The sequence below is a fragment of the Ignavibacteria bacterium genome, from assembly GCA_025612375.1.
GTDB lineage: Bacteria > Bacteroidota > Ignavibacteria > Ignavibacteriales > SURF-24 > JAAXKN01.
Genome location: JAAXKN010000005.1, coordinates 115,344 through 173,014, shown reverse-complemented (window position 1 = coordinate 173,014; position 57,671 = coordinate 115,344). Strand labels below are relative to the sequence as shown.

The 57,671-nt window shown below is 44.2% G+C and carries 54 protein-coding genes (2 of these 54 cut by a window edge); 38 read left to right on the top strand and 16 right to left on the bottom strand.

Annotated features, from left to right (window positions below; genetic code table 11):
* From HF312_05810 to HF312_05765, 10 genes are all read left to right on the top strand, one after another.
* Positions 1-66: the 3' portion of a flagellar biosynthesis protein FliC gene (locus tag HF312_05810; GenBank protein MCU7519714.1), read on the top strand. The gene continues 924 nt to the left of window position 1, outside the view; 66 of the gene's 990 nt are visible here — the last part of the coding sequence; its start codon lies beyond the left edge, outside the window; the stop codon is at positions 64-66.
* A gap of 113 nt (positions 67-179) precedes the next feature.
* Entirely contained in the window at positions 180-518 is a 339-nt protein-coding gene (locus HF312_05805; GenBank protein ID MCU7519713.1) for a flagellar protein FliS, read from the top strand.
* Between the two features lie 48 nt (positions 519-566).
* A complete protein-coding gene (gene fliD, locus HF312_05800; GenBank protein MCU7519712.1) occupies positions 567-2,021 on the top strand; it encodes a flagellar filament capping protein FliD in 1,455 nt (484 codons plus the stop codon).
* A 26-nt stretch (positions 2,022-2,047) separates the two neighbouring features.
* Complete coding sequence (locus HF312_05795; GenBank protein MCU7519711.1) at positions 2,048-2,356, top strand: hypothetical protein; 309 nt, start codon at positions 2,048-2,050, stop codon at positions 2,354-2,356.
* Positions 2,357-2,361: 5 nt separating this feature from the next.
* Positions 2,362-2,616: a hypothetical protein gene (locus HF312_05790; protein ID MCU7519710.1), complete on the top strand. Its 255-nt coding sequence runs from the start codon at positions 2,362-2,364 to the stop codon at positions 2,614-2,616.
* Between the two features lie 380 nt (positions 2,617-2,996).
* Positions 2,997-3,707: a HAMP domain-containing histidine kinase gene (locus HF312_05785; protein MCU7519709.1), complete on the top strand. Its 711-nt coding sequence runs from the start codon at positions 2,997-2,999 to the stop codon at positions 3,705-3,707.
* Positions 3,704-5,092, top strand: coding sequence for a sigma-54-dependent Fis family transcriptional regulator (locus HF312_05780; protein ID MCU7519708.1), 1,389 nt, complete (start codon positions 3,704-3,706; stop codon positions 5,090-5,092). The genes HF312_05785 and HF312_05780 overlap by 4 nt, the downstream gene beginning before the upstream one ends.
* 251 nt (positions 5,093-5,343) lie before the next feature.
* A complete protein-coding gene (locus HF312_05775) occupies positions 5,344-7,215 on the top strand; it encodes a PAS domain-containing sensor histidine kinase (protein MCU7519707.1) in 1,872 nt (623 codons plus the stop codon).
* A gap of 182 nt (positions 7,216-7,397) precedes the next feature.
* Complete coding sequence (locus HF312_05770; GenBank protein MCU7519706.1) at positions 7,398-7,847, top strand: energy transducer TonB; 450 nt, start codon at positions 7,398-7,400, stop codon at positions 7,845-7,847.
* 27 nt (positions 7,848-7,874) lie between these two features.
* Positions 7,875-9,968: a HAMP domain-containing protein gene (locus HF312_05765; GenBank protein ID MCU7519705.1), complete on the top strand. Its 2,094-nt coding sequence runs from the start codon at positions 7,875-7,877 to the stop codon at positions 9,966-9,968.
* An 85-nt stretch (positions 9,969-10,053) separates the two neighbouring features.
* Here the strand turns inward: HF312_05765 and HF312_05760 are convergent, their stop codons facing one another.
* The 8 genes from HF312_05760 to HF312_05725 all read right to left on the bottom strand — a co-directional run bounded on the left by HF312_05760 (position 10,054) and on the right by HF312_05725 (position 17,190).
* Complete coding sequence (locus HF312_05760) at positions 10,054-10,299, bottom strand: hypothetical protein (GenBank protein ID MCU7519704.1); 246 nt, start codon at positions 10,297-10,299, stop codon at positions 10,054-10,056.
* Positions 10,300-10,329: 30 nt separating this feature from the next.
* Positions 10,330-11,406, bottom strand: coding sequence for a chemotaxis response regulator protein-glutamate methylesterase (locus HF312_05755; GenBank protein MCU7519703.1), 1,077 nt, complete (start codon positions 11,404-11,406; stop codon positions 10,330-10,332).
* Positions 11,400-13,178: a chemotaxis protein CheA gene (locus tag HF312_05750; GenBank protein MCU7519702.1), complete on the bottom strand. Its 1,779-nt coding sequence runs from the start codon at positions 13,176-13,178 to the stop codon at positions 11,400-11,402. The genes HF312_05755 and HF312_05750 overlap by 7 nt, the downstream gene beginning before the upstream one ends.
* A gap of 146 nt (positions 13,179-13,324) precedes the next feature.
* Positions 13,325-14,098, bottom strand: a complete 774-nt coding sequence (locus HF312_05745) for a hypothetical protein (GenBank protein ID MCU7519701.1) — start codon at positions 14,096-14,098, stop codon at positions 13,325-13,327.
* 8 nt (positions 14,099-14,106) lie between these two features.
* On the bottom strand, positions 14,107-14,487 hold the full coding sequence (locus HF312_05740) for a response regulator (GenBank protein ID MCU7519700.1): 381 nt from the start codon (positions 14,485-14,487) through the stop codon (positions 14,107-14,109).
* A gap of 10 nt (positions 14,488-14,497) precedes the next feature.
* On the bottom strand, positions 14,498-14,863 hold the full coding sequence (locus HF312_05735) for a response regulator (GenBank protein MCU7519699.1): 366 nt from the start codon (positions 14,861-14,863) through the stop codon (positions 14,498-14,500).
* Positions 14,864-14,873: 10 nt separating this feature from the next.
* Positions 14,874-15,707 (bottom strand): protein-glutamate O-methyltransferase CheR, encoded by an 834-nt coding sequence (locus tag HF312_05730; protein ID MCU7519698.1) that lies wholly within the window; start codon positions 15,705-15,707, stop codon positions 14,874-14,876.
* Between the two features lie 79 nt (positions 15,708-15,786).
* The gene (locus tag HF312_05725; GenBank protein MCU7519697.1) at positions 15,787-17,190 is read right to left on the bottom strand and encodes a HEAT repeat domain-containing protein; all 1,404 of its coding nucleotides are present in this window, start codon (positions 17,188-17,190) and stop codon (positions 15,787-15,789) included.
* A 415-nt stretch (positions 17,191-17,605) separates the two neighbouring features.
* Between HF312_05725 and flgB the strand changes: the two genes are divergently transcribed.
* The 14 genes from flgB to HF312_05655 all read left to right on the top strand — a co-directional run bounded on the left by flgB (position 17,606) and on the right by HF312_05655 (position 29,888).
* On the top strand, positions 17,606-18,001 hold the full coding sequence (flgB, locus tag HF312_05720; protein ID MCU7519696.1) for a flagellar basal body rod protein FlgB: 396 nt from the start codon (positions 17,606-17,608) through the stop codon (positions 17,999-18,001).
* Positions 17,998-18,510, top strand: coding sequence for a flagellar basal body rod protein FlgC (gene flgC / locus HF312_05715; protein MCU7519695.1), 513 nt, complete (start codon positions 17,998-18,000; stop codon positions 18,508-18,510). Before flgB ends, flgC begins: the two co-directional genes overlap by 4 nt.
* A complete protein-coding gene (locus tag HF312_05710; protein MCU7519694.1) occupies positions 18,511-18,765 on the top strand; it encodes a hypothetical protein in 255 nt (84 codons plus the stop codon).
* Positions 18,766-18,767: 2 nt separating this feature from the next.
* Positions 18,768-19,058, top strand: a complete 291-nt coding sequence (gene fliE, locus HF312_05705) for a flagellar hook-basal body complex protein FliE (protein ID MCU7519693.1) — start codon at positions 18,768-18,770, stop codon at positions 19,056-19,058.
* A complete protein-coding gene (gene fliF / locus HF312_05700) occupies positions 19,058-20,653 on the top strand; it encodes a flagellar M-ring protein FliF (GenBank protein MCU7519692.1) in 1,596 nt (531 codons plus the stop codon). Before fliE ends, fliF begins: the two co-directional genes overlap by 1 nt.
* The gene (gene fliG / locus HF312_05695; protein ID MCU7519691.1) at positions 20,643-21,686 is read left to right on the top strand and encodes a flagellar motor switch protein FliG; all 1,044 of its coding nucleotides are present in this window, start codon (positions 20,643-20,645) and stop codon (positions 21,684-21,686) included. Before fliF ends, fliG begins: the two co-directional genes overlap by 11 nt.
* Positions 21,679-22,329 carry a hypothetical protein gene (locus HF312_05690; protein ID MCU7519690.1) on the top strand — a complete coding sequence of 217 codons (651 nt, stop codon included), beginning with the start codon at positions 21,679-21,681 and terminating at the stop codon, positions 22,327-22,329. The genes fliG and HF312_05690 overlap by 8 nt, the downstream gene beginning before the upstream one ends.
* A 4-nt stretch (positions 22,330-22,333) precedes the next feature.
* Positions 22,334-23,665: a flagellar protein export ATPase FliI gene (fliI, locus tag HF312_05685; GenBank protein ID MCU7519689.1), complete on the top strand. Its 1,332-nt coding sequence runs from the start codon at positions 22,334-22,336 to the stop codon at positions 23,663-23,665.
* A gap of 3 nt (positions 23,666-23,668) precedes the next feature.
* Positions 23,669-24,106, top strand: a complete 438-nt coding sequence (locus tag HF312_05680) for a hypothetical protein (protein ID MCU7519688.1) — start codon at positions 23,669-23,671, stop codon at positions 24,104-24,106.
* A 2-nt stretch (positions 24,107-24,108) separates the two neighbouring features.
* The gene (locus HF312_05675) at positions 24,109-24,705 is read left to right on the top strand and encodes a hypothetical protein (GenBank protein MCU7519687.1); all 597 of its coding nucleotides are present in this window, start codon (positions 24,109-24,111) and stop codon (positions 24,703-24,705) included.
* On the top strand, positions 24,706-26,952 hold the full coding sequence (locus HF312_05670; protein MCU7519686.1) for a hypothetical protein: 2,247 nt from the start codon (positions 24,706-24,708) through the stop codon (positions 26,950-26,952).
* A gap of 8 nt (positions 26,953-26,960) precedes the next feature.
* Positions 26,961-27,647 (top strand): flagellar hook capping protein, encoded by a 687-nt coding sequence (locus HF312_05665; protein MCU7519685.1) that lies wholly within the window; start codon positions 26,961-26,963, stop codon positions 27,645-27,647.
* A gap of 14 nt (positions 27,648-27,661) precedes the next feature.
* Positions 27,662-28,036 carry a flagellar protein gene (locus HF312_05660; GenBank protein MCU7519684.1) on the top strand — a complete coding sequence of 125 codons (375 nt, stop codon included), beginning with the start codon at positions 27,662-27,664 and terminating at the stop codon, positions 28,034-28,036.
* A 130-nt stretch (positions 28,037-28,166) separates the two neighbouring features.
* Positions 28,167-29,888, top strand: a complete 1,722-nt coding sequence (locus tag HF312_05655) for a flagellar hook-basal body complex protein (GenBank protein ID MCU7519683.1) — start codon at positions 28,167-28,169, stop codon at positions 29,886-29,888.
* A 118-nt stretch (positions 29,889-30,006) separates the two neighbouring features.
* On the opposite strand, the gene HF312_05650 is transcribed toward HF312_05655, so the two are convergent.
* The 3 genes from HF312_05650 to HF312_05640 form a co-directional block, all read right to left on the bottom strand.
* Positions 30,007-30,405 (bottom strand): GNAT family N-acetyltransferase, encoded by a 399-nt coding sequence (locus HF312_05650; protein MCU7519682.1) that lies wholly within the window; start codon positions 30,403-30,405, stop codon positions 30,007-30,009.
* 99 nt (positions 30,406-30,504) lie between these two features.
* The gene (locus HF312_05645; protein ID MCU7519681.1) at positions 30,505-31,731 is read right to left on the bottom strand and encodes a class I SAM-dependent methyltransferase; all 1,227 of its coding nucleotides are present in this window, start codon (positions 31,729-31,731) and stop codon (positions 30,505-30,507) included.
* A gap of 2 nt (positions 31,732-31,733) precedes the next feature.
* A complete protein-coding gene (locus HF312_05640; protein MCU7519680.1) occupies positions 31,734-34,196 on the bottom strand; it encodes an AMP-binding protein in 2,463 nt (820 codons plus the stop codon).
* 224 nt (positions 34,197-34,420) lie between these two features.
* Between HF312_05640 and HF312_05635 the strand changes: the two genes are divergently transcribed.
* Positions 34,421-35,248 (top strand): transporter, encoded by an 828-nt coding sequence (locus HF312_05635; GenBank protein ID MCU7519679.1) that lies wholly within the window; start codon positions 34,421-34,423, stop codon positions 35,246-35,248.
* A gap of 83 nt (positions 35,249-35,331) precedes the next feature.
* On the opposite strand, the gene HF312_05630 is transcribed toward HF312_05635, so the two are convergent.
* Entirely contained in the window at positions 35,332-35,703 is a 372-nt protein-coding gene (locus HF312_05630; protein MCU7519678.1) for a hypothetical protein, read from the bottom strand.
* A 210-nt stretch (positions 35,704-35,913) separates the two neighbouring features.
* On the opposite strand from HF312_05630, the gene HF312_05625 reads away from it, so the two are divergent.
* Both HF312_05625 and nagA read left to right on the top strand, forming a co-directional pair.
* Positions 35,914-38,250: a hypothetical protein gene (locus HF312_05625; protein ID MCU7519677.1), complete on the top strand. Its 2,337-nt coding sequence runs from the start codon at positions 35,914-35,916 to the stop codon at positions 38,248-38,250.
* 136 nt (positions 38,251-38,386) lie between these two features.
* Complete coding sequence (gene nagA / locus HF312_05620; protein MCU7519676.1) at positions 38,387-39,541, top strand: N-acetylglucosamine-6-phosphate deacetylase; 1,155 nt, start codon at positions 38,387-38,389, stop codon at positions 39,539-39,541.
* 79 nt (positions 39,542-39,620) lie between these two features.
* Here nagA and HF312_05615 read toward each other — a convergent pair whose 3' ends face one another.
* Together HF312_05615 and HF312_05610 are read right to left on the bottom strand one after the other, a co-directional pair.
* Complete coding sequence (locus HF312_05615; GenBank protein ID MCU7519675.1) at positions 39,621-40,781, bottom strand: MFS transporter; 1,161 nt, start codon at positions 40,779-40,781, stop codon at positions 39,621-39,623.
* Between the two features lie 87 nt (positions 40,782-40,868).
* A complete protein-coding gene (locus HF312_05610) occupies positions 40,869-41,822 on the bottom strand; it encodes an ROK family protein (GenBank protein MCU7519674.1) in 954 nt (317 codons plus the stop codon).
* 306 nt (positions 41,823-42,128) lie between these two features.
* Between HF312_05610 and HF312_05605 the strand changes: the two genes are divergently transcribed.
* Together HF312_05605 and HF312_05600 are read left to right on the top strand one after the other, a co-directional pair.
* Complete coding sequence (locus HF312_05605) at positions 42,129-43,229, top strand: hypothetical protein (protein ID MCU7519673.1); 1,101 nt, start codon at positions 42,129-42,131, stop codon at positions 43,227-43,229.
* Between the two features lie 155 nt (positions 43,230-43,384).
* Positions 43,385-44,776 (top strand): T9SS type A sorting domain-containing protein, encoded by a 1,392-nt coding sequence (locus tag HF312_05600; protein ID MCU7519672.1) that lies wholly within the window; start codon positions 43,385-43,387, stop codon positions 44,774-44,776.
* A gap of 79 nt (positions 44,777-44,855) precedes the next feature.
* Here HF312_05600 and HF312_05595 read toward each other — a convergent pair whose 3' ends face one another.
* Both HF312_05595 and HF312_05590 read right to left on the bottom strand, forming a co-directional pair.
* On the bottom strand, positions 44,856-46,088 hold the full coding sequence (locus tag HF312_05595; protein MCU7519671.1) for a peptidase C1: 1,233 nt from the start codon (positions 46,086-46,088) through the stop codon (positions 44,856-44,858).
* Between the two features lie 250 nt (positions 46,089-46,338).
* A complete protein-coding gene (locus HF312_05590; protein MCU7519670.1) occupies positions 46,339-46,686 on the bottom strand; it encodes a hypothetical protein in 348 nt (115 codons plus the stop codon).
* A 285-nt stretch (positions 46,687-46,971) separates the two neighbouring features.
* On the opposite strand from HF312_05590, the gene HF312_05585 reads away from it, so the two are divergent.
* The 9 genes from HF312_05585 to dusB all read left to right on the top strand — a co-directional run.
* Positions 46,972-47,487, top strand: coding sequence for a ribosome maturation factor RimP (locus HF312_05585; GenBank protein MCU7519669.1), 516 nt, complete (start codon positions 46,972-46,974; stop codon positions 47,485-47,487).
* Positions 47,488-47,505: 18 nt separating this feature from the next.
* A complete protein-coding gene (gene nusA, locus HF312_05580) occupies positions 47,506-48,753 on the top strand; it encodes a transcription termination factor NusA (GenBank protein ID MCU7519668.1) in 1,248 nt (415 codons plus the stop codon).
* 25 nt (positions 48,754-48,778) lie between these two features.
* Positions 48,779-51,835, top strand: a complete 3,057-nt coding sequence (gene infB / locus HF312_05575) for a translation initiation factor IF-2 (GenBank protein MCU7519667.1) — start codon at positions 48,779-48,781, stop codon at positions 51,833-51,835.
* Between the two features lie 107 nt (positions 51,836-51,942).
* Positions 51,943-52,317 carry a 30S ribosome-binding factor RbfA gene (gene rbfA, locus HF312_05570; GenBank protein MCU7519666.1) on the top strand — a complete coding sequence of 125 codons (375 nt, stop codon included), beginning with the start codon at positions 51,943-51,945 and terminating at the stop codon, positions 52,315-52,317.
* Entirely contained in the window at positions 52,280-53,035 is a 756-nt protein-coding gene (gene truB / locus HF312_05565; GenBank protein MCU7519665.1) for a tRNA pseudouridine(55) synthase TruB, read from the top strand. The genes rbfA and truB overlap by 38 nt, the downstream gene beginning before the upstream one ends.
* Before the next feature lie 77 nt (positions 53,036-53,112).
* Positions 53,113-54,048, top strand: coding sequence for a bifunctional riboflavin kinase/FAD synthetase (locus tag HF312_05560; GenBank protein MCU7519664.1), 936 nt, complete (start codon positions 53,113-53,115; stop codon positions 54,046-54,048).
* A 48-nt stretch (positions 54,049-54,096) separates the two neighbouring features.
* Entirely contained in the window at positions 54,097-54,366 is a 270-nt protein-coding gene (rpsO, locus tag HF312_05555; protein ID MCU7519663.1) for a 30S ribosomal protein S15, read from the top strand.
* 8 nt (positions 54,367-54,374) lie between these two features.
* On the top strand, positions 54,375-56,471 hold the full coding sequence (pnp, locus tag HF312_05550) for a polyribonucleotide nucleotidyltransferase (GenBank protein MCU7519662.1): 2,097 nt from the start codon (positions 54,375-54,377) through the stop codon (positions 56,469-56,471).
* 147 nt (positions 56,472-56,618) lie between these two features.
* Positions 56,619-57,671: the 5' portion of a tRNA dihydrouridine synthase DusB gene (gene dusB / locus HF312_05545; protein MCU7519661.1), read on the top strand. Its footprint extends 21 nt past the window's final position; the window shows 1,053 of its 1,074 coding nt (coding positions 1-1,053); the start codon lies at positions 56,619-56,621; its stop codon lies off the right edge, out of view.

The window sequence follows — 57,671 nt, the reverse complement described above, 5'->3', positions numbered from 1 at the left end:
GTAGCTACTTCAATGTTGAGCCAGCTTAACTCTGCTCCTCAGAACGTACTTCAGCTCTTTAGGTAATAGTTAAATCAAACTGTTAATCAGCTGGGTTTAATTCTCGCACATTGCAAGCCCTCCTCTTTCACGGGAGGAGGGCTGTTCTAAAACATTAACATTTTTCATCGGGAACACTTATGTACAGCACAGCATATGCACGTCCGGCTTATAACAAAGCTAACCAGTATCTGGCAAAGGAAATACTTGAGGCTACACCGCAGCAGCTTTTAATAAAGATCTATGACTTTGCTATTGTTAACTGCCAGAAACACGATATGGTGAGGACTAATAATGCAATTCAGGAACTTATTAACTCTCTTAGTTTTGACAGGCCTGACGTCAGTGAAATTTCCAATGGTCTGCTGCGCCTTTACAAGTTCTGCCAGGATCAGATGAGACAACAGAATTATGACATAGTTCATAAAATTCTCTCTGAGCTCAGGGATACCTGGATGAGTGCATTTGAAAAAAAATAAAATAGCGAAATAAAAATTCCATAATGATCAATTTGAGGTAAATTATAAATGGCTATCGATGCATTAACAAGCTCAGGCATTGATTCTTTAATCAGCAGCTATACTGCTTCAGAGCAAAGCAGAATGATATCACCGCTGACTACAAGAAAAACAAGCTATGAAAATAAGATCTCAACCTATACAACTTTAAGCTCAAAACTCGATTCACTGAAGTCGCAGCTAAGTGACCTTAAAGCCACAGACAGCAGCTCACTTTTTGTCCCGACTATGACTGCCACACTTTCGAGCAGCTCATTCATGTCGGCCTCGGCCTCCTCAAAAGCAGTCCCGGGCAGCTACACCATGAGAGTTCAGCAGCTGGCAAAAAACGACATTACAGTTTCCAGACAGGATCTGTCTTCGGCGGCAAAGCTGGCAAACGGGACGTATAACTTTCAGATTGTTTCCGGGACGACTACAAAAGATATCAGTGTTACAATTGATGACACGGTAACGGATTTTAAGAGCTCACTGCAGAAAATAAAGGATGCCATTAATTCACAGGCGCCCGAGATAGTTTCAGCCGCGGCATTTTCCCCCGACAGCACCACAAGCAGGCTTTCAATTACGTCAAAGAATATGGGGCTGGATAACAAGATCGTTCTTCAGGAAAAAGACGCCACCTCTTCGGCCATACTGGGTTACATGGGATATGCTTTGAATGCAGGCACTCCGCCCACGGTTGACCGCGATACTACAGTAAGTGACGGAACCTCGGGCTATATTTATGACAGCAGCCTCTTAAACGCTAAATTTAATTTCAACGGACTGGACTTTCAGAGAAGTTCAAATACAGTCAATGATGCTGTAGATGGTCTTACCTTTACACTTACAGCAGAGATGAAGGATACCGATCCGAATATTAATATTTCGGTTTCCACATCCACTTCTTCAGTAAGAACAAAGATTGAAAACTTTGTTACAAAGTTTAATGAAATTTACTACTATCTTAAGACAAACAGTTCCACTACTACAACCTCACGCGGCGCTCTGGCCGGAGATGCCACCACAATGTCGCTTCTGCAGAGCATGGCTAATGCCGCATACACGAGGGTTGACGGACTTTCTTCCGGTGTTCCTAACCGCTTAGGAGACCTCGGAATATCGTTTACCTCCACCGGGGGCTTAACAATTTCCGACAGCTCGAAATTGGACAAAATGATTTCAAACAACTTAAGTGACGTTGGTGCTATCTTTAATTCTACAAACGGCATTGCCACTACACTCTATAGCCAGGTAAACCGTTATGTTGGAACAGAAGGATATCTTGCTAAAGCCAATGCGTCATACAATAACACGGTAACGGACCTGGCAAGTAAGATAACTGCCAAGCAGACAAGCATCGATAAGAGTGCCGAGGTATTGAGGAGCAAGTACGAGGCTCTTCAGACGCAGCTGGCAACTCTTCTTACAGCTTCCAGCATGTTCACGGGTACAACCACAGATTCATCGAGCTACTTCTAAAGATGAAAACCCTGGAATTGAAAATATTGGAAATAAGTTCTATTTTGCAGGAGCTGCTCTCTGCATTGGACGGGCTCAATGACGAGAATTTTGAGGCCACAATGGGCGTAGTTAACGCAAAAAAGCGCAGAATTGACGAAATTAAACTCCAGCTTAAATCAACCTATGAGCCGGAAATGCTTAGCAAATATGAACCTGGGCTCATTAAATTGACTAAACAATTGTCAAATAAATTCGATAATATTATTACTAAGGTTAAAACTGAACAGAACGCTATCGGTCTGGAACTTAAAAATATCCAAAATAAAAAGAAATTAGTAAACTATAACAGGTGAAAAAGTTGGAAATTAAAGGGATATCGAACAATTATTTTTCTTTGCAGGAAACAAGAAAAACACAGGCTGTCCCGGCTGAAAACGTAAAAAAACAGGATAAACTTGAAATCTCCAGCGAGGCTAAAATCTTGCAAGCTAAAAACACAAATATAAAGGACCTGACGCAGATTAAGCAGAAGGTAAAAGAGAACTTCTACAATTCACCTGAGGTTCTCAGCACAACGGCTACAGCCATCATGAAGGATCTGAAAATAAAGTAAAACGAAATTATCTAAAGGCGGATTTTAAGCTTTCGGGTCCGCCTTTAGATAAATTCCTCTCCATTTGCCCCTGGAAATAATGCCGGAAACCCATAAATTAATCACCTTTAGACCCCCATCAGAGATAAACTACAGAGTTGCATATTATTATTAATTTGGCTAATATTAGAACCGTTATTTAAAAAGTGTTTAATATTAACCATTTTACAACTGAAAAAGAGGGCTTTTTTACCTCTTCGTCGCGGTTTCTGCAGACTAATATAAAAAATTAAATGCTCATCTTGTGTGGGCTTATGCATAAATGTGCGAAATAGTGCAGAATTCCCGGTTTTTCAGGAAATCAACTTGTTAAAGTTTATTCAGCGCTTCATGAGTATATAATGATGATGCATAACGAAATACAGGATAATAAGCTTCAGATTTTGGGTAAACTGGCCGCCAGCCTGGCTCATGAAATCAGGAACCCGCTTTCGGCAATAAAGCTGAATCTGGATTTTGTCAGTATGTCGGATATCAGTCCCGAGGTTAAGGAATCCATAACGGCATGCATGGAAGCTGCCAAAAGGATCCAGGCGATTGTAGAGACCACGCTCGACTTTTCACGCAGCACTCTAAGCGATTGTTTTCCGCAGTCGTTAAATGAGGTGGTTACGCTGGCAGTGGAAATTATGAGTGCCAGGGCCAAGATACTAAATATAGAGGTTGCTGCCGAATTGGAAACTGACCTGCCCAAAATTTACTTTAACAAGAATAAGATCCTTCAGGTTGTACTAAATTTAATGACGAATGCCTTTGAGGCTATTGAAAAAAACGGCAAGGTAAGCCTTAAGACCTACCGTGAAACTATGGACGGAAATAATTTTGTCACGCTTGAAGTCCAGGATACGGGCAAAGGGATCAGCGAAGAGAATAAGGAAATGATCTTTAATGATTTCTATACAAATAAAAAAGAAGGAACGGGCCTGGGCTTAAGCGTATGCCGTTCAATTCTTGATGAATTTGGCGCCACTATCAGTTTTACCTCAAGCCTGGGCGAGGGGAGCCGCTTTTACGTGAGATTTAATCCTAATATAAATGGTGTTATAGAATGAAGTTAAACGTACTTATTGTTGATGATGATAATTTAATTTGCATGTCCTTAAAAAAGGTTCTTGTCAAGATGGGTTATGAGGTGGAAACCTGCATGGAAGGCGAAAAGGTGCTTGAAACGGTTGCCGATTTCCAGCCTGACGTGATCCTTCTGGATATATATCTGACCAGCCATAACGGCCTGGATATACTGAAGCTGCTTCAAAAGGATTTTTACCAGATACCGGTTGTTATGATTACAGGATACTCGGACGTTAAGATAGCCGTTTCGGCCATGAAAGCAGGGGCCTTCGACTTTCTGCTTAAACCGATAGACCTTGAACAGCTGCAGATCGTACTCGACAAGTGCACCGATCACCTGAAACTCAAGTCGGAAGTTGAGAAGCTGCACTCACTGATAAAAGAAGATGAGATAAGCCGGGAGTTTTTCGGCCGCAGCAAGCCGATTGTACGTGTAATAAACCAGGTGGAACGCCTTGCGCAGAGCGGAGACACAACAATTCTGCTGGAAGGCGAAAGCGGAACGGGCAAGGAAGTCTTTGCAAAGTTTATTCATCAGCAGAGCCCAAGAAAAAATAACGCATTTATATCAATAAACTGTGCTGCAATTCCCAAAGAGCTGGCAGAAAGCGAGCTCTTCGGCCACGAAAAAGGCGCTTTTACGGGAGCAGCCCAGAAAACAAAACTAGGGAAGTTTGAACTGGCCGACGGCGGAACAATACTGCTGGATGAAATCGGCGAGCTCTCGCTGGACCTTCAGGTAAAGCTCCTGCGCGTTCTTCAGGAAAGAACATTCTACCGCCTGGGAGGCGAGAAAGAGATTTCGGTTAACGTAAGGGTAATTGCCGCAACAAACAGGAATCTCGAGGAGGAAATAAAAAGAGGCAATTTCAGGGAAGATCTCTATTACCGCCTGAACGTTGCAAAGGTAATTATTCCTCCAATGCGCGAAAGGAAAGAGGATATTCCTCTGCTTGCATACAGGTTCTTAAGAGAATTTGAAGTGAAGTTCAACAAGAAAATTAAAGGCATTGATGACGATGCCCTTACATTCCTGGAGAACCAGTACTGGAAAGGAAATGTAAGAGAGCTCAGAAATACAATTGAACGCGCTGTTCTTATGCTTGACGGCGATGAGCTGAAGGAGCAGCATTTCAGCTTTCTTTCAACCGGTAAAGCTCCAGCGGCAGAGGACGACAAGTTTATTCTGAAAATTCCTGCCAAGGGCGTCGGTATAGACCTCGTACTGAGGACTCTTATTCTAAAGACGCTTGATATAACCAAGGGTAATCAGGTTAAAGCCGCAAAAATTCTGGGGCTTTCCCGCTCAAAACTGCGCTACAGAATGGAACAGCTTGAAATTGAAGTGACAAAAAAAATCGAATAGCCCTCAGAGCCTGCCAATAGCTTTTGTCAAAAAACACCCGAAAAAAATTATTTCTCCGGGGGATTTTCACCTCCGGAGAGCTTCAAATTGTTTTAATAATAACAATTTTTTATTTAACTTTGCGGGTGCCTTTCCGATAATATATCGGAAAGATGGTCTTTATGACTTTTGTAATGTTCGGAATGTTTCGGCTTTCGGAATGATGGTGTAAAATTTATGGGTCCCCGGTCTATTACTTTCATTTGAGGACAATGTTAAAAAAAATTTTACTTGTTGAAAATTATGCCTCTTCCGGTAACGGCCTTCAGCATTTTCTGGAAGAATTAGGATATAAAGTTTATCCTGCGCTGTTGTCAGATAAATCCGATTTCGAGAAAATTGAAAAAGATCCAAAGGATCTGATATTTTCTTATGTGACGGAAGACGCACCGAAGGAATTTGTTGCCTATAATGAGGAACTTGCCTCCCGGCTAAATGTGCCCGTAATGTATTTCTGCGATAAAAAGAACGGACACAATATATTCAGCTCCTTTTCAGTTGACTCCCAAAGAATTGTATCCTCTCAAATAAAGATTCAGGACCTGGGTAATGTAATAGACAAGGTCTGGCTCGAGCACAAAAAAGACAGGCTTAACAGACAGGCTGAGGCGCAAAAGTACAATTCTTTTAACTTCCTTAGCCAGGGTGCCATTGCAACCGACGCAAAAGGATTAGTTATATTTCTTAATTCTGCTGCTTCCAAAATAACGGGCTACACACCTTCAGAAGCCATGGGCAGAATGCTTAGGGACATTTTCCCTTTATCTTCCATTCCGCAAAAGTCAAACAACCTTTTTGCCGCCATGAATGGTGAGATATCGCTGAACTCTTCGGGATACGCAGTAATTACCTGCAGGAAAGGGGCCTTCAAAACCATTGAATATAACTATGACCCGATTTATGAAGCCGGCCGCTCTTCCCAGGGCGCAATTTTAACTTTCAGGGATGTTACGGAAAAGCTGAGAAAAGAAAAAGAAGACAGCTTAAAGTTTGAATTTGCCATTCAGCATTCGCACGATATAATTTTTATGACTGACAAAGGTGGCAGCATAAATTATGTCAACCCCAGGTTTGAAGAGTTCTACGGCTATTCCAAAGAGGAAGTACTTGGCGGCAATGCCGAACTGCTTAAAAGCGGAATGATGTCTGAAGAATTCTACAAAGAGTACGAAGAAAAACTCCTTGCCGGAAAAAACATTAATGAAGAGTTTATAAATAAGATAAAGTCGGGCGATTTTGTAACTGTTGAAGAAAGTACAAGTCCCATTTACGACTGGGACAATAAAATTGCGGGCTACATCTGCATTCAGCGCGACGTAACAGAAAAGAAGCAGAACGATGAGCTTTTAAGAAGGGCTTACGACAAGGCTGAGGAATCGGATAAACTTAAAACTGCCTTCTTAAACCAGATGTCGCACGAGATAAGAACGCCCCTGAATTCAATTCTCGGCTTCATGTCTCTCATGGAAGAAGAACTGGTCAACAAGGGCATCGGTGATCTGGTATTGTACTTCAATTCTATCAATCGTTCCTCAATGAGGCTTCAGAGAACCATTGAAGACATACTTGCCATGTCGAGTATTCAGATCGGTAACTATTATACATCTTTATCCAAAATAAATCTGGAAAGTGTACTGCAGCTTCTGATGAAGGATTTCAGCTCGCTTGCCTCGGAAAAAAATCTCGGCTTCAGGCTTGAGAATAACAGTGCTGAGGCGGTAGTAGACGGTGACAGCTATACAATAATACAGTCCTTCCAGCATGTAATTGATAATGCCCTGAAGTTTACAAACGAAGGGGAAGTAAAAATTTCTATTTACGACAAAGACGGCCTGACGTGCGTAGACGTCATTGACACGGGCATCGGAATTTCCAAAGAATACATGGAAAAACTCTTTAAGCCTTTCTCTCAGGAAGAGATAGGCTACAACAGGCGCTACGACGGCAACGGCCTTGGGCTTGCCATAACGAAAGAGTACCTGAGGATGAATCATGCCGATGTGTATGTTAAAAGTGAAAAAGGAAAAGGAAGCACATTTACCTTCGTTTTTTATGGTCCTGAAAGTGAGGAGCAGTCTCTCTGAGAAAATAACCGAATATTCAAATATTTCCCTTTCAATATTCTTCTTTTGAAAAAATTCTTCCAAAGAATCCTTAAAAAGTTTCCTTTTTAATTGGCAAAAGAATTTTTTTTTTCTCATTTTCACGTTAACAATTTACGGAATGCACCGATAATAATAATGGAACAAACTATTTGGAGTGGAAAATGCTGAAAGTGTACATTGTCAGTTCTACCAAAGTTCTTCAACTATTCTTCGTAATAATTTTACTAAGTGCTGCCGGCCATTATTCTTTTGCAAACGAAAAAGAATTTAACATCAATTACATGCCTGTAAATATTTCCGAGCAGGGGGATCAGTATCTGGCTTTTGCAGAAGTCATGCCCGAACCTGTTGGCGGGCTTCAGTCTATTTATAAAAAAATAGTATACCCGTCAATTGCAAAAAGTGCCGGCCTGGAAGGAAAGGTTTACGTCCTCATTTTTATTAATGAAAGAGGCGGCGTAGATGACGTAAAGGTTGTTAAAGGTATAGGCGGAGGGTGCGAAGAAGCTGCAATTCAGGCCATTAAGGGTGTAAAGTTCACACCCGGAAAAAATGGCGGGGCGCCTGTAAAGGTAAAATTATCTCTTCCGATTTCATTTAAATTAAAATAAACTAATTAATCCTTAGACGGTGTTGGAATGAGCTGGTTAAAAAACTTAAAGTTTGTGCGTAAAATTCAGGGCGGCTTCTTTGCTTTGGCTGCCATCTCTACACTCATTGTTATTGTCGGCTACACGCAGCTAAGCCAGATGTCGAAAACAAAAGACAGGATTTTCAGCGAATATGTAGGCCCCCAGCAGAAGATCAATGACATATACTCGGATTTCCAGAAAATCCAGTTTATAATGATGCAGTTCTCTATGAAAGAGTTTGCTTCGAAGTTCAGTGAGAATGTTAAGGAGTATAACACCTACAGGGGACACATCGATAAGACGCTTGATTCTCTTACCAAAGCTGACCTTAAGAATGAGGAAATTACAAAAGGCTTAAAGCAGGTAAAAACTGAATGGGGCGACTATAAGATGCTGGTGGCAGATGCCATCCAAAGTGCATCTGTAACCCAGGCATATGAAATGGCTGCCGATATTGCAACAACTTCAGGTGAGGAATACGGGCAGAAACTGCAGGGCCATTTTGAAAGCATGGGCAAGCTCCTTAAAGCGAAGGCAAGCGATCTTGATAACTCGGCTGACACGACGGCAAAGGTTGCAATCTATCTTACTTTGCTAGGCTCCATCTTTGGAACACTGGTATTCTGCTTCTGTGTCTTCTACCTGGCACCCGCAATTACAAAGCCGATAAATAAACTTAAGGAAGTTGTAAGAGAGTTTACGCTCGGCAATTACGATTTTGACATCGTAACCGAATCAAAGGATGAGGTTGGCGAGCTTTCAGACATGCTGGTAAACCTGAAGGAAGCCCAGGTTGAAAAGATTTATGCCGCAGAGCAGATTGCAGCAGGCAATATGCTGAGAGTAAAGCCGGCTTCCGGCAAGGATGATCTGGCAAAAGCCTTTAACAATGAAGTTGACACAATTGAGGCAATTCTTAACGAAGCAAACCTCCTTGTGGAAGCAAACAGCCAGGGCAATTTAAGCCTGAGGGGCGACGTTACGAAGTTCTCAGGCGGCTGGGGCAAGCTTATTGAAGGCGTCAATTCAATTCTGGATGCAATTGTTGCTCCGCTGCAGGAATCTGCCTCGGTGCTCTCGGTAATGGCCAAGGGCGACTTTACGGTTAAAATTGCAGGCGACTATAAAGGAGATTATCAATTAATTAAAGATAACGTCAACGTACTCGTTGAATCTTTGAATTCTGCTCTTGCAGCTGTTGCTGAAAGCGCATCAGCTGTAGCAAGTTCATCTTCACAAATTTCTTCAAGCTCTGAAGAAATGGCTGCCGGTGCTCAGGAACAGACACAGCAGTCGGCAGAGGTGGTTACTTCTGTTGAGGAAATGACAAAGACCATTCTGGAGAGTAACCGTCATGCAACGGCTGCGGCAGAAACCTCCAGGCAGTCAAGCACTAACGCTCAGAAGGGCGTTCAGAAAGTTGAAGAAACAAAGAAGGGTATTGATAAAATTGCCACATCCGCGGGACAGACCGGCGTTATCATCAACTCACTCGTCAGGAAGACGGACCAGATAGGCGAGATTGCACAGGTAATTGACGACATTGCAGACCAGACAAACCTGCTTGCACTAAACGCCGCAATTGAGGCTGCGCGTGCAGGTGAGCAGGGACGAGGTTTTGCTGTCGTGGCCGACGAGGTAAGGAAACTTGCCGAACGTACGACTAAGGCTACAAAGGAAATTGCCGATACAATCAAGATGATACAGAAGGAAGCCAAGGAAGCCGATAAGTCTATGGAAGATGCAAACCACGCGGTAAAGGATGGTATCAAGCTTACAGACGAGGTGGATGAGGCACTTAAGGAAATTCTCTCCGGTGCCGGTGAAGTAAATTCAATGGTTTCTCAGGTTGCCGATGCAAGTGAAAAACAATCCTCGGCAGCTGAACTTATCAGCAGAAATATTGAAGCCATCAGCACCGTTACACAGCAGTCGGCAGACGGCATACAGCAGATTGCACGCGCGGCAGAAGACTTAAGCAGACTTACAGTAAACCTGCAGGATCTGGTTGCCAAGTTTAAGATCACCTCGGGGAAACCCGGTTCTGTGAAAAAGCTTCAGCAGAAAAGCTACATGCTGGAGAAAAGCGGCCTTTCATAGGTGACAAGCTCATTTAAGTCATAAAAAAAGCGCTTCTGCAATCTTTGCTGAAGCGCTTTTTCTTTATTCACCATTATATTTTAAGTTATTCAGAGTAATCCAGCAGAATGGATTTTGTCTGTCCGCACGTGCAGACAAATTTTATCTCTTTAATATTTTCGTTTTTATCTTTTTTCAGAATTATTTTCACTCCGTCGTGGCTGTCTTCTTCAACAGAAACCTTAACGTTGCCCGAGATCTTTGCCTCACTTCCCTTGATCAGATTTCTTGATTTTTTGGGCACGTAAGAAATCTCATTAAAAACGTAATCTTCAAAATCATCTTTGCTCATATCTTCCTTCGTTCAATTATTATCAATTTATTAAACAACTGCCTTATTTACTATTTCTGCAATTTTCTCCAAAGGCGCTATTACGTCGGCATATCCGGCATCAACAACAGCCTTCGGCATACCGTAAACAACGCAGCTTTGTTCATCCTGTGCCACTGTGTATCCGCCCATGGTCTTCAGCTCTTTAATTGCCTCAAAGCCGTCCTTGCCCATACCGGTCATAATTATTCCAAGTGTGCTTTTGCCGTAGACCTTCAGGACAGAACTCATCATCACATCTACCGAAGGGCGGTGAAGAGTTGTAGCTGGAGCCTCCGAAATGTCTATTACAACGCTTCCTGTAGCGGTTTTCTTTGCCGTCATATGAAAGCCTCCCGGTGCCAGATAAACGGTCCCGTTTTTTACAGTTTCATTGTGCTCGGCTTCCTTTACTTCCAGGTTGCTCATTGAGTTTAACCTGTCTGCAAGCGACTTTGTAAACTTCGGCGGCATGTGCTGCACAATAAACATCGGGCAGTTTATATTCTTTGAGAGCTCGGGTACAACTTTCTGGAGCGACATCGGACCGCCCGTTGAAACTCCGAGGGCAATTGCCCTGTAGCCCGCCCGTGGAAGAGACCTTAAGGGGGCGTTCAGGCTTTGAGCCGGACGGCTTTCGGAGGGTGAAAAGTTTTGTATTCTTCTCAGCCTCATTTGTACCGACTTCTGCCTTACAATCTCTTTTACCTTTCTAATAAGGTCTTCCTTTATTTTTACAATGTTAACGCTTACATAAGAAAGCTCCTTGGGGATGAAGTCCACTGCTCCAAGCTCCAGGGCCTTTAATGTTGCCTCTGCACCCTCGGTTGTAATAGAACTGACCATTATAACCGAAGTCGGGCATTCTGCCATTATTTTTCCCAGGGCGGTAAGGCCGTCCATCCTCGGCATTTCAATATCCAGCGTAACAATATCAGGCCTTTTTTCCTTAATCAGGTTAAGCCCGTCCAGGCCGTCGCGTGCTGTTCCTATTACTTCAATATCGCCGTCCGACTCCAGCATTATGGAAAGCGATTTCCGCATAAATGCCGAGTCGTCTACTACTACAGCTCTGATTTTATTTAACAATTTTCATCCGTCAAATTATTTATTAACTCACCGACGTCAACGATCATAACAACCTTTCCGTCTCCCATGATTGTCGATCCCGCGATGCCCTGGATATTACCGAGATAGTTTCCTAGCGATTTTATAACTACTTCTTTCTGTCCAACCAGTTCATCAACTCTTAGGCCGAATCTTTTTTCTGCAATTCCTACCACAACTACATACTGCCACTTGCTTTCTGAAGCCGCCTGAGTGTCGTCGTAAAGAAGCTTGTCTATCCTGATTAAGGGCAGTACGCTGTCTCTTATCCTTATAACTTCATTCTGGTTAATTGATTTAATCTCTTCGTTTGAAACCCTCACTACCTCAACAACTGAGTTGAGCGGAATTACAACGGTTTCCGAATCGACCTTTACAAGCAGTCCCTGTATGATAGCCAGTGTAAGGGGGAGCTTTATAATTATTTTTGTTCCGCGGTCAACTTCCGATTCAATATTTATGAGGCCCCGGAGCTTTGCAACGTTTGTTTTAACCACATCCATTCCGACGCCGCGGCCCGAGATGTTTGAAACGACTTCAGTAGTTGAAAACCCGGGAATAAAAATGAGGTTATAAGCCTCCTGGCGCGAAAGTTCATTTGCCCTTTCCCTCGTAATAAGACCCTTGCTTACGGCCTTTTCCTTCAGGACTTCAGTATTAATGCCTTTTCCGTCATCTTCAATTGTTATAATGATGTTGTTGCCTTCATGCTCGGCTGAAAGAGTGACCGTTCCTTTGGGGTCTTTTCCTTTCTGGAGCCTAACCTCGGGGGATTCAACACCGTGGTCCACCGCATTTCTTACAAGGTGCACCAAAGGATCGTTGATCTCCTCAATGAGGGTCTTATCAAGCTCTGTTTCCTCGCCGTTTATTACAAGCTGTATATCCTTTTTAGTTTCTTTTGCAAGGTCTCTTACAAGGCGGGGGAAGCGGTTAAAGACCTTCCCTATTTTAATCATTCTGGTTTTCATAACAGCAAGCTGCAGCTCTGTGGTCATAAGGTCAATCTGCTTAGAAGCCTCAGCCATATCACGTGCCAGCTTGGTGCCTTCATATTCAAGAGCCACTTCGGCATTAACCTGGGTAAGACGGTTTCGTCCCAAGACCAGTTCAGAGACAATATTAAGCAGGTCGTCCAGTCTTTCAACGTCAACACGAATTGTATTATCTGTCTGCTGGCGTGTGCCTGCGGCTTTTACGGCAGCTGTCTCGGTTGAAGGTTCTTCTTCTTTTGCGTGGATGGCTGTTTCTGCCGGGGCAGCTTTGGGGGCCTCAGCCTTCTGAGGCTCAGGTGTGCTGCTTTTTTCTTCTTCGGCAGCTTTCGGCTTTGGAGCTGTGGGTTCTGCTTTTTTGCCGGTTTCAAGCTCTTTATACAGGACTTCAAGCTGTTTTATGATGTCATCAATCTCAATGTTTTCATTGTGGTTGGTTTCAATTGTCTCAAGAAGATCCTTAATTCTGTCGAATGCGCCCAGTATACCGTCCATCAGGTCGTCGTTGAGATGGGCTTCACCTTTCCTGAGTTTATTAAGAATATCCTCGGCCCTGTGTGTAACCATTGTAAGCTTTTCGAGTCCCAGAAAGCCGGAGGTACCCTTCACTGTATGAAACGACCTGAAGATGGAATTCAGAAGATCCCTGTCATCCGGTGTTTTTTCAATTTCAACCAATTCAAGGTCCAGCTTTTCAAGAATTTCCTTTGTCTCAACAATAAAACTGTCGAAAATCTCCTGCATTTCAGGATCATTCAGCATTGAAGAAAGTAAATCTGATTCCATAATTATAATCTTTGTGAAAATTAATTTTCAAATTAAAGTAAAATAAAAGGCGAAAACAAGTTCCGCCTGATAGAAAGATACAATAAACTGCGCCCGCAGTTTTTTTATAGCTGGCTTTACTTTCAGGAGAACAATTTATCTATTTCAGCCTGAGAAGCTTTTTCCATATTAATTACAGCGTCAACCATATCCTGGCGGTTGTCGTTTTTGTTATAGCTGGCATTAGGGTCAAAGGTTGCGCCCTGAGGAGCCTGAATGCCGCTTCCAGAGGAAGGGGCCGCAGCAGCGGAATTAAATTCCTCAATCTGTGTGTCGTCAATATCCTGTATTAAAGAAGCCAGCTTTTCCTGAACGGAGTCTATCAGGTGATCTACGGCAGCCAGCTGCTGAGATGTAATATCCTGAACCTGTAGTGACAGGGTGATATTATAGGAATCGTCCTTGATTTTCGGGAACATAGTGGTAATTTCTTCGATATTTTTCTTTGTCGATTCTATTGCTGAATATTCTTCAAGGAGCTTGCCTGCATCAGAATTTCCTGAAAGGAGGTTCTTTAGTTTTTCAAATATTTCATCCTTTTTGGCTTCGGCTTCATTTATTGCCTGAAGCTTGCTTTCAATTTTATAGACATTACTAGAAATTGCGTCTACAAGGTCAAGTATCTCTGTAGTTGCCAGTTCAGTAGCGTTTGTAACGTTATTAATCTGATCGGAGGCCTTAGGTATCTTAGCTGTTGAGTCTGCAATAGAATGATTTATATTTTCCAGAAGGGGGACAGTTTCCTGCATGAAATCCACCAGGCTCTGCAGAACAGGAACAACCTTCTGTCCGTACTGGAAGAGGACTTTCACATCGTTAAGTTTATCAAATAACTGGGACATATTTAAGTTTTTCATGATGATTCCTATTGAACGTTAGCAAGAATTTGGTCTATTTTCTCTTTCAGGATCTGAGGGGTAAAAGGCTTAATTACATAGTTTGACACCTTGGCCTGCAGGGCCTCGATGATATCTTCTTTTACTCCGCGCGTGGTTACCATAAGTATCGGCAGTTTTGTGTATTTGTCATCTGCCCTGATTGCCTTGGTGAGTTCCAGGCCGGTCAGTTCCGGCATATTCCAGTCGGTGATTACAAAATTTATTTCCGCATCGGCGGCCAGTTTTGCCAACGCATCTTTCCCGTCAACAGCTTCAACTATATTGTCATAGCCTAAATTCTTAAGGGAATTGGCAACTATGCGGCGCATGGTAACGGAATCGTCGACGACAAGAAATTTTAAGGACATATTTATACCTCTAGTTTAGATATTTAGATACTTCATAATGAATTCTTTTTGGGTCAAACGGCTTTACCAGATAGGAACTGGCGCCGTAGCTCATACCTTTTTCAACATCTTCGCTCCCCGAAAGTGAGGAAAGTATGATAATAGGAATATCCTTGTATTCCTCGTTTCCCCTTATGGTCTTGATGAGTTCAAAGCCGTCCAGGTTCGGCATATTAAGATCTGTTATTACAAGATCAATTTTATGTGCAGGAAGTTTTTCCATGGCCTCCATGCCGTCGCATGCCGAAACCACTTCGAAGCCGTGCATGGTAAGCGAAAAGGAAACAAACTTCCTTATCGTGGGGGAATCATCAGCTATTAAGATGACCTTTTTCATTTTATCTTTATTACTCCTTCTTATAACCTATTGTTTTGGGATAGCTGATCAGCTTAAATGCTTTTGATATTCCATGCAGGGTCTCGGAATATCCTATAAACAGGTATCCGCCTTTGTTCAGGGAGTTATATAAATGTGAAACAACCTTGACCTTAGATCTTACGTCAAAATAGATCAGTACGTTGGCACAGTAAATAATGTCAAAATTAAGCATACTCTTCATACTGAGGTCGTCATAAAGATTCATCAGCCTGAAAGAAACCATGCTTTTTATCGCCGGGTCGACCTCGTAATTGCTGCCATAGGTTTTGAAATATTTTTTCAGGTAATAAGGCGGGGTATTCCTGATGGAATAATCCCTGTAGGTGCCTTTCCTTGCAGTGTCAATCATGGCCTGATTAATGTCGGTCCCGACAATTTCAAAATCCAGCATCGGGTAGCGCGGTTTAACGAGGTCGGTCAGCGTTATTGCAAGCGAATATGCCTCTTCGCCCGATGAAGATGCAGCGCTCCAGATCCGGATCTTGTTCCGCCCGAACTTTTTCTGCGAGCTGAGCAAGTCGGGAATTACAGAAGTAACCAGGACGTCGAGCTGAGGCTGATTTCTGAAGAAGAATGTTTCGTTAATTGTAATGGCTTCAAAAAGATATCTCTGTTCACTTAGACGGTCCGGGTGATATTTCACAAAATCGAGATAAGCGTCGAAGGAATCGAGTCCTAAGAAGCCAATCCTTTTCTGAAGCCGGCTCTCCAGCAGATACTTCTTGTTATCCTGGAAATAAATCCCGCATAGATCGTATATGTATTTTCTCCAGTTTTCGAAGGACTTGTCGGGCAGTGCGATGGTATTTCTCGGGAAACCCAGACTTCCGTTCTGCTGCAGAAAGTTATTTAAGTCCGCATTGGAAGGATTGCTCATAAATCTATTCGGTCTTAGTTGTTGAATCAGTTACACCCCGCTGAGCTAAAATCCATGCGGCACGTTCTCTTATCATCACTTCCTGGTCCTGTGCCATAGTCTTTAACATTTGATTAACTTTCGGGGTAAAAATATTTTCTGTCATTTCGAGAACTTTCAGCCTGTTCCAGATATTGTCGTCCTCAATCATTGAATCTATAAAAAGCAGTGCATAGTCCACATTAATTAAAAACAGCAGTTCAATTGCTGTTTTTCTTGCCTCCTCATCCGGGTTGGAAAGGCAGAGTGCAACCGAATCGCTGAGGCTGCGTCTTTCAAGTTCGCCCAGCGAATTGAGCGTTGAGGCAGAATCAGATTCTGTTAAGTCCTTAAGGAGCCAAAGCAGGCTGGTCAGGTTTGAGGGGCTGTGCCTTATGGCATCCGGGAGCTTGGAATATAAAAGTCTTGCGTATTTATAGAAAGCGGGCCTGATGCTCTGGTCGATCTCGGCGTCCTGGCCATAGATTCGAATAAGCGTATCCATTATTTCTTTATCGTCAAAGATGGTAATAAGGCTTGCTGCGGCCTTCTTGTATCTTGGTTCTGCGTCTGTCAGTGTATAAACAATAGAGTTCTTAATGTTTTCATCGAAGGGAAGTTCCAGATTGAACTTTTCCTTCAGCTCATAAAGGGACCCGATTACGGGCCATATGAGGGGTCCTGTAATCTTTCTTAATTCGGAGAGCAGGAAATAAAATGTTGTCTCTCCTCCCAGGTGTCCCAGGCTTTCTATAATTGAAAACTTTGTAAGGGGGTCTTCAACCGGATATTTCGACAGTATAAAATCCAGAGCCTCGCTGGAATTCATTTTCCCCAGCGCTTCGGCAATTGTGGGCTTATAGAGTTCGTTGCTTTCATAAAAATTGATTAAATCAGGAATTGCCTCGGAATATCCAATGTTACCCAAAGCCTCAACGCATGAAAGAATAACGTTGTCGTTGGCGCTTGAATGCAGCACCTGAAGAATTGCCGGCACCGGCTTAGGGCTGCCGATTAAGCCCATTATATCGATTAAAAATTTCTGGTCGTCGTCGTTTGCTTCCTGCAGGTATTCTGTCATTGCATCCAGGCTGCCGTCTTTTATTCTTAAGAGGATTTCCCCGGCCATATTTCTTAAGGCGATATCGGCTGAAGAAATAAAAGGAACGACATACTTGGGGATCAGGGGGTTGGCATTAAATATTAAGGTGAATGATGCGGAATCCCTCACGCCCTTATCAGGATCCAGGAGCATATTGCTTAAAATCTTAATCCCCTCTTCATCAAGCTCCTTACTAATGAGGTCTTCAACTGCCATCCTTCTTTCCGAAGGATTTTGTGAACTCAGCATTCTGAGCTCATTTTCACTCAGGTAACTAAAATTATTCATTCTTGGAGTAGCCTTTTCAATAGACAAAGTGATTTGTAACTCTGCATTTGTTTACTAATCTGGTTTGGACTTTAATTCCTAAAACTTTGAAGGTTTCAGACAAGCCGCAGATAAAAGCCGGATAAATAAACTTCCCCTAGTCCATTATCGGAAAATATGTTACGAAATTTAGGCAAAATTAACAGTTTATAATATAGATAGCAAAAAAAACTTACTCTCAGGTGCAGCTTTGCACCTGAAAAACCGCTCCGGAATGAGAGGGCAAAAATCCGGTATCAAAAATAGTGCATAATAATTTGCACTTGTTTATATATAGCCAATTGTGAAGCGGATCATCTTCTATTTTAATGGAATTGTAAGTTCCTTCTCTGGCATTACATTTGCCTTTATAAGCCTGAATAAAAAAAGAATTAAAATGTCTCAGCCGGTTGAAAAATCATTAATAAGAATGCTGGACTACTGCACACAGAAGCAGAAGGTGCTCAGCAGGAACATTGCCAATATTGGAACAGAGAACTATCAGAGAGAGGATATAAAGTTTTCTGATGTTCTTTCGGATAACATGTCATCTGTACTAAAGACGACAAACCCGAAGCATTTCCCGGTCAAGGACGGGCTGGATCCGGAAAACAAATTCGAGATTGAAACAGACAAGAGCAAGGATCTGAGTTCCGGAATGAATAATGTTGACATTGACACTGAAATGGCCGAGATGGCTGAGAATACACTTAAATATAAGTTCGCATCGAAAAAAATGGGTGATTATTTCAAACTGATTCAGGAAGTAATTAAAAACGGGAGCGGTCATTGAAAATCAGCGATAACTTTTTCGGCATAAAGATAAGTGCCATGGGCCTCAGCCTGCAGAGAAAGAGAATGAACCTGATCTCGGAGAACATTGCAAACACCAATACAACAAAGACACAGGACGGCACGCCTTATCAGAGAAAGTTCCTGGTGGTAAAGCAGGATAAGACTCCTCTTGAGGGCGCAGACTACAACCCTAACGGCCTGCAGGGCGGCGTGCTTAGAATGGACACAACAAATCCCGACCATATAGCAGCAGCGCCGCAGCAGGAGTTCCCTCCTGAGGATTCCAGGACGGGACTTAAGGGCGACGTTGTAAAGGATCAGAAACAGGGGGATATGGTCTATATGCCCGAGCACCCCGATGCAGACACTGACGGTTATGTGCACATGCCTAATGTAAATATAGTAACTGAAATGGTTGACATGATAGCAGCTACAAGAAGCTATGAATCGAATCTCACGGCTTTGAATTCTTCAAAACAGATGGCCAAGGACACCCTGGAGATATAAATGAAAATTTCTACTAACAACATCGGCAATTACGGCCCGGGCTATACACAGCAGGTGAAGGCAAAGCCCAGGATTAACAATGAGGCTGCCATAGGCTCTCTGCAGAAAAATGAAAAGATCAATAATGAGGAAAAGAACTTTTTCATTAATCTCTATCCCGAAAATAAAAAAGAAATAACGGATTATCATTTTTACCAGAAGTCAGGCAAGATGTCGGGTGTTGCACTTGGATCTTTGTTCGATAAGAGAGGATAAAAATGAAAATAGGCGCAATTCAAAACATATTCAGGGAAATACCCAGGATTGAAGAGACCGGCAAGAAAGACAATGCCGGATTCTCTGAAATGCTCACCTCCTTTATCGGTGACGTCAACCAGGATCAGATTTTGGCATCGAATAAGACAAAGGACTTTGCCGACGGCAAGAACGTGGAGCTGCACGAGGTTATGGTTGCCGGTGAAAAGGCAAAGACCAGCCTTGAGCTCCTGATGGAAATCAGGAACAAAGCTGTGGATATGTATAAAGAATTAACCAGGATACAAGTATAGTGGATAAGAAAAATTCGGTTCAGGCTTTACTCGGAATATTCAATAAGCTCTCACTTCAGCAGCGCCTGATCATTGGGGGTGTTGTACTTGCTACAGTTATTCTTCTGGGTTTTATATTATTTGCTTTTAACGAGCCCAACTATTCAGCGCTTTTTACAAACCTTGCGCCTGAGGATGCCTCCAAGGTTGTTGAACACCTGACCAGTCAGAAAATACCCTATAAGATTGAAGACAACGGGCAGACGATCAGGGTTCCCAAGGAAAAGGTTTACGAAACCAGGCTTGCCCTTGCAGGCAAAGGAATTCCGAGCTCAGGTATTGTTGGTTATGAGATCTTCGACAAGAACACGATGGGGATGTCTGAGTTCATGCAGAAGCTGAACTTCAAGCGCGCACTTGAAGGAGAGCTTGCCCGAACAATCATGCAGGTTGAAGGTGTTGAAGGAGTAAGGGTCCACATTGTATTCCCGCAGAAATCTGTCTTTAAGGAAGAAGAAAAAGAACCTACAGCTTCCGTGGTGCTTAAGCTTAGAAACAGTCAGAACATTACAAAAAACAATATTGTCGCCATATCAAACCTGATATCAGGAAGCGTTGAAGGCCTGAGGCCGGGCAAGGTTACGATTCTTGACACTCATGGACGGCTCCTTTCAAAGGAGTTGGACGAAAGTCCCCTTGCAGCCTCCAGCAGCAAGCAGTATGAGATAAAACAGTCGGTGGAAAATTATCTTGCACAGAAGGCGCAGAGCCTTTTGGACAACGTCCTTGGCTATGGCAATGCAATTGTGCAGGTTAATGCGGACCTGGATTTTAATCAGGTTGAAAAGACCATGGAGACCTACGATCCTGAGTCTCAGGTAGCCGTAAGTGAGCAGACAGTCAAGTCCTCCAGCGGCGGCAAGGCTTCCGGTGATTCGACCCAGCAGTCAAATGAGAATGCAACTACCAACTATGAAATCAGCAGGACCGTCCAGAAGGTGGTTGAAGGAACCGGAACCATAAAGCGTCTGAGCCTGGCTGCCGTAATCAACGGCACCCCTAAAGAAGTGAAAAAAGGGGAAAATACCGAAATTGTCTATGAGCCCAGAAGCGACGACCAGATGAAAAAGCTGGAGAATATAATAAAAAATTCCATAGGAATTGATTCTACAAGAAAGGATCAGTTCTCAATTGTAAGCATACCGTTTGAGACCAAAATGGGAGATGATACAAAGGGCGGATCTTCCATATTTGACAACATGGATAAATGGACAAACCTGCTTCTGATTTTTGTTGCCGTAGGGGCATCGATGTTCATATTGAAAGGGCTGTTAAATAAGATTAAAAACGAGAGGATTATCATAGGCACTGTTGGCGAGTCTGCAGATGTTCAGCTTCTGGAAATGCCTTCTGTGGAAGCTCCTCAGACAGGTAATCAGCCGGCTCTGCTAAAGAAGAAGAAAGCTCCCGCTGCAATAGGCGATATTGAAGATGAAATCACCGAGGATGCAGCTCAAAAGCTGGTACAGCAGGAAAAGATAGCCAACTATGTGGCTAAAAATCCTGCAGATGCTGCAAAATTAATTAATTCCTGGTTACACGAAGATGAGTACTAAAGAAAAAGCATTAAAAGAACCCACAAAAAAGGCTGACATTTCCGGTGCACAGAAGGCTGCGCTTCTGATGATTGCTCTTAATGTTGAGACGGCTGCCGCGGTATTCAAGCACCTTGATCCGGCGGAAGTCGAACAGATAAGTGCTGAAATTTCCAAAGTGAAAAATATTGCTTCCAATACTGTAGACAGCGTGATGTCGGAATATTATGCAATGATAACCGCACGCGAATACGTCCTTGAGGGAGGCATAGATTACGCACAGACTATTCTGGAAAAATCTTTCGGCCTTGCAAAGGCTGTTGAGATTATTGAAAAGGTGAGAAACCTCACCACGCTTCGCGGATTTGACGTCTTAAAGAAGGCCGACTCGGCGCAGCTGGTGAACTTCCTTAACAAGGAGCACCCGCAGACAATTGCACTCATTCTTTCTCATCTTAATCCGGAGCAGACTGCAAATGCAATAAAAGAGCTGCCGGAGAACATGAGGGCCGACGTGGCCTACAGAATTGCAACTCTTGGAAAAATATCTCCGCAGACCTTAAAGCAGATTGAGAAAGTTGTGGATGAACTTGCAGGCTTTACTATGAACCAGTCGTTAAGCCGTACCGGCGGACCCAAGAGTCTTGCCAAGATCTTAAACCGTACAAGCGTCAGCATAAGCAAGGATATACTTGCGGTCATACAGGAAAAAGACGAGGAAGTGGCTCATGAAATTAAAAGGCTCATGTTCCTCTTCGACGATATAATAAACATACAGGACAAAGATATTCAGAGAATACTGCGCGAGGTGGACCGCCGCGATCTGGCCATAAGCCTTAAGGTTGCCGACGACAGGCTGAAGCAGAAAATATTTTCCAATATGTCGGAACGCGCCGCGGACCTGCTGAAAGAAGAGCTGCAGTATATGGGCCCAATCAAATTAAAAGAAGTTGAATCTGCACAGGCAAAAATAGTGGATGTTGTTAAAGCCCTCGAGGAAAATGAAGAGATTTCTCTCAACCTGAGGGGAGGCGCCGACGAAGTTTATGTCTGATGTGGTTAAACTAAATTTGAGAACGGGTGCCGTCAAGATCAAATTCAACAGTGAATTCGATGCGGTGCCAGAGGATACGGCTGAAAATGAGGCTGCGCCTGCAAAAGAGGAAGACTATATTCAGCTTCAGCTGCAGAACTATTACGACAAGGGATTTCAGGAAGCACAGAAGCTTACGGCAACTGAGCTTGAAAAAGAATATACACAAAGGCTTATAGAAAAAACCGAGGAGTTTAACAGAATCCTTGCTGCCATTGAATCAAACCTTTCTGAGTACGAACAGTCATTCGACAGTATTGTGACTGAGGTGGCGGTTATCATAGCCGAAAAAATTGTAAGGCACGAGATCAGCAAAGAGTCTGTAATCAGCTCAACGCTAAGGGAGTCTGTAAAGAAAATACTCGGAGCCAATGAGGTAATAATAAAAATTAATCCCCGGGATTTCGCCTCCCTGCATTCAGACCAGGAAGGGGTTCTGCTGGAAGAGTCATTCTCCAAGATCAAGTTCGAGCAGGATGATAAAATTGAAGCCGGGGGCTGCATCGTGGAAACAGATATCGGCAGCGTGGATTCAAGGATTGCAACACAGATCTCCGAAATAAAGAAGCACCTGGATAATCACTTCAATAACCAGGTGACATAGACAGATGCAGCTTGCTGAGAATTATATTGAAAAATACAGGCGCGTAATAGACCGCATAGATTCAATTAAAGTCAACGGCAGGGTTACCGATGTAATAGGGCTTATTATAGTCTCCATCGGACCGAACGTTGCCTTGGGAGAGATATGCACCATAGTTGATAAAAAAGGGCGCGAGGTCTGTAAGGCAGAAGTTGTAGGTTTCAAGGAAGGCAAGGTGCTTTCAATTGCATTGGGCGAAGTTGAAAAGATTTCCCCCGCGTGCGAAATTATTGCCTCGGGAAGAAGTTTTTCAATCGGTGTGGGGGAGAATCTCTTAGGAAGGGTAATTGACGGCCTCGGAAATCCGATTGACGGCAAAGGCGACATCATAGTGCCGTCATACATGAATATCTACCGTGAGCCGCCTAATCCTTTGACAAGAAAAAGAATTTCAAGGCCCTTGCAGACGGGCGTAAGGTCGATTGACGGGCTTCTGACCGTAGGCAAAGGGCAGCGCATAGGTATTTTTGCCGGAAGCGGCGTGGGCAAAAGTGTTACTCTGGGCATGATTGCAAGAAATACCAACGCCGACGTGAACGTGATCACACTTGTTGGTGAGCGCGGCCGCGAGGTAAGGGAATTTCTTGAAAAAGAGCTGGGTGAAGAAGGCCTCAAAAGGTCCGTCGTTGTTGTTGCAACGAGCGACAAGCCTGCTCTTATAAGAATGAAAGGAGCCTATATTGGAACGACGATTGCCGAGTACTTCAGGGACCAGGGGAAAGATGTCGTCCTCATGATGGATTCTGTAACCAGGTTTGCACAGGCGCAAAGAGAGATTGGACTTACAATCGGAGAGCCTCCTGCAACAAAAGGTTATACACCTTCTGTCTTTGCGGTTCTTCCAAAGCTCCTTGAAAGAACAGGGACCGGTGAGACCGGCTCAATTACGGGTATTTACACCGTACTCGTCGATGGTGACGACATGACTGAACCGATTGCTGATGCCGTAAGGTCAATTTTGGACGGGCACATAGTTCTTTCAAGAAAGCTGGCAAACAAGGGGCAGTTCCCGGCAGTCGACCCACTGCAGAGCGTCAGCCGTGTTATGCCGGATATTGTTACGGCAGACCACAGAAAACGTGCTATAGGCTTTAATGATATACTTGCTACTTATAAGGAAGCTGAAGACCTGATAAACATCGGAGCATACGTTAAAGGGAGTAACCCTCAGATTGACCATGCTCTGACAAAGATTGCCATGCTGAGGGCTTTCCTGAAGCAGGACATGTTTGAAAAGGCGCTTTATCAGGATACAATTCAGAGACTTCACAATATTATTGAACAACCTCTGGTCTAAAGAATGGCAAAATTCCGCTACAAGTTTGAATCCATAAAAAAAATAAAAGAGACTTTTGAAAAAAAAATTCAGAAGGAAATTTCATTAATAGATCTTGAGATCGAAAAGCAGAACGGCCTTCTTGAGTCCCTTGCCGAGGAGAAGAACAAGTCACGCAATTCTCTTTCGGGCAGGAGTTTTATTAAAATCTCCGAGCTTCAGTTTCAGGGTGAAGTGCAGAATCTCCTTGGGCTCAGGGAGAAAAAAATATTAAGTGAAATTGCGAATCTGAGAAAAATAAAAGAGACGAGGATGCTCGAGCTGGAGCAGAAAACAAAAGAGCACAAAATATTTGAAACCCTCGAGGAGAAGCACTATGAGGATTTTCTGCTCGTGCAGAATCAGATTGAACAGAAAGAGATAGACGAAATAGCATCCAAGAAATTTGCCAGGGAGGCATGACATTGCAGACCAAAATAACATATCTTGTTATATTTTTGATTGCGTTTATTATGACTACAGCCGGAATAGTATTTCTGAATCAGAAATATGAAAATATATTTAAGCTCGACTTTTCGCCGCGTAAAGTAACAGCGGCAATGACCAAAGCCGACTCTTTGAAGGCCAAAATCGATACCACAAAACTTAAAGAAGAGTGGATAAATAAAGTCAATAAAGAAGCAGCTGACAGCATGGCCGCAGGAAAAGGGAATCAGAATACCGCCTCCATTATTGCCGAACGCAACAGGCAGTTAGACAGCCTGAATAAAATTAAGAGCCAGATAGCTCAGTATGAAGCTAAGCTGAAAAGCAAGGAATCGGAACTTCAGAGTACTTCAGCATTCGTGAAAGTAAAGCAGGACAGCGCATACGTTAAATGGAAAAAAGAGATGGTGAAGACTTATGAACTCATGGATTCCAAGATGGCGGCTAAAATAATTCAAAAATTAAACGATAATTTAGCTAAAGACATTCTGTTCTCGATAAAAAAGAAAAAACGGGCAGAAATACTTTCAGAATTCAGCCCTGAAACGGCAGTCAGATTAACAAGGATTCAGTAAATGGTTTTTAATCCTCTTTTTTTGCAAGTAGTAAATAACCAGGAAACTCAGTTATTAAACAAAGCCCAGAAACTATCGGGACCTTCATATTTATTTTCTGATATTATTAAGGTTCAGCTGGACAAAAATGAAACAGGCTCGCTGAATGCGGGAAAGGAGACTGCTGCTGACAATAATCTACTAAGCAGTATAGTCTCAGCCCTTTCAAGCCAGTCTGAGGCGCTTCCATTAGCCCAGATGCAGAACGCTACCGGGATAAATGTGAACTCAGCCTTAGGAATGAAAAGCTTTAACCCAAACGTTCTTCTTCAGCAGATGGACAAAGATGCATCGGAAGAAAAAGACACGGCAGGCAGTAGTGAGGATATAAATTCTCTTCTTGTTGGAAATACAGAGCTTTTTAATTTTATAAATGAACTGCTGACAAACCACCAGTTCGATGGAAAGATAAGCATAGTTGCTTCAGGAGATGAGGGCGCGGAAAATAAAGACGCCCTTAAAAATCCTGCAAGTACTCTCCAGCTGGAAAACCTGAATGCCGGAGAAGTTTTAAGCTTGCTTAAAGACGGCAAGACAATAGCCGTTGAAAATTCTGCCTTCCAGAGCAATAACGGGCTGCTTATTACGCTGGTTGAGCTTTCAGGCGATGCAGCAAAAACACAATCAGGTACAGGCGTGGTAAATTCCTCCGGAGAGGAAGGCGCTATGCCTGAGGCCATGAATACTGCTTCAGCCCAGACTCTTGCAGGCATTATGGCTTCTCAGACTGCGGGCACAGGAGATACAGATCTTCAGGCATCCGGACCATTATATAAACTGAAATTTTCTCTGGTAGACAATCAGGAAGCCTCCGGGCTTGCAGCCGGGACAGAAAATCCGATCATAAAGCTGCCGTTTACAAATGACATGAATGCCGCGGCAAATCCTGAGACTCTGATGGATGAGAGCCTGAAAGCCCTGTCCAAAGATCCTGCGGCTGCAGCAATGACGCCGGAAGGAGAAGGTCCCGCCTTAAAGTCCGGGAATGAAAATGCAAAGGTTGAACCCGGCGCCCTAAAAGGTACCGTATCAACGCAGACGGCACCCGTTGTACAAGAAGGCAGCAAAGGCACTCCATTAGTAGAGAATGAGGCTGATTCCAATACTATAGACGCTGATGGACTTTTGCCTGATGTTAAGGTGAAAAATGAGGACACGCTGAAAGGTGAGGATGACACTGTAACAGGGGATTCTGCAGAAAAGAATATTGTAAAAGATAGTGCGGCAAAAGATGCCATTACAGAAGATAATATTACGAAAGATCCCGGGCTAAAAGCAGGCAAGTTCATTAATATCGAAAGAGTGAAAACAGATTCCGGAATTCAGGCAAAAGAAACTAAGGCTCCCGCAGAGCAGCAGAAAATAGAACTGCCGGATCAGGAAATATCGAAGAAGGATTTACCCGCTTCAGGCACAATAAATTCTGATGAGATGAAAACTCAGAAGACTATTGCGGGCACAGATAAGAAAATGGAAGAAACCGGCTCCTCAAAGCTTCAGGATGCAGCAGCCCTGAATCAGAAAGAAAAAGATGTTAAGGCGTCTTCTCCTCAGGAGAAGCAGGATTCCTCATCACCCTCAGAAGTCAAAACGGAAACTAAGGACAGTGCAAAGAATGAAATGAACAGCTCTTCAAAAGAGCAGAACCATCAGAGTCCGGAAAGTTCACCTTCAGGCGACCACCCGGAAACAAAGGGGAAAACTCAGGAAGATCACGCGTTCAACATAGGAACCCAGACAAAAACCGGCGAAAGCTCTTTTACCGTAAAGCACACAACTGACAGCAGTCCTTTTGGTGAAGCCGCCAAAACTGTAAAAGCAGCTGAAGTGATGAAAGAGATATCAAAATTTATTCAGCAGGGGGACAGGAGCAGCATAGTGCTGAAAATTGACCCCGAGAGCCTGGGGACCGTTAAAATAGCGCTTGACCTGGCCGACAAGGTTGTTCATGCGAATATTGAGGTTGAGAACGAAGCGGCACGCAAGCTGATGGAGAATAATCTGAACCAGCTCTATAATTCACTTAACCAGAACGGACTGCAGCTAAACTCAATCAATATTTCCCTTGCAAACCAGGAGCAGAAGCAGGGAAAAATGCCGAACCATAAGCGCAGGGCTTTTATGGATGACGGGGGTAAGGATTCAGATGAAGTTGGCGAACTTCGCCAGAAACAAATGGGCTACAATACTTACGATTACTTAATTTAGGAGTAAAAATGGCGGGAGAAATCAACGGCGTTACAACGGGATCATCCGGTACCGTAAAGAATACAGGTACGGGTAAAAACGTCCTGGGAAAAGACGACTTCATGAAACTCATGATATCCCAGCTGAAATATCAGGATCCTTTAAACCCGATGGACGGCACCCAGTTCTCGGCGCAGCTGGCACAGTTTTCGTCGCTGGAACAGCTTACCAATATGAACGACTCACTGAATCAGAGCATACAGGCAAACTACCTTCTGACGCAGTCGGTTAATAATACAATGTCTGCCTCTTTGATAGGAAAGGATATCAAGCTCAGCGGCTCGGGTATTATCTTCAACGGGCAGGAAAATGTACAGCTGGGCTACAATCTGGCTGCAAAGGCCAAGTCGGCCCAGGTAAATATTTACGACAGTACGGGAAAGCTGGTAAAATCTTTTGAAAATGAAAATACTTCTCAGGGAGACCATAAACTTTTGTGGGACTTTACCGATAATAATGGTAATAAATTACCCAATGGTAAATACACTTTTGAAGTGAAAGCCAAAGGGCAGGATGGTCAGGATATGACCGCTGAGATTTTTAAGTACGGGGTGATTGATTCTGTAAGGTTCACCGAAGAGGGAACTAAGATAATGATAGATAAGGCCGAGTACAACATTTCAGACGTACTCGAAGTTTTTGGCAACAACAGTTAGGAGACATAAATAAGATGGCCGAAATTAACGGTGTAAAAGTTCCTTTTATACCGATAGTTCAGACTGATGAAATTCAGAAGAACAGGATCAGAACCGGCCCGTCCGGATTCGATTCGATCTTCAAAGAGGAACTTGAGAAAATTAAATTCTCCAGCCATGCGGCAAAAAGGCTGGAAGCAAGAAACATTCAGTTATCGGAAACGGAGCTCAGCAAGCTTCAGGATGCGGTTGAAAAAGCAGAGATGAAAGGGGCCAAGGATTCACTGGTGATGATGGACAATACGGCTTTTATAGTAAACGTGCCAAATAAGACCGTAGTAACTGCAATGCAGCTGGGTGATAACGATAACATATTTACAAACATAGACAGCGTAGTTTTTACGCAGTAAAAAGTAACGCAGTAAAAAAGTAACAAAAAATTTAACAATAAAGAGCGGGACCTTTTGAGGGCGCTCTGAAGATTCAACCGACCGACTGACGTTGAATCCCAAAAAATACTAAATACCTTAGGAGGTTAAAATGTCACTTCTTAATTCCCTGTTTTCGGGCGTGTCCGGCTTGCGTAATCATCAGTCAATGATGGATGTCATCGGCAACAACATTTCCAACGTAAACACCATAGGCTACAAAGGCTCACGCGTGACGTTCAGCGATACCTTCAGCCAGTTCGTAAAGGCAGGTACAAACCCCACTGCCACATCAGGCGGTACGAACACTTTCCAGATCGGCCTGGGCGCAAAACTGAATTCCATCGATAAAAACTGGAACCAGGGCACTTTCGAAAGGACAGGAATTGTTACAGATCTGGCTCTGCAGGGCTCAGGATTATTTATATTAAAAAGCAACGGCGCAAATTATTATTCACGTGCCGGAGCATTTACTTTCGATGCAAACGGAAACCTCGTAAACCCGCAGAACGGCGCAATCGTGCAGGGTAAACTCGCCAACGGCGGCCAGATCCCTTCAGGTACCACAATTACTGATATTAAAATAGACACGAGCCAGAGAATTCCGGCTGTAAAGACCACCGAGACAAAGTGGAGCGGAAACCTGAGCAGCTCTTCACCAACACTGAAGACCGATATCGACCAGGAAATAGGAAACCTTAACTCCACAGGCGCTGGTGCAGCACCAGGGGAACCGGGTGTATATGTCGATCCTGCTACAGGAAATCCGATACCAGACAATTATAAAGTGATCTATGATGACTCCGGAAACGCTTATCACCTGAGAACATGGTATACTTATAATGCCGGTACATGGACTATGAATTATCACGTTGTTGATACCAGCGGAGCTAATATTAATCCGCCCATAAACAGCCATGCCGATCTTACATTTAATTCAAGCGGCAAAGTAACAGGTTTCGTTGATGCCGCAGGCGCATCCCAGACCAGTACTTCAGTATCTTTAAACTCCGGCGGGCTTTCATTTGACCTGGATTTCTCTTCGGTTACAAATAATTCCACCAGCACTTCTGTCGATTCAAAGCTCGACCGCGGTGAGGATACAGAGCCTGTAAGCAGTGCCGTAACAATTTTCGATTCACTTGGCAATACCCATACGCTGACAATTACATATACACACCTCGACACCAATAAATGGAAATGGGATGTGTCGCTGCCCGATACATCAGGTCCATTTACAGGCGTAGGCACAAGTGCAACTTCAGGAATAATTACATTTAACGGAAGTGACGGTACCATAAGTTCGGTAACACAGGGAACAAGTGCAGTTACAGATTACCCGAAAATTTCTTTTTCACCTTTAAGCGGTGCTGAAGTTCAGGAGATCACACTCGATTTCGGTGCAGGCACAAGCGGCATTACGCAGACCAACCTGCCCTCACAGGTTTCTTCACTGAGTCAGAACGGCGCTGCTTCTGCCACGCTTACAAATATGAATATCGACCAGTACGGCAAGGTTGTCGGTATTTTTTCAAACGGTGTTTCAAGAACACTGGCTCAGGTAATGGTTGCAACATTCCCTAACCTGAACGGCCTTACAAGCATTGGCGACAACATGTATACACTGGCCTCGAACTCAGGCGACCCGAGAATATCGGAACCCGGTGAAAACTCGGCCACAACAATACAGTCGGGCGCCCTTGAACAGTCGAACGTAGACCTCTCTGAAGAATTTACAAGAATGATTGTGTCCCAAAGAGGCTTCCAGGCTAATGCCAGGGTAATTACAACTTCAGACAACCTGCTCCAGGAAATAACCAACCTGGTAAGGTAATAGTTCTTGGTAAGATAATAGTCTGATGAGATAGTTTTATAATGCCGGAGTGTGAAAGTATAATTTCACACTCCGGCATTTTTGTTTTATGAAAACCCGGGAGATAAGCGTGGGAGTGCTACAAGGCTTCAGATAAGCTTTTCAGCTTCTCGCCGTCGATCCTGAAGACGGTCCATTCATCCATCGGGCGCGCCCCAAGGCTCTTGTAGAAATTTATTGCAGGCGCATTCCAGTCGAGGACCGACCATTCAAAGCGCCCGCATTTCTTCTCAATTGCTTTTTTTGCCAGGTGGATTAAAAGCGCTTTCCCGATCCCTTTGCCCCTTAGCGCGGGTTTCACGAACAGATCCTCGAGGTAAAGGCCCGGGCGGCCGACAAAGGTTGAAAAATTAAAGAAGTAAATTGCAAAGCCTGCGGGCTCATTATTGTAATACGCAAGCACGACCTCGGCCGATGGGCTGTTGCCGAATAAAACCTCTTTTAGAAGCTCTTCCGTAGCCACAACATCATCCGACATCCTTTCATATTCTGCAAGCTGTTTAATAAATGAGAGTATAAGAGGCGTGTCGCTCTTGCATGCTTTTTTAATTACTATAGCAGTGCTCTTCTCCAAAATTTATTCTCCTATTTTTTTTGTGTGCTTTCTGCAGAATATTGCAATCGGACGCGAGGAAGTGTCCTTTGTAAAAAACAGATAGTCCATTCCTCCGTCTTTAAGCTTAAGAATCTTTCTTATCTTCTCGGGCGCATCAGGGAAATCGCGCCTTGAAACGTTTGCCGAGCTGATGTCTTCAGACTTAAGGTAATGTGTTATCTCCCTCAGCTTATAGGGGAGCACCTTTTTGACTTCAAAAATGCGCCCAGGAAAATCCGGCCTCAGCTCAGAGGAAGTAAGAAAGTCGATGCTGTTATTTACAAACTTTAGTGATAACTCTTCTGCAAGCTTTGCAGTAAGGCGCGACTTGATGATTGCGCTATCCGGCTCATAAAACCAGTTAAGCACTTCACCGGCAACGTTCTTCTTACTCTCTTCCAGATCAGAGCCCGTAAATGTCCTCTCGGTGCCGGAAGCCGAAGAAATCATTTGGGACTTAATTACAATGTCACGGGTTTTATTTATTCCGCTTTCAAAGCCCAGGAGGACTTCCCTGCATTCATTGTCAACTGAAACCACGGTGAATTCCTTAAGGTTTGTAAACTGTCTTTTTATCTCCTCAATTTCAATTGCAGGTGAAGCTTTAATTAAAATCTTTTCTGACTTTTTAAGCATAAGGGGCATTGCTTCAACGACATCGGGCGAGCAGTTCTTAAGCCCGATAAACCTGCGGTTTTCATCCCTTCTTGCGGGATCGGCATAAATCAAGCTGAAATATTTATCGGGAAAAGTTTTAAGTATTTCAAGGCTATTGCCTTCATGTACGGAAATGTTTTTTATTCCGAGGAGATTTAAGTTATGACGGAATATCTCTGAAAGCACGGGGTTTTGTTCGCAGTAAACTACTTCCCTGAAACTTCCGGAGAAGAATGTGTCGTCAATTCCAAGTCCTCCTGTAAGGTCAATTAGTTTATCGCCCCTGTACAGCTTTGCCTTAAGCCTTGCAGTATACTCCGATGAGGCCTGTTCAAGTGCAGTTTTCTCATAGAGGAGCGGATGGGCTGAAAGCTCCGGGAGCTTGCCTGCGGCTTTTTTAATGCACCGTATCTGTTCTGCAATTGCTCTTATGGGTAAAGACCCGGTGCCCCTGAACTTCAGCGCCAGCAGTTCCGGGTCATCATTCAAATGCCTTTGGATGAACTCCAGGGATTCCTCTTTCAGCAGTTCCTCTAGTTCGCTCTTTGTCATTTTTAATGCGAGGTTTTAAGCTCCAGCGACTGCTTCATAATTTCTTCCTGTGCCAGGCTGGTAATTGTGTCGTAATCCATTCCCGCGGGGTAAATAGGTTTTAAGAATTTAAGCTTTATCTTGCCCGGCTTTGGGAACTTGCTTCCTATGGAAAACTTCTCATAAGCCCCTTCAATTACCACGGGGACAACCGGTATATCAAGTTCCTTGCTTATAATTGCAAATGACTTTTTGAAATTCATTACATGCCCGTCGCGGCTTCTGGCGCCCTCGGGAAAAATTACCATATTATTTCCCTTCTTCAGGATGGCGGCAATTTTCTGAAGCGTAAGCTTAAGGTCACGGTTAATATTAAGTACAAGTATATTGCTGTTGCGTGCAAAGAAGCGTGCAGCGGATGACTTAATATTTTTCTCCTTTGCAAAGAAATAGGTCCTGTTCAGGGTCTTATTCTTTAAGAAATTTGCAATCAGAAGGCCGTCAATAAAGCTCTGGTGGTTGGGGGCAATAATTACGGGTGTGGGCGGGATGTTATCCAGTCCTTCTCCTTCAAGCCTTATATAGAACTTAAACATAGGCTTAAAGATCAGCTTTAAGAATTTCAGCATAAAAGTGCTATGCGGGACTTCAAAATCTATGTCTTCCTTCAGCAATTTGCCCCACTGCATCACCTCATTTTCAATCTTTGTCCTTTTTTCCTTAATGTATGCTGCAAGTTTTCTTACCGTTGAATGAGCCGAGAGGTCTTCATTAGACATGGAAATGCCGAATGTTTTCTCGAGGTGCACCTGTAGTTCAACCTTGTCAAGAGAATCGAGCCCGAGGTCAAGCTCCACGTGTTCATCGGGGAAAACCTCTTTTTTAACCACCCCTTTCAGGTACTCTTCAAGGAGCCTGTATTCCTGGTAATCGGGCACTTCAGCTTTTGTAAGCGCCTTCTTTTCCTTCTGCAGAAGCTGTGCCAGAGAGTATCGCTTTATTTTTCCCAGGCGTGTTCTTGGAAGCTCGCTGTGGACGATGGCAAAATTAAATATTTTCTTGTAAGGAGCCGTTGAGAGGTTATATTTATCAATTATGTTCCACTTTATGGTTTCCTGAATATTCACCACATTATCCCGCTGCATGAGTGTAAAGTCAGGGTATATGACGGCAAAGAGCTGTCCTTCTTTCTGAAATACGCCAACTTCCTTTATATAAGGATAGTTCAGGAGCTTGTTTTCAATTTCCTCGGGGTTCAGGTTCTTGCCGTTGGGGAGCACAATAATTTCTTTTTTTCTTCCGGTAATAAATATATAGCCTTCCTTATCCACATACCCCAGGTCGCCGGTGTGGATCCAGCCGTCAATAAGTATTTCATCTGTTTCCGAGGGCTTGTTATAATAGCCCTTCATTACGTTTGGCCCGGTAATTAAAATCTCGTCATCAATTATTTTGAGTGAGATGTCTTCAAATTTTTTCCCAACGGAGCCGATTTTTACTTTCTGAGGAGGGTTGAATGAAATTAAAGGGGCCATTTCAGTCATTCCGTAACCTTCCAGTATCTTAAAGCCCATAGCCTTATAGTCCCTGGCCACTACAGGGTCCAGCTTTGCGCCCCCGGAAATAAAATAATTAATGTGCCCGCCAAAAGTAGTCTGCACTTTCTTAAATAATAATTTTCCAAAAGAGTAGCTGTTCACACCTCTTGAAAGCTTCAGGAGCATACGGGCCGCAAAGTTGGAGTTAATCTTACCCGTAACAGCAGCGTGGAAAAGGTTAAAGAGCCTCGGGACGCCGAGGATAAAAGTTACCTTGTATTTCTGCAGCGTTTTTAATATTTCATCTGATGACAGCTGGTTTAAGAATATTACCGTGCCGCCGTCGTATAAAGGCATCAGCATGGTGCCCTGAAGCGGAAATGCGTGATGAAGAGGAAGCAGCGCAATCAGGCGGTCGTTATAGCCTATAATGTTTAATCCTGTTATGCATTCAACGTTGGAATAAAGGTTCCTGTAAGAAAGCATGACGCCTTTGGGATTTGCGGTTGTGCCGGAGGTATAAATTATAAGGGCCACATCGTTATCATTATCAGCCTCAAGCTTAAGAGGATAGATGCTGCCTTCATAAGAAACTTCATCAAAAGAAATTATTACGGGCTTTTCAGCGCTTACTTCAATTGCTTTTTCAAGAACAGCCCTTGTTCCATCCGAGCAGATGACAATAGAAGGCTTGCAGTCATTAATGATATAGGCCACTTCTTCAGATGTGGACATGAAATCGATCGGGACGTTTATCCCTTTTCTGTTCCAAACTGCATAAAAGGCATAGACCCACCCGGGACGGTTTTCTGAAAAAATGGCGACCCTTTCACCGGGAGAAATATTCAAAACGGAAGAAAACCGGCTGATATTCTGCAGGAGTTCCTCGTAGCTGATTTCTTTGTCGTTATGTATTAAAGCCGTCTTTTGAAAGTCTTTTGTAAACATCACTTTCCTGATTATTATAATAAGTCTGTGTATATTTTAAGATGCAACCACAAAAATAATGCAAGCTGATGACTAATAAAAGATTAATCTATTCCAATATAAGATACCAAAAAATCTTTATTCAGCGGGAAATATGGTAAAAATAATAAAATCGGGATTATGGTTCACTCTTCATAAATTATTCAAAGCAGGATTTATAAAAAATTCAAGGCGGGTTTCAATATATGAGAAGTTTTGCAATTTTAATAGTATTCATCCTCTTATCAGGCCTATTGTCTCAGGTTTCGGCGCAAGTTGAACCGAAGGAAAAGTTCTCTCCTGCCATTGAGGATAATTCTTTCCTGATAGAAGAGGCATATAACCAGGAAGAAAGAGTAGTTCAGCACATTTCAAATCTTCTGTATCTTCAGGAACGCATGAATACCTACTACTACTCTTTTACGCAGGAATGGCCTCTTGGAGGGCCGCTCCATCAGCTGAGTTATACAATCCCATTATCTTTCATAAGACACGGGTCTTCAGGGCTGGGAGATATAATGATAAATTACAGGTACCAGCTCCTGGGGCACGACCTCTGGGCTGCGGCTTCACCCAGGCTGTCTTTAATACTTCCTACAGGCAATTCCGAAAAGGGCCTTGGTACAGGGGGCTACGGCCTTCAGGTGAGCCTGCCTTTCAGCAAGAGGCTTACAGAAAAATTTGCGGCTCACTTTAATCTTGGTGCAACAGCCCTATTCCCGAAATATGCAGACCTGAATCACGTTGAGATAAGAAAGCTCCTGCCGTCTTACTTCTGGGGCGGAAGCCTGATTTGGCTTACGGCGTCCAACTTTAATTTTCTATTTGAATACTTAAATCAGATTAACGGCTCATTTGATGAAAAGGGGAGTGTGGCTTTTGAAAGTGTTAATATAATAAATCCGGGTATCCGTTTTGCCATTAACATAAACCGTCTGCAGATTGTGCCGGGCCTCAGCGTGCCTATAAACATTTATAAAAATGACACTTATGTGGATTCTTTCTTTTATCTCTCATTTGAGCATCCTTTTTGAGTTCAGGGAATAATTATTTCCCGATATAGAAACATCCTTCAGGAGGTCCTTAGCAAGATGCTACAGGCAGATTCCAATGCTACCTATAGATTCGGGTTGGTTTCAACCGGGACCTGTTCAAAAAGCGCGCGGTGCTGCCGGCAGTAGCCCGATTCATCTGCCGCGTGCTGGCAGCGGGTGCCTTTTTTAGTAATAGCCTTGCACTGCCTGTGCCCGCCCTGAGCCTCTGTTCCTTCGGCCCTCACCTCAGGCGAAGCCATAGCTTCAGAGGAAGTTTTCCCTTCTTCCGGAGCCTCTTTGCCGGCATTATCATCTTCTCCGGTTTCTTTTTTCCCGGGCACAAAAGCCGTTGTCCAAACAAGTAAGGCAGATGCGGCAAGCAGGCCTAAGAAGGGGAGTACTACTTTTTTGTTGTCAAGCAGGTTTTCTAAAGACCTGAAAAATCTCTTTTTCATGTTCCCGTTCCTCTTTTGAATTCAATCTATTCAGAAAAGAAACAAAATTCAATCCTTGCATTAAATTCTGGGGAATAAATTCAGGCTCTTTCCACGGGGATCTTAATTCCGATTAATCCTTTAAATAAAATTTGCCCTAAACCATGCCGCTTTGTATCTTGAAGGGCAGATTTGGGACAGTTTAAAGTAACCGCTTATTAAGAGAAGCTTTTGAGTAACTTTAAGATAATTACAAATTTAAGGACAACCGAGTCGGGCGAAGACGATTTATCCTTTGAATGGATGAAAGAGGAACCTTTCGTACCTTCGGCCGGCAGCCCGCTGAGCGATATATCACTCGATCAGCTGGAACGCTTCTCTTTTGCCAAAAAAATTGCCGGTGCCATCCAAAAGCGCAAAAACGATGGCAGCGTTATAATCGGCATCTGCGGCATCCCGGGTGAAGGGAAAACTACTGTCCTGAACTTTTTAGGGCACGAACTTGCAAAGTTTCAGAACCTTGTATCTTTACGTTTTAACCCATTGGCATCAGCGAACAGCAAAATGCTAATTAAAAGCTTTTTTGAGAGGCTTTCAGAGACAATCGGATATTCAGATGAAATTCCTTCTTCCATGAGGAAGAAGATTGCCCGCCTTTTAGAAAGCTACCTGGCTTATCTTGCGCCTGAGGAGTCCGAATTATCAGGCAAAAAGAAGCTTAAACTGTTCAAAAAGCCGCCCTCTGAGATAAAAGAAGATCTGGATGCCTGTTTCAGGAAACTGGGGGCAAAAATAGTTTTCCTCATTGATGACCTGGAGAAGACGGATCTTAATGAGGTCAGGACATTCATACGCCTGCTTAAGCTTTCGGTCAATTTCCCGAACTCGGTTTTTGTCCTTTCCTTTGATGAGCATACGCTTGCCCGACAGTTAGGAGGAGGGGGTAATAAGGAAAGCCTTGAGAAGGGAAGGAAGATCCTGGAGAAAGTTTTACACCTTTCGCTTAAGATTCCTGCTGCCGGGAAGTTCAGGCTTCTTGAGATGTGCTTTGGCGGGATTTCCCAGATTTTAAGTGACCTGAATATTATAATTGATATTCCCAAGCTGAAGGAATTTAAGGAAAAGTTCAGCGGGGCTTTTTCTTGTGTACTAAAAACGCCGCGCCAGTGCAATTCTTACCTGAATACAATTTCCTCTTCTTTACCGGCTTATGCTAAGGAATTGGACAGCCTGAACTTTATGCTTGTTGAAGGTATAAGGGTTTTTTATCCCGTGCTTTATGAGGTGATAAGGAACAATCCCGATACGTTTATTGGCATTGAGCTGAATAAATCGCAAAGAGGCGAAGTTGAAGAAAGCATAAGCACCTTTGCGGTAAACAAGGCTTTGGAGAACATGCCAGAAGAGGAACAAAAAGCGGTTAAAGTGCTGCTGGCCTGCCTTTTCCCGTGCCTTTCAGGCATCCCGGGATTCGGGGAAAATGAATACTCCGCTCAAAACCCCTGGATAGAAGAAAGACCCGTAGCCTCAAAGCAGTATTTCTCACGCTACTTTCTGCTTAATACTTCAGGCACAGATGACCTGCAAAGGGAAATTGACAGGCTTTTACTAAGGAGCGCCACGGGAAACATTAACGACCTGGCGCTTGCAGTAAGAAAACTAGTCAGGCAGGCGGGAATGGATTCGTTTATTACGGGCGTGGAAAACCGCATAGGCGAGGTGTCTGCTGTTACTTCAGGCAATATAATCAGGGCGCTGGCGCTGACCGGGGGGAGCTTCTTAAATCCCGATACATTATTTTCATTTGCCACGGTTTATTCGCATCCTGCCATTTTGATAAGGAAGCTGATGCTTAATATCCCGGGGCTTAGTGACAGGTACAGCATTGCCGCTTTTCTTATGAAAGAATCCGAACCGGTCTCCTTTGCATTTGAATGTTTAAGATGGATGCGTCCCTGGGAAGGGGAAGATGGAATTTTCTCTTCTGAAATTTTAGAAGAGCTAAGCCGGATTTTAACAGAAAGGATAAAGGGCCTTGCCTACAGCTACCCGGTATACCTGACCATGCCGGAGGAGACGCCGCTTCTTCTTTCAGTCTGGTCTTTCCTGGGCTCCAGGGAAGAAACCACGCGTTACCTTGAAAGCACCTTCCGCAAGGAGCCTGAAAACGTTGTGGAATTCTTAAAGTGCTACATGCCGGATGAATGGGTTGAAAGCAGGGATAGTGAGCTTACGGGAAGTTTCCTTCTGAACCTCAACAGCTCGGTCTCCGGTGTAATTGATTCCAGGGTCGTCTATAAGCAGCTGGAGAAAGCCGATGCTGCAGTAGCAGTGCCGGATCAAAAGGCAAACAGCCTCCGCCGCCGCATGCTTCAGGAACTGGCCCCCATTTCAGGCGATCACAGTGCCGGCATCAGAAGTAAACAGCTCAAGGTATTCAACATTAATGAATATGAGAAAGCAAAGAAAATTCCTGAGGCCAGCACCTCCGGTGAAGAGATAAAAAGAGGCAGCCTGGCTCAGGTAGGCAAGGGGCTCTACCGCCCGCTATTCGACCTTTTTGACTGAAAAACCGCAAATTTCCCCGCATAAATTATTCACAAATAATTCTCCTTGCCATTTCCCTAATAATTGTATATTTAATAAACGGATTTTTCATCCATTCTGCTTTATTTATTAAGTAAAACTTTAAAAGGTTAGATTAATGGGAAAACTGCTGATAAAAAACTGCCTGCTTTATGATACTCTGATTGAAAATGAGTATGCAGACATTCTGATTGATGGAAAAACTATTGTAAAGATTGAAAAGAATATACATGCCGAAGATGGCGCGGAGGTAATTGATGCCGAAGGGCGCCTTACCGCCCCGGGTTTTATTGACGTCCATATCCAGGGCGCCGGAGGTGCGGATATACTGGACGGGAGCGTGGAATCTCTGGAAAGAATGTCCAGGACGCTGGCCTCGCTCGGCACAACGGGCTATCTCGGAACAACCGTCGTTAACCCTAAGGAAGGCAATAAGCACATAAAAGTTGCAAAGCAGTACGTAAATAAGGATATGGGTGGCGCAACACTCCTCGGCTTCCACTTCGAAGGCCCTTTTGTCAATATGAAGAAAAAAGGGGGATTAAACCCCGCGGGAATTTATGAGCCTTCGATGGACCGTCTGAAGGAGATACTGGATCTGACAGAAGGCACCTTAAGTATGATGACTATTGCGCCTGAACTTCCGGGTAACCTCGAAATCATTAAAGCGCTCAGAGAAAACAACATAATCCCGGCCTTTGCCCACTCGGATGCCACCTATGAAGAGGCATTAAAAGGCTTTGAGGCGGGTATTAACCACGTTACACATATATTTAATGCAATGCCGCCCTTAACCCACAGGGTGCCGGGCCCGCTTGCGGCAATTTTTGAAAGCGACGCAGTCTCGGCGCAGATCATAAGCGACGGGCACCACCTCCACCCGGCAATTGTAGACGTTGTATACAGAATTTTAGGGCCTGAAAGAAGCATCTGTATTACAGACGGTATGCAGGCTATGGGGCTTCCCGAGGGCAGCTATCTTTATAACGGACGGGAATATGAATCGAAAGCCGGCGCAGCCCGCTATTTAGACGGCACACTCATCGGCTCAACAATGAGCCTTGGCAATATTGCCTTTAAGTTCCAGGAGTTTACAGGATGCACTCTTGAGGTGGCTTTTAACACGATAACTAAAAACCCCGCAAAGCTTCTTGGCCTGGACGACAAGAAAGGATCAATCGAAATTGGAAAAGATGCCGATATAGTTGTTTTTGACACTGACAGGTCCATTTACAGAACCCTTATAAACGGGAACGTGGTTTTCAGCAAGTAGAAGTTATTGCTTATTGGAAATAAAAAAGGGCGGATAATGTTTCCGCCCTTTTTTTTTAGCCAAACTAAAATTATTAAACTTATATTTTAGTTTTAGATGATATCTTCTTTAATACAACTGAAAAGACAATTGCCATTGCGATAAAGCTTATGAGCAGTACCACCGGGAATTTTGCAATTCCGTATGAATTGGAAATTACGCCAACCAGGTAGTTTAACAGCGTGTTACCGATAAGGGCAATTACTATTGCTATGCTGAATGCCGTGCCTGATAAGGCGGAATACATATTGCCGACATATCCGAGCACAACGGGGAATGTTGCCGCAAAGCCTACACCCAGGAAAGCCAGGCCTATAATTGCCATTGTCATGCTTGTAGCTGTAAGTAAAAGAACGCTTCCAACAGTTCCAACTGCCATGCAGATATAAAGAACAATATATGAGGGGAGTTTCTTTAAGAGGAAGCCGAGTACAAGTCTTGTAATTGTAAGTGCAATAACCTGGGCCGAGAGTGCGTAAAGAGCATTTTCAATTGTGAGTCCTACGCCTTCACTTAAGTACTTGGCCGTCCAGTTTCCTACAATGCCTTCAACGCCGCTTTCAAAGAAAAGTACAAATCCCATGAGGAGAAGAGCCGATTCCTTGATGAGCGTAAAGCTCTGCTTAATTGGAAATCCCTGTGCCACTTTGGGTGAAGGGAAACCTACAACGATAAAGTATACCAGGGGAATAACAATTGTAAGACCTATGCCTGCAATTATGCTTTCATAAGAATATGTCTTTGCAAGTGAACCGAGCACAACAGGCATTCCGAGTGCTCCGATACCGAAGAAGACGCCAAGAAGGCTGAGGTTGGCGCCTTTTTCTTCCGAAGAAATGTCAGCCACCAGGGCGTTGGTTCCGCCATTGATTGCGCCGCCGCCAAAGCCTATAAGAAGGAAGGAAAGCTGCAGAACTGTAAATGAGCCTGCAAATGCAATTCCTTCAAAGGCTACTAGTATGCAGATTGAGCAGACAATTAAAAGGATCTTGTAGCCGAAGCGGTCCACAACGGGTCCGAATACAACAGAGCCGGCCAGAATGCCTATGGGGAGAAGAGAGGCCAAAGAGGCTGCCGTAAGCTCGGTTACGCCGTACTTTGAAGTAATGAAAGTAAAGACGGTACCCAGAGAAAGAAACACCATTCCAAAGAGCAGCATGCCGAGGCAGGCAGCCGCAAAAACCAGATTCTTTTTATACATTAAAATCTCCTTGTAACAGAATTATGTTTTAGAACTCAAAACTTAAAACTTAAAATTCAACATTCAGCATTCAAAATTCATAATTTATTATATGCTTCTGAGTGCCAGGTAACCCGCGCCAATAAGTCCTGCGTCGCCGCCAACCTCTGAGGCAGAAAGTGTTACCTGATTGATGCTGATAGGCTGAGCCCATTTGCGTGCTTCCTGCATAATGTCATCCAGGAACTGAACCGCAGGGCCGAAGACGCCGCCGCCGAAAATGATCTTCTCCGGGTTGAACAGGCTTACCAGGTTTGCAACCGTCATGCCCCAGAATTCCACGGCCAGCTTTAACGTCTTAACTGCAATGGGGTCGTCTGCCTTGTAGGCTGCAAAGACGTCGTAGGCTGTTACAGCGTTAATATCTTTACTTCCTAAGACTCCATGGTAGTCCTTATCCTGCATGAGGAATTCCCTTGCCACCTTGGCAATTCCCTCGCCCGAGGCGTGGTATTCAAAGCATCCGCAGGAAACATACTTCTGCTGAAAAGGCCTGTCGAGCGCCAGCCAGCCGATTGCGCCTGCAATGTCATTTGAGCCTCTTAAGACTCTTCCGTCAATCATAATGCCGGCGCCGATGCCTGTTCCAACGGCCAGGAATATTGCGTCTTTTAAGCCCTTGGCCGCACCCGACCATGCTTCTCCAAGAATGTAGCAGGCGCGGTCGCTGTCTATGTCCACTTTTATACTTTTGTCGGGCAGGACGGAGACAATTTCTTCCTTTAAGGGGTAGTCGTCCCATTCGGGGATATTGGGTGCCCAGACTTTCCCGGTTTTAGACCAGCTGATGCCGGGAATGCAGGCTCCAACAGCCTCAATTTTAATTTTTTCTTCTTCTGCCTTGCTGAAGAAATCCAGCAGTAAATTTTGTATAAGCTTTCCAACATCTTTCCCCCGCCTCTTTTCAAGCGGACGGACTTCCTTATGGATTATTTTTCCATCATTGCTGAAAATAGCTCCTGCGAGCTTTGTCCCGCCTAAGTCTAATCCTATTACAGCCATTTTGTTCTTCCTCTGTTCTAAGGTGTTAATTTTCCCGGCTTCCCGGTAAAAATGTTAAAATCTGTTTCCAAATGTAACGGAAACTAAATGAGCGGAACTGAAAAGTCAATAGTCTGCCAGGGGAAATTATAGTAAATAATCCGCTTGAAAGTTAATGATATTTTGCTATCTTTACCGTTCCTTCCAGTCTTCCGCACCTGCACTATTCCCAGCACAAAACGGGGCAAAATTTTAGCTCAGAAAAGAACTGTAAAATGCATATTAATATAATATGTGCGATTTTATTTGTGGAAAGGAGCTATCTGTATGTTTAGTGCAATAAGGAATAAAATAAAGTTTCTTCTTACAGGAGTTGCCCTGGCATTTTTTTTACAGCCTCAATTATTAAAGGCTCAGGATTTGCAGAGCACGCTGCAGCTTTTGTCTGACCAGGCGGCAAAGGCTTATCTTAATCCTGCAAGCAACGGCTTCGGTGCCGACTTGAATTCGGGATGGTTTTCCAGGGCGCCTAAGCCAGTAAAGCTCGGCCTGGATGTCCAGTTTGGAATTGTGGCAATGGGGGCTTTTCTGCCGGAGGACAATAAGACATTTTCCATCAACGGGAATTTCCGTTTTACGCCTGAGCAGGCTGCGCTGATGACGCAGTCCGTTGCAAACCGCTACGGGCAGGATGCGCAGCAGAACCTTATAAATCAGATTACTTCAAGGGATTTTAACGTCCTGATCTCAGGCCCCACAGTCATTGGGAGCAATAACGAATATATGAAGGTAAATTTTTACGGCACAACACTCAGCTATCAGGCGCAGGCAGGGCAGCCCGCGCAGGAAATCTACGTGCCTGCACAGGAAATCCCCATTCAGGAAATCAAAGGGGTCCTGGATAACATACCCCTTCTTCCATTCGGAGCCCCGCAGCTTACACTCGGTACACTGTACGGGACACAGGTGACTTTCCGTTACCTGCCTCCGACTGAGATAAGCGCCGATCTGGGGAAATCGGATTATTTCGGCTTCGGCATTCAGCATAATATTGGCGTCTGGATACCTCTGCCATTGGACGTGACACTGGGGTACTTTACGCAGCGCCTTAAGGTCGGAAGCACACTGAAATCCAGGGCTGATGAATACGGCATTTTTGCCAGCAAGACCTTCGGCCCCGGCATTTTCAGCGTTACACCATACGCAGGACTTACATTGCAGAATTCAACGATGGATGTATCTTACGACTACCTCTATCAGTCGCAGGGCGTTGAGGTGCCGACACATATTGCTTTTCAGTTGGAAGGGGAGAACTCCGGTAAACTTGCCATTGGCCTGGCATTAAGGCTTTCTGTAATAAATCTTAACTTCGACTATAACATTGCAAAGTTCAGTTCCATCTCGGGCGGGCTGACTTTTCTTTTCTAAGCTTATCCGCTGCAGCAGGCAGAAACCAATTTTTCTGCCTGCCTGCCTGGCTGATCAAAAAATAACTTCCCTCTTGTCTACTTTTTTCTGTCATTCCTTAACTTATTCCTGTATTTTTCAGCACCTCAATTATCTAAGGACTGGCAGACTGTTATATGAAAAAACTCTACGTTCTACTTACTGTTGCTGCTCTTATTTCTTCCGGCCAAAATCTTTCAGCCCAGGAAACACTTAAAAGTAAAATCGGGCAGATGCTTATTGTAGGTGCGCTTGGCACTACTATGCCGGATATGCGTTATCCCGACATGGACACGCTGAAAGTTGACATATCGGAAAGAAACTTAGGGGGAGTGCTTGAATTCGGGTATAACCTTAAAAATCTTCAGCAGATGCAGCTTCTCTCCGGCAATATGAAAAGCCTCGCACGGACGCCGGTGTTTATAGCAACAGACCAGGAGGGTGGAAAAGTTGCCAGGCTTGGCAGCTCCAACGGCTTTAAGGCGACCAGCACGGCTTACACGATGGGTACTGTTATTGATAACATGGACAGCACGCGCCTCTGGGCTTCAACTATGGCCGGGTGGCTCGTTGAGGCAGGTATAAATGTCGACTTCGCTCCTGTTACCGATGTGCTGGTAAACCCCAAAAGCCCTGCAATTGCGGGGGTGCAGAGAAGCTTTAACAAAAACCCCCTCAAGGTAGCCGAACACGCGGGCTATTTTATTGAAGAGCTCCATAAGAAGAATTTAATTTCGGCTCTCAAGCACTTCCCGGGCCACGGAAGCGCCGCAACGGATTCGCACCTGGGCTTTACAGACATTACAAACACGTGGGCGGATTCTGAACTTGTACCGTACAGAGAACTTTTTTCCAAAGGGCTGGTAGATATTGTAATGACGGGCCACCTCTATAATGCCAACATTGATACGCTTCCGGCCACGCTTTCAGAAAAGACTGTGCAGGGCCTCTTAAGAAACCAGCTGGGATATCAGGGCGTTGTTATTACAGACGATATGTCCATGGGGGCTATTTCAAAATATTACGGGTTTTTCGAGGCGGCCGCAATGGCTATAAATGCAGGCGTGGATATTCTGCTTTATAACCGTAACATACTTTCCGACAGCACCTCGCTGGTAAGGAGGCTTGAAGATTACCTGGAGAAAAAAGTTTTGGACGGAACTATTCCTCAAAGCAGGATTGACGAATCCTACGCCAGGATAATGGCGCTTAAAAACAGGTACTTTTACCCCTCAGGCGTTGGAAGCATAACAGCGTCTTTAATGCCTGATAAGTTCGAACTTCAGGGATATCCCAATCCCTTTAACGGCACAATAAAGTTCCAGGTGAAAATTCCCGTCTCATCCCACGCAGAAGTTAGAATTTACGACATGCTGGGGCGCGAGGTGGCTTTAGTTATGGATGATTACAAATCCAGGGGAGTTTATTACTTAAGCTGGAATGCCGGGGATCTCTCAAGCGGCCTGTATTTTGCAGTTCTTCATTCGGGCGATTTCACGCAGGCTTCAAAGCTGATGCTTCTTAAGTAGTTTTGTATTGAGACTATAAAAAAAGGGAGGCCTTTAACTCAAAGGCCTCCCTTAATTTTATACTGACTTAACTTTTATCTTACTTCTGCGCAAACTTCTTCAGGAGGTCTTTTGCCATATCCTTATGAACCATAAAATCAATCATCTTCAGTTTCACGTAATCTTCATGGAAGAAAACATATCCCGGGTTTGGTGAGCTGTATGAGCCTGCTCCTGAATCCTTAATGAGGAACCATTCCTTGCCGTTTTTCTCAGTGTAGCCAACAATATGAATTCCGTGGTCATCTGTAGTTGTCTGGTTGCTGAACCTCATCTGGCGTGCGTTTTCATCTATATATTCAGAAGGAATGTCGTAGCTTGGCACCATTGCAATTTCATTCTGTGAGCTGCAGCCGGGTTCCGATACGTCGCCGCCTATTCCAACTGTGTAGCCCTTAGAAACAGCGTTCTTTATTGTGCTCATGAATTCATCAAGAGGAACGTTGTAGTATTCCTTGTCGTGCCACCAGTTATCGGGCACCTTGTATTCCATCTGGCTAAAGTATGGCGATTCCTTAAGTGAGATGATGTCAACGTAATCATCCATATTAAGCCTTACAACCTTCTCAAAATATTCCTGCGGAGTAAGTTCGCCTGCCTCAGTCATAACCTTAACCGGGGGCTTGCCAAGATAATGGTCCAGTATGGATTTAATTGTAGAGACAACTTCTTCTTCATTCCAGTTGTTATTGGCCTTTACTGTCTGAAGATAATTATTCATCTCGGCGTAGAGCTTGCTGTGGTCGTGGCGTTTCTGGCCCGGGAGCATTCCTGTATATGATTCTTCAGGAACGATGCCGTATTTCTTCCATACTCTTCTTACGGCGTTGCTCTCGGAGCCCTCGCCGAAGTTTGAATTGCCTCTTTCCTCAACAAAGCGGCGGGCTTTTTCAACGTATTCCCAGTAAACGGTATATATCTCTGAGAGCTTTATCTGGCGCTTTGTCTGGCGGTAGATCTCGGATTCAAAAAATGACGTTGTTGAAAAGCACCAGCAGGTGCCTGTAAGCCCCTGATTTATAGGAGTATTGTGCCACGACTTTGTAAATTCACCGGGTGACTTCGGCAGGTCCAGCCCGGTAAAATCCATCCTGAAATATTTCTCTTCAGGTGTATCTTTCTTATTGAAGTCCTGTATATCCTTTTCCACCAGTTCCCAGTACGGGTTTTTGCTGTTTGAGAAAACCGCTTTGTCGGCCTGCTTTTTCTGTGCATGCAGGAGTGCAGGGGATAGTAATGCCAAAGCTAAAACGCAGATAACTTTCTTTTTCATAAAATTTCCCGGCTTTGTTTTAATGTTTTGTTTATTAAAATATTCTGAAGTGCTAATCGGTAAATAAAATATTTATGCCGGCAAATTAAATTAAGGCCGCCAGAAAAGCAATGCCGTTCGTGTAAATTGCAGCACACAGACCGGGTGTTTGAACGCTGGCAGGCGGGGGATGGGAAATTAAGTGCAGAGAGGGGGCAGAAGGATGCTTTTGAAAATCCTGCCGTCTTCTGCTCCGCTGCACCCGTACTTGTTAAATATTGTTATCCTCTCTTTTTACTTTCTTCAGGAATTCCATGAGGTCTATTCCGTCGTAGGATGAGTAGGCCCCGTAGGCGTCTACAAAAAGGCCCTTCGTGCCGTTGTCGGCCTTAATCAGGTAAATGACAGACATGTCATCCGGGTTCGATTCACCCTCAAAACGGTAGACCCTTTCAATTGTCAGCTCCTCCGGCTTGAAGACTTCTTTTGTTTCCTTGCTTGTCATCCCGAGGTCGGTCATCTTAAAGTCGTTTGTGTAACCCTTATCCCTCAGGTGATTTATTGTCTGCGACAAAGTGTACATATGTTCCTGGGCATTGTCCTGATCAGCTGTTGGCATAGCTATTTCTCCTTTGCTTTTTACAATCTCTTTCCTTTTTCATTCCTCTTCTACCGACTTTAACAATATAGAGGAATTGGTGTGAAAAACAATTCTAATTCATCCCTCTTTTGCAGTGAACTTTTATGAGTAAAACGTGGTTTACTTTTATAATGCACAAAGGCTTCCCTGTGCGGATTACCTCTGAAATGGCCGCAAATCTTTTTTATTAAATGACTTGCTAATTCATGGAAATAGTGTTACTTTAATGAATCTGATTCGCCCCTTTGAGGGCGTTTTTTATTTATGAACTATCTACAGCAAAATATTATTCAAATAGCAGAACAGACGGCTGAAAAGCTCGGGCTTCTGCTTATTGATGTGTCACTTAAAGGAGATAACCGCAATCGCATCGTTGAGGTATTTGTTGACAGCCGCAACGGTGTGTCTGTTGACGATTGTGCCGAAATGAGCCGCGAAATGGCATCTATCCTGGATTCTGCAGACCTGATTACTTCAAAGTACCGTTTGGATGTTTCTTCGCCCGGGGTGGACAGGCCGCTAAAGTTTCTTGAGCAGTTCTATAAGCATCTGGAAAGAAAGTTTGAGGTCTCATACAACATGCCGGTTAAAAAGGACGGCACCGGAAAAGAAGAAACAGAATCCGGCTCCTCTGAGGCCCCGCAGGCTTTGGAAGTAAGAAAAATAACCGGAAAACTGGTAAAGATAGATGGTGACACGTTGACATTCAAAGTAAATAACGAGGAAGTTCCTGTAAATTTTAATACAATTAAAACAGCTAAAGTTTTAATCAGCTTTTGATTACGGAGGAAAAACAGTATGAATACTGAAATAGTTGAATCTTTTTCACAGATGGTAAGGGAAAAGAGCATTGACAAGGATGTGCTTGCCGGTATAATCGAGGAGATTTTCGGCATTATGGTGAAGAAGAAATACGGAAATGATGCTAATTTCAGTGTTGTCGTTAACATGGATAAAGGCGATATAGAGATATTCCTCGAACGCCTGATTGTTGACGAGGTTCACGATCCGGGTCTCGAAATCTCTATTGACGAGGTTGAAGCCAAAGGAAATGACGATGAGCTGGAAGTTGGCGAGCCATATCCGGAAAGACTGGAACTCCACACCTTCGGCCGCCGTCTTATAAACCTGGCAAGGCAGAGCCTTAACCAGAAGATACGCGAACTCGAGAAAGATATCGTATTTAATGAATATAACGATATGGTTGGCGAAATTGTCGTTGGCGACATCTACCAGGTCAGGAAAAATGACATCCTCGTAAATCATAACAAAAATGAACTCCTTCTGCCAAGGCTCGAACAGCTGCCTAGAGAAAAATACAGAAAAGGGGAGACCATCCGCGCAATCGTCAAGGAGGTCAGGAAAACCCCCAACGGCCCCCAGGTTATTATTTCCCGTGCCGATAACGTTTTCTTAAGACGCTTATTTGAAATTGAGATTCCCGAAATATATGACGGTGTTATAGATATTAAAGGCATCGCCCGCGAACCCGGCGAAAGAGCCAAGGTTGCCGTTGAAAGCCAGGATACAAGGATTGATGCCGTTGGCGCATGCGTGGGTATGAAAGGCGTTAGAATTCATGCTATCGTCCGCGAGCTCAGCAATGAAAACATAGACGTGATCAACTATTCAGACGATCCGGATATCTATATACAAAGAGCCCTTTCGCCTGCCAAACTGAAATCCATCGACGTGGATACAAAGGCAAAGAAGGCAACAGTTGTTGCCGACAGCGATCAGGTTTCAATGATTGTAGGCCGTAACGGCGTTAATATCCGCCTTGCTATGAAGCTTACGGGTTATGATATTGAAGTCCTCAGGGAGGAAAAACCCTATGAGGAATATGAAGAAGATATCGAACTGATCGATATAAAAGAGGAACTTGGGGCTGACGTATACGAAACACTCATCAACCACCGCTATGATACGGCACTTGAAGTGCTGACGGCAGGCCCTGAAAAGCTGAAGGAAATTGAAGAATTCAGCGATGAAAAGATTGCCGAGATTATTAATATAATCAAGGGCCAGTTTGAAGAGGAAGAATAGAACTTAATAACAGGTGTCCAAATATATGACCGAAGACGTAAAATCTAAAAAACTAAGAATTTATAAATTTGCAGCGGAGTATAATCTATCTGCTGATATGCTCGTTGAATTTCTGCAGAAGAGGGGCTATGAGGTAAAAAGCCACATGTCGCCTCTTACTGACGAAATGATGGCCGATATTGCAAATCATTACAAGAAAGATATCGAGAAGGCCGAGAAGCATTACAGGAAAATCTCCGAATTCAACAAGAAAAGGGCTGAAAAGTCTGAAGAAGCTCCTCCAAAAGAAGAACTTCAGGCTGAAGCTGCTCCTCCGGAGGATATGTCTCTGATTGAAGAGCTGCCCGAGGAGACCGCTGTTGAAGCTCCTGCTGAAGAAGAAGAGGCACCTGCTCCGGTTAGTGAAGAACCTGTCCCGGTTCAAGAATCTCCCATGGAAGAAGCAGCACCTGCTCCACCTCAGGCGGAAATTCCTGAAGTAAAGGAAACGGAAGTCCCCCAAAAAGAGCCGCAGGCTGAAGCAAAACCCGAAATTGAAGCTCCGGCTCCAAAAGCTGAGCCAACGGCTGCTCCAAAGGCTGAAACAGCTCCTCAAGCTGAAGCTCCTGCTGAAAAAGCACCCGTTATTGAAAAAATTCCTGCTGCCGAGAAGCCTCAGGCTGAAACTCCGGTCCAGGAAAAGCCCCAGACTGAGAAGGCCCCTGTTGAAAAGGCAGCCGAGCAGCCGCAGGAGGTAAAAGTACCCCAGGATGTAAAAGTATTTAAGACCCAGGCCGAGCGTGACCTTGCCAGGAACAAGGGACTTACAATTGTAGGAAAGATCGATCTTGACCGCGAAAAGAGGGAACGTCAGGCAAGGCAGAAAGCAGCCCAGGAAAGGGCGGCTCAGGAAAGAGCAAAAACAGGCAAAAAAGAGGAAGAAAGGCCCGAAAGAAGGGAAAGACCTGATAGAAGGGAAAGACCTGCAGGAGCTCAGCCGCCAGTAAAAGGCCCGCAGGCCGGAGGCACGGCTCCCTCAGCAAAAGATGCCTACAAGCAGGAATCGCAGGAACAGGCTGCCAAGAAGAAAAAGAAAAAACCAAAGGCCAAGAAAAAAGGCAAAGAGGGTCAGCCCGAGGATGCTTCTGCTGCAAATAATCCTAATAATAAGAAGAAGAAATTCAAACGCGTTGAAGTAGATAAAAAAGACGTTGATGCTGCAATAAAAAGAACGCTTTTAAGCTTCGACGACTCTTCGGTTGCAGGACGTGCAAGCGTCAGAAAGAAAAAGAAGAAAGAAAAGCTCGAAGAGCAGGAAAGGCTCCAGGAAGAGCGCGAGCTTTCAGAATCTACAAAAATTAAAGTAACAGAATTTATTGCAGTTAACGAACTGGCAAACCTCATGCAGGTTTCAGTCAGCGACGTAATTGCAAAGTGTATAGGCTTGGGCATAATGGTTTCCATTAACCAGCGTCTGGATGTTGAAACTATCACGCTGGTTGCAGATGAATTCGGCTTTGAGGTGGAATTTGAGGAAGAGTACACTTCCGAGGAGCTGGAAGATATTCAGGATGTTCCTGAAGCGCTGAAAGGCCGTCCCCCGGTTGTTACAATCATGGGTCATGTCGATCATGGTAAAACATCTCTTCTCGACCGCATCCGTTCATCGAACGTGGTTGCAGGCGAGTCCGGCGGTATTACTCAGCACATAGGTGCCTACCAGGTTGAAGTTGCCAGCGGCAAGCTCATCACATTCCTGGATACCCCGGGTCATGAGGCCTTCACAGCCATGAGAGCCCGCGGCGCCAAGGTAACTGACATAGTTGTCCTTATTGTTGCAGCTGACGATGCCGTGATGCCGCAGACAGTTGAAGCTATTAACCATGCCCAGGCTGCCGGTGTGCCGATTATTATTGCAATTAACAAGATTGATAAGCCGGGAGCTAACCCGGATAAAATACGCCAGCAGCTGGCCGACAGGAACATACTTGTTGAGGACTGGGGCGGACGCTATCAGTGCGTGGAAATTTCAGCCAAGGCCAACCTCAATATTGAGGAGCTTTTGGAGAAGATCCTCCTGGAGGCCGAGGTCCTGGAGCTTAAGGCAAACCCCGACCGTCAGGCCCGCGGTACAGTAATTGAGTCTCAGCTGGATAAAGGCCGTGGAATTACGGGTACTATCCTTGTCCAGAAGGGTACCCTAAGAGTCGGCGACCCGTTTGTAGCAGGTGTTTACTACGGGCGTGTGCGTGCAATGTTTGACGAAAGAAACAGGAAAATTGATGTTGCGCCTCCTTCGGCTCCGGTTCTTGTACTTGGATTTGAAGGTGCCCCTCAGGCAGGCGATACTTTTGTGGTTGTTAACTCTGAGCGTGATGCAAGAGAGATCAGCCTGAAACGCCAGCAGTTAAAGCGTGAGCAGGATCAGCGCCAGATTCATCATATTACACTCGATGAAATTGCACGCCAGATCTCAATTGGCGGCGTAAAGGAACTTCCTCTTATCGTAAAAGGCGACGTGGACGGATCTGTTGAAGCACTTTCAGATTCACTCATGAAGCTCTCAAACGAAGAGGTTTTAGTACGCGTAATACATAAGGGTGTTGGCGGAATCTCCGAAGGTGACGTTCTTCTGGCAGCAGCCTCAGGCGCCATTATTATCGGTTTCCATGTAAGGCCTAACCTGAATGCCCGTAAGCTGGCTGAAAATGAGAAAGTTGACATCCGTCTTTATAATGTTATCTATGACGCAATAAACGAGGTTAAATCTGCTTTGGAAGGCCTCCTCTCCCCGGTAATTTCCGAGGAGGTGGTTGCCACAATCGAAGTAAGAGATACCTTCAAGGTGCCGAAAGTCGGTACGGTTGCAGGCTGCTACGTGCAGGAAGGCAAGGTAATGCGTACGAACAAGATCCGCATTATCCGCCAGGGTATCGTTGTCCACGACGGCGAGCTTGCAAGCTTAAGACGCTTTAAGGATGACGTCAAGGAAGTTGATGCCGGCTATGAATGCGGTCTGAACATCAACAACTTTAACGACCTTAAGGTGGGCGATATAATAGAAGCTTATAAAATTGTTGAAACAAAGAAGAAATTAGCTTAGGTGAAAATGCTGAACGCCGGGATGCCAAAAGAGTAAGGTTTAATTCCTTCCCGGCATCGGGCCTTCAGCATTTAACATTTTAGGCCCAAGAGAGAAAGTGAAATAAAATGGCGTACCGGAAAGACAAACTATCGCAGCTGATTAAAGAAGAAGTAAGCTGGATTTTCCTTTACAAGCTGAAGGACCCTTCCTTTGGATTGGTTACAGTGACAAACGTCAGGATGAGTCCCGACCTTAAGATTGCAAAGATATACATCTCGGTTTTCGAGAAGGAAAACCGCCAGACGGTCTTAAACAGGATAAACGAAAAAAAAGGGACCATTAGAAGTGAGCTCGCTCATAAAATTAAAGTGAAATTTATACCGGAACTGGACTTCTATATTGATGATACGACCGATTATGTGGAAAGAATAGAGGACCTGTTTAAGAAAATCCATAAAGAAGATGACAAAAACGGCAGTAATAACCAGGCAGACGATTAATCTTAAGTGCGCGGATTTTGATAAAGGCGAAGTAATTCTTATTGATAAGCCGCTCTATAAGTCCTCTTTTAACATGATCTATAAGATCCGCAAGGCTACGGGCGTTAAAAAAGCCGGGCATGCAGGAACACTGGATCCGAGGGCTACGGGGCTCTTGATTATCTGTACGGGTAAAAAAACCAAGGAGATCAGCCTTTTCCAGGACTGCTGTAAAACCTATACCGGAGTAATAACTTTAGGTAAGACTACTCTTTCCATGGATTCCGAGACCGATTTTGTCGAGGAAAAAGGGACCGAAGGGATCTCAGAAGAGGATATACTTCTTGCGAGAGATTCTTTCCTGGGCGAAATCTTTCAGACTCCTCCTATGTATTCAGCCGTAAAATTTAAGGGCAAATCGCTCTACAAGTATGCCCGCAAGGGCGTTGAGCTCAAAAGGGAGCCGAGGCAGGTGACAATTTCGGGCTTTAATATCACAAAAATAGACATGCCCGAAGTGCACTTTGAAATTACGTGTTCAAAAGGAACTTATATTAGGGTTATTGCCCACGATTTTGGACAGAAACTGGGCTGCGGAGGCTACTTAAGCGCGCTCAGGAGGACAAAAATCGGGGAATTTGACGTTCAGGATGCTTTTACAATAGATGAATTTGTCTCCCTCTGGCACAACAGGGAGGCTCTGGAAGAGGGCGCAGAGGGTAAGGACCTTCAGGCTTAAGCCGGGGGAAGCATCTTTGGTTTATTTTGTGCCGGAAAAAACGTATATTTATTTACTTTTGTTTAGATCTCTGTTTAATGAATGTATTCACGGATATAAGTCAGGTTACTGAAGACAAAAATACGGTAGTTACAATTGGGACCTTTGACGGCTTTCATCTGGGCCATAAGGAAATTGTAAATCGTGCTCTTATGAGCGCCTCAAAACTAGGCGGCAGAAATTTTCTGGTTACCTTTGAACCGCACCCAAGGAGCGTTGTTTCCAGGGATTTTGATCTGAAGCTCCTGACAACTCTGGATGAGAAGCTAAAGCTTTTTGAAGAAGCAGGAATTGAAAACGTTCTGGTAATAAATTTTACCCCGGAACTCTCAAAACTGACTTCAGATGAATTTTTTGAAAGATATATCAGTAAAATTGGCCTTAATGAACTCGTTATAGGTTACGATCACAGGCTTGGCCGTAACAGGGATGGCGATGAGAACAAGCTCAGGGAAATAGGCCTCAGGTATTCTTTTGACGTTACCATAGTTCACGCCGTTACAATTGACGGCGACACGGTAAGCAGTACAAAGGTAAGGCAGGCCATTTTAGACGGTAATATTGAAAAGGCCAATAAGTATCTGGGAAGAAACTATTCCTTCAAAGGAACGGTTGTTAAAGGTGCAATGAGAGGGCGGACATTAGGCTTCCCCACGGCAAATATAGCTTCTGCTGGTAAAGAAAAGCTCCTTCCCGCAAGAGGAGTTTATGTGGTTGAAATAGTTGTCTCAGGCAGTCCTAAACACGGCGTTATGAACATCGGAATGCGTCCCACCTTTGGCGATACCCCTGAACTTATTACTGAAATTAATATCTTTAACATGAGTGAGGATATCTACGGTGAAAGTGTAGAGGTAAGTGTGCTGCAGAAGCTGCGCCCGGAGAAGAAATTTTCATCCAGGGAAGAGCTCATAAGGCAGATTGAGGAGGATAAAAAAACGGCTTTGAATTTTATAAATAACTTAAATAATTAACCCCGGTCACCTCTGGGGTTACATCGTACAACATAATGGAGAAATGTAATGGCAATTACAAACGCAGAAAAACTTGAACTTATCAAGAAATATGGTAAAAATGAAAAAGACAGCGGTACAGCCGAAGTCCAGATTGCGATCCTGACAAAAAGGATCAATGATTTGACAGGCCACTTCAGTGAGCACAAAAAAGATCATCACTCAAGACGCGGCCTGATGATGCTCGTCGGCAAAAGACGCAGATTACTGGACTATCTTGCCGCTAAAGACATCAATAGGTACAGAACTATAATCAAAGAATTAAATATCAGAAAGTAAGGTTTTGAATGATTTACAAAAAAGAAGTTGAAATTGGCGGAAAAGTTCTTTCTTTAGAGACCGGCAGATATGCCAAGCAGGCTAACGGAGCCATTATGGCCCGTATGGGGGATACCATGGTGCTTGTAACAGCAGTTGCCGCAGAAGAAGCTAAAGAGGATCAGGATTTTTTCCCTCTTTCAGTGGAGTACAGAGAAAAATCCTTTGCTGCCGGCAAAATTCCAGGCGGATTCTTTAAAAGAGAAGGCAAGCCTTCAGAAAAAGAGATCTTAAGCGCCCGTTTAATAGACAGGCCTATCCGCCCGTTGTTTGCTAAAAGCTATAAGAACGAAACACAGGTCGTGGCTTTCGTTTACTCATTCGACGGCGAAAACGATCCCGACGTCCTGGCCGCAGTTGCTGCCTCGGCAGCTCTCACAGTCTCCGATATCCCTTTCCTCGAGCCCGTTGGCGAGGTAAGAGTAGGAAGAATTAATGGCGAACTCATAATCAACCCTACACTCCAGCAGACAGCACAGAGTGAACTTGAAATCATCGTAGCCGGTACGGCCGACTCGATCATGATGGTTGAAGGCGAATCTAACGAGATCAATGAAGCTGAGCTCCTGGAAGCTTTGCGCTTTGCTCACGAACACATTAAGAACCTCGTTAAAATGCAGAATGAGCTCCGCGAGGAAGCCGGAAAGGCAAAGAAAATTCCGGAAGACAAAGTTGTTGACGAGAATCTGCTTAAGGACGTAAATGACCTGGCTTATAACAGGTACGCATCTATCGTTGCCAGTGTCCTTAAAAAAGAAGAACGCTCGGAACAAAACAAAGCCCTTAACAATGAAGTGGTTGAAGCCCTGAAGGAAAAATATCCCGAAGGTGAAAAAGCGATCCGTGAGATCCTCCACGACATCGAAAAAGAGCTCATGCGCAAGAGAATACTTGAAGAAGGCCTCCGCTTAGACGGCAGAAACACCACTCAGGTCAGACCGATTACCGTAGAACTTGGCGTACTGCCAAGAACACACGGATCGGCTCTCTTTACACGCGGTGAAACACAGAGCTTAACAACTCTTACTCTCGGAACAAAAAATGATGAACAGACCATAGACGGCCTCCAGGAAGAATATACAAAGAAATTCCTCCTTCATTATAACTTCCCCCCGTTCTCTGTCGGCGAAGTCGGCAGAATGTCAGGCGTGGGAAGAAGGGAAGTCGGTCACGGCCACCTGGCTGAAAGAGCCCTGAAGAAGGTTATTCCTTCAGAAACCACGTTCCCTTATACTATCCGTCTTAACTCGGATATACTTGAATCCAACGGTTCCTCCTCAATGGCAACCGTTTGTGCCGGCAGCCTGGCACTCATGGATGGCGGTGTTCCGGTTGCAAAACCGATTGCCGGTATTGCAATGGGACTTGTAAAGGAAGGCGACAGATTTGCCGTTCTTACAGATATCCTCGGCAATGAGGATCACCTGGGAGACATGGACTTCAAGGTTGCCGGTTCCACAGAAGGCATTACCGCAATTCAGATGGATATCAAGATACAGGGTATCTCTTTCGAGATCATGGAAACAGCACTCAAGCAGGCAAAAGACGGACGTTTCCACATTCTCGGCATCATGAATGAAGCAATCTCAAAGCCTAAGGAAGCAATCAGTCCTTATGCTCCAAGTCTGATTACAATAAAGATACAGACAGATCAGATTGGTCTTCTCATCGGCCCCGGGGGAAAAACCGTACAGGGTCTGCAGAAGCAGTATGGAGTTGATATCAACATTGAAGAAGACGGTACCGTTAACATTGCTTCGGCTAACAGCGAGTCGGCTAAAAAGTGCAAAGAGCACATAAAGCTTCTGACTGCTACGCCTGAAGTTGGCGAAATCTACGACGGCAAGGTAATCAAGATCATGGATTTTGGTGCTTTCGTCGAGATCCTGCCCGGTAAGGAAGGCCTTCTCCACATCTCACAGATTGAGAACAGAAAGATCGATAAGGTAACTGACGTTCTTAAAGAAGGGGATGCTGTAAAAGTTAAGCTGGTTAAGATCGAAAACGGCAAGTTCAGCTTAAGCCGCAAAGCTTTACTGAACGATAAACCGGCTGAAACTAAGTAATATTCTTTGAGAAAGGCGCTGATTTTTTTTTCAGCGTCTTTCTTTGTAATTTTTTAAGCCGCTCCCTTGTGCGGCTATTGAAGCCTTTGAAAAGGCCGATTTGCTGCATATAAAGAGAGGCTAACCAGGCTATGAAACGATGAAGTAATGAAGATTGGGAATTTGGATATAGGGAAAAAGGCTATTCTGGCGCCAATGGCAGAAGTGACCGACGCGCCCTTCAGGCAGATATGCCGCGAATATGGCGCAGGCCTTACTTTTACACAGATGGTCAGCGCTAAAGGCGTTGTAGAGAATGCCTTTGCCACACTTAAGGTTCTCGCCTTCAGCCAGAGTGAAAAGCCAATCGGTGTCCAGCTTCTGGGCAGTGACCCGGAGTACATAGAAAAAGCAATTCATGACATAAAATCTTTCAAGCCTGACCTGATCGACCTGAACTGTGGATGTTCTGTTCCAAATGTCTGCCGGATCGGACTGGGCGCCAGCATTCTAGACAAACCCGACCTTCTGGAAAGACTAGTTAAGTCAATGGTTAAGGCCGCAGGAAATATCCCCGTTTCAGTTAAAATACGTGCCGGACGCGACAGGCAGCACGTGACCTTGCTTCAAAATGCCAGGATCATAGAGGATAACGGGGCCTCAATGATTACAGTCCATGGCAGATTCCGTTCCGATTCCTATAAAGATGAGGCAGACTGGAACTGGATAAGAAAGGTTAAGGAAAATGTTTCAATTCCTGTCGTGGGAAACGGTTCACTCTTTGAACCGGAAGACTGCCTGAAGATGATGAATGAAACCGGATGCGATTCGGTCTTTATTGCCCGCGGAGCGCTCGGAAATCCTTTTATTTTCAGCAGGCTTAATGCTGCTTCGGCAACGGGAAAGGATCCCGGAAAGCCCACAGCAGATGAAGTTGCCAAAGCTGCGCAAAGGCATCTTTCATTACTCATTAAGGATTCAGGCCCGTTTCAGGGTGTTAAAAAGGCCAGAAAGCATCTTATCTGGTATTTCAGGTCTTTCAACGGAATAAGCAGTTTCATTGAAAAGATCTTTTCCCTGGATGAAGCCTCCTTAGTTGAAGAATATATCAGCGAACATGCTGATAAGATTAAGAAAAATGTTTATCCCGAAGAGGATTTAAGAAAAATAGAACTAAGTTTTAAAGACCGCGTTCTCTTCTGGATGAATGAAAAACAAACA

What these genes read in the sequence shown, in the direction of transcription:
- HF312_05605 (MCU7519673.1), top strand. Translation starts at nt 42,129, where the DNA reads ATGTTTAGTGCAATAAGGAATAAAATAAAGTTTCTTCTTACAGGAGTT.
- HF312_05610 (MCU7519674.1), bottom strand. Translation starts at nt 41,822, where the DNA reads ATGGCTGTAATAGGATTAGACTTAGGCGGGACAAAGCTCGCAGGAGCT.
- HF312_05780 (MCU7519708.1), top strand. Translation starts at nt 3,704, where the DNA reads ATGAAGTTAAACGTACTTATTGTTGATGATGATAATTTAATTTGCATG.
- HF312_05655 (MCU7519683.1), top strand. Translation starts at nt 28,167, where the DNA reads ATGTCACTTCTTAATTCCCTGTTTTCGGGCGTGTCCGGCTTGCGTAAT.
- HF312_05740 (MCU7519700.1), bottom strand. Translation starts at nt 14,487, where the DNA reads ATGTCCTTAAAATTTCTTGTCGTCGACGATTCCGTTACCATGCGCCGC.
- HF312_05735 (MCU7519699.1), bottom strand. Translation starts at nt 14,863, where the DNA reads ATGAAAAAGGTCATCTTAATAGCTGATGATTCCCCCACGATAAGGAAG.
- HF312_05670 (MCU7519686.1), top strand. Translation starts at nt 24,706, where the DNA reads ATGGTTTTTAATCCTCTTTTTTTGCAAGTAGTAAATAACCAGGAAACT.
- HF312_05590 (MCU7519670.1), bottom strand. Translation starts at nt 46,686, where the DNA reads ATGCCAACAGCTGATCAGGACAATGCCCAGGAACATATGTACACTTTG.
- fliD (MCU7519712.1), top strand. Translation starts at nt 567, where the DNA reads ATGGCTATCGATGCATTAACAAGCTCAGGCATTGATTCTTTAATCAGC.
- HF312_05750 (MCU7519702.1), bottom strand. Translation starts at nt 13,178, where the DNA reads ATGCTGAATGATCCTGAAATGCAGGAGATTTTCGACAGTTTTATTGTT.
- truB (MCU7519665.1), top strand. Translation starts at nt 52,280, where the DNA reads ATGACAAAAACGGCAGTAATAACCAGGCAGACGATTAATCTTAAGTGC.
- HF312_05690 (MCU7519690.1), top strand. Translation starts at nt 21,679, where the DNA reads ATGTCTGATGTGGTTAAACTAAATTTGAGAACGGGTGCCGTCAAGATC.
- HF312_05770 (MCU7519706.1), top strand. Translation starts at nt 7,398, where the DNA reads ATGCTGAAAGTGTACATTGTCAGTTCTACCAAAGTTCTTCAACTATTC.
- HF312_05745 (MCU7519701.1), bottom strand. Translation starts at nt 14,098, where the DNA reads ATGAAAAACTTAAATATGTCCCAGTTATTTGATAAACTTAACGATGTG.
- HF312_05600 (MCU7519672.1), top strand. Translation starts at nt 43,385, where the DNA reads ATGAAAAAACTCTACGTTCTACTTACTGTTGCTGCTCTTATTTCTTCC.
- HF312_05660 (MCU7519684.1), top strand. Translation starts at nt 27,662, where the DNA reads ATGGCCGAAATTAACGGTGTAAAAGTTCCTTTTATACCGATAGTTCAG.
- flgB (MCU7519696.1), top strand. Translation starts at nt 17,606, where the DNA reads ATGTCTCAGCCGGTTGAAAAATCATTAATAAGAATGCTGGACTACTGC.
- HF312_05615 (MCU7519675.1), bottom strand. Translation starts at nt 40,781, where the DNA reads ATGTATAAAAAGAATCTGGTTTTTGCGGCTGCCTGCCTCGGCATGCTG.
- HF312_05630 (MCU7519678.1), bottom strand. Translation starts at nt 35,703, where the DNA reads ATGAAAAAGAGATTTTTCAGGTCTTTAGAAAACCTGCTTGACAACAAA.
- HF312_05640 (MCU7519680.1), bottom strand. Translation starts at nt 34,196, where the DNA reads ATGTTTACAAAAGACTTTCAAAAGACGGCTTTAATACATAACGACAAA.
- HF312_05585 (MCU7519669.1), top strand. Translation starts at nt 46,972, where the DNA reads ATGAACTATCTACAGCAAAATATTATTCAAATAGCAGAACAGACGGCT.
- HF312_05680 (MCU7519688.1), top strand. Translation starts at nt 23,669, where the DNA reads ATGGCAAAATTCCGCTACAAGTTTGAATCCATAAAAAAAATAAAAGAG.
- nagA (MCU7519676.1), top strand. Translation starts at nt 38,387, where the DNA reads ATGGGAAAACTGCTGATAAAAAACTGCCTGCTTTATGATACTCTGATT.
- infB (MCU7519667.1), top strand. Translation starts at nt 48,779, where the DNA reads ATGACCGAAGACGTAAAATCTAAAAAACTAAGAATTTATAAATTTGCA.
- HF312_05560 (MCU7519664.1), top strand. Translation starts at nt 53,113, where the DNA reads ATGAATGTATTCACGGATATAAGTCAGGTTACTGAAGACAAAAATACG.
- HF312_05635 (MCU7519679.1), top strand. Translation starts at nt 34,421, where the DNA reads ATGAGAAGTTTTGCAATTTTAATAGTATTCATCCTCTTATCAGGCCTA.
- rpsO (MCU7519663.1), top strand. Translation starts at nt 54,097, where the DNA reads ATGGCAATTACAAACGCAGAAAAACTTGAACTTATCAAGAAATATGGT.
- HF312_05710 (MCU7519694.1), top strand. Translation starts at nt 18,511, where the DNA reads ATGAAAATTTCTACTAACAACATCGGCAATTACGGCCCGGGCTATACA.
- HF312_05765 (MCU7519705.1), top strand. Translation starts at nt 7,875, where the DNA reads ATGAGCTGGTTAAAAAACTTAAAGTTTGTGCGTAAAATTCAGGGCGGC.
- fliE (MCU7519693.1), top strand. Translation starts at nt 18,768, where the DNA reads ATGAAAATAGGCGCAATTCAAAACATATTCAGGGAAATACCCAGGATT.
- pnp (MCU7519662.1), top strand. Translation starts at nt 54,375, where the DNA reads ATGATTTACAAAAAAGAAGTTGAAATTGGCGGAAAAGTTCTTTCTTTA.
- fliI (MCU7519689.1), top strand. Translation starts at nt 22,334, where the DNA reads ATGCAGCTTGCTGAGAATTATATTGAAAAATACAGGCGCGTAATAGAC.
- HF312_05785 (MCU7519709.1), top strand. Translation starts at nt 2,997, where the DNA reads ATGATGATGCATAACGAAATACAGGATAATAAGCTTCAGATTTTGGGT.
- rbfA (MCU7519666.1), top strand. Translation starts at nt 51,943, where the DNA reads ATGGCGTACCGGAAAGACAAACTATCGCAGCTGATTAAAGAAGAAGTA.
- fliG (MCU7519691.1), top strand. Translation starts at nt 20,643, where the DNA reads ATGAGTACTAAAGAAAAAGCATTAAAAGAACCCACAAAAAAGGCTGAC.
- HF312_05775 (MCU7519707.1), top strand. Translation starts at nt 5,344, where the DNA reads ATGTTAAAAAAAATTTTACTTGTTGAAAATTATGCCTCTTCCGGTAAC.
- HF312_05665 (MCU7519685.1), top strand. Translation starts at nt 26,961, where the DNA reads ATGGCGGGAGAAATCAACGGCGTTACAACGGGATCATCCGGTACCGTA.
- nusA (MCU7519668.1), top strand. Translation starts at nt 47,506, where the DNA reads ATGAATACTGAAATAGTTGAATCTTTTTCACAGATGGTAAGGGAAAAG.
- HF312_05760 (MCU7519704.1), bottom strand. Translation starts at nt 10,299, where the DNA reads ATGAGCAAAGATGATTTTGAAGATTACGTTTTTAATGAGATTTCTTAC.
- HF312_05650 (MCU7519682.1), bottom strand. Translation starts at nt 30,405, where the DNA reads ATGTCGGATGATGTTGTGGCTACGGAAGAGCTTCTAAAAGAGGTTTTA.
- HF312_05805 (MCU7519713.1), top strand. Translation starts at nt 180, where the DNA reads ATGTACAGCACAGCATATGCACGTCCGGCTTATAACAAAGCTAACCAG.
- HF312_05595 (MCU7519671.1), bottom strand. Translation starts at nt 46,088, where the DNA reads ATGAAAAAGAAAGTTATCTGCGTTTTAGCTTTGGCATTACTATCCCCT.
- HF312_05645 (MCU7519681.1), bottom strand. Translation starts at nt 31,731, where the DNA reads ATGACAAAGAGCGAACTAGAGGAACTGCTGAAAGAGGAATCCCTGGAG.
- HF312_05725 (MCU7519697.1), bottom strand. Translation starts at nt 17,190, where the DNA reads ATGAATAATTTTAGTTACCTGAGTGAAAATGAGCTCAGAATGCTGAGT.